54 protein-coding genes (1 of these 54 running past the window's edge) are annotated in these 56,321 nt (G+C 57.3%); 23 read left to right on the top strand and 31 right to left on the bottom strand.

What is annotated here, in order from left to right; translation table 11 throughout:
* A protein-coding gene (gene vapB / locus PMYSY11_RS11140; RefSeq protein WP_003285520.1) for a type II toxin-antitoxin system VapB family antitoxin crosses the window boundary here: on the top strand, nt 1-15 show its 3' end. It extends 216 nt beyond the left edge of the window; the window shows 15 of its 231 coding nt (coding positions 217-231); its start codon lies beyond the left edge, outside the window; it ends in the stop codon at nt 13-15.
* Nucleotides 15-419, top strand: coding sequence for a type II toxin-antitoxin system tRNA(fMet)-specific endonuclease VapC (gene vapC / locus PMYSY11_RS11135; RefSeq protein WP_150549226.1), 405 nt, complete (start codon nt 15-17; stop codon nt 417-419). The genes vapB and vapC overlap by 1 nt, the downstream gene beginning before the upstream one ends.
* Before the next feature lie 83 nt (nt 420-502).
* On the opposite strand, the gene PMYSY11_RS11130 is transcribed toward vapC, so the two are convergent.
* Together PMYSY11_RS11130 and PMYSY11_RS22130 are read right to left on the bottom strand one after the other, a co-directional pair.
* Complete coding sequence (locus tag PMYSY11_RS11130; protein ID WP_150549225.1) at nt 503-1,471, bottom strand: DUF932 domain-containing protein; 969 nt, start codon at nt 1,469-1,471, stop codon at nt 503-505.
* A 59-nt stretch (nt 1,472-1,530) separates the two neighbouring features.
* Nucleotides 1,531-1,746: a hypothetical protein gene (locus PMYSY11_RS22130; protein WP_003285516.1), complete on the bottom strand. Its 216-nt coding sequence runs from the start codon at nt 1,744-1,746 to the stop codon at nt 1,531-1,533.
* Nucleotides 1,747-2,264: 518 nt separating this feature from the next.
* On the opposite strand from PMYSY11_RS22130, the gene PMYSY11_RS11120 reads away from it, so the two are divergent.
* Nucleotides 2,265-2,537 carry a CopG family ribbon-helix-helix protein gene (locus tag PMYSY11_RS11120; RefSeq protein ID WP_116801393.1) on the top strand — a complete coding sequence of 91 codons (273 nt, stop codon included), beginning with the start codon at nt 2,265-2,267 and terminating at the stop codon, nt 2,535-2,537.
* Nucleotides 2,525-2,818 carry a type II toxin-antitoxin system RelE/ParE family toxin gene (locus PMYSY11_RS11115; protein ID WP_150549224.1) on the top strand — a complete coding sequence of 98 codons (294 nt, stop codon included), beginning with the start codon at nt 2,525-2,527 and terminating at the stop codon, nt 2,816-2,818. Before PMYSY11_RS11120 ends, PMYSY11_RS11115 begins: the two co-directional genes overlap by 13 nt.
* On the opposite strand, the gene PMYSY11_RS11110 is transcribed toward PMYSY11_RS11115, so the two are convergent.
* Entirely contained in the window at nt 2,812-4,221 is a 1,410-nt protein-coding gene (locus PMYSY11_RS11110) for a tyrosine-type recombinase/integrase (RefSeq protein ID WP_150549223.1), read from the bottom strand. The two genes, PMYSY11_RS11115 and PMYSY11_RS11110, sit on opposite strands and share 7 nt — an antisense overlap.
* A gap of 297 nt (nt 4,222-4,518) precedes the next feature.
* On the opposite strand from PMYSY11_RS11110, the gene PMYSY11_RS11105 reads away from it, so the two are divergent.
* Together PMYSY11_RS11105 and PMYSY11_RS11100 are read left to right on the top strand one after the other, a co-directional pair.
* A complete protein-coding gene (locus tag PMYSY11_RS11105; RefSeq protein WP_172970686.1) occupies nt 4,519-4,656 on the top strand; it encodes a hypothetical protein in 138 nt (45 codons plus the stop codon).
* Between the two features lie 349 nt (nt 4,657-5,005).
* Nucleotides 5,006-6,691 (top strand): GMC oxidoreductase, encoded by a 1,686-nt coding sequence (locus PMYSY11_RS11100; protein WP_150549222.1) that lies wholly within the window; start codon nt 5,006-5,008, stop codon nt 6,689-6,691.
* Nucleotides 6,692-7,003: 312 nt separating this feature from the next.
* On the opposite strand, the gene PMYSY11_RS11095 is transcribed toward PMYSY11_RS11100, so the two are convergent.
* The 3 genes from PMYSY11_RS11095 to PMYSY11_RS11085 all read right to left on the bottom strand — a co-directional run bounded on the left by PMYSY11_RS11095 (nt 7,004) and on the right by PMYSY11_RS11085 (nt 12,005).
* Nucleotides 7,004-8,776, bottom strand: a complete 1,773-nt coding sequence (locus PMYSY11_RS11095) for an acyl-CoA dehydrogenase C-terminal domain-containing protein (protein WP_150549221.1) — start codon at nt 8,774-8,776, stop codon at nt 7,004-7,006.
* Between the two features lie 119 nt (nt 8,777-8,895).
* Nucleotides 8,896-10,266: a solute carrier family 23 protein gene (locus PMYSY11_RS11090; protein WP_150549220.1), complete on the bottom strand. Its 1,371-nt coding sequence runs from the start codon at nt 10,264-10,266 to the stop codon at nt 8,896-8,898.
* Nucleotides 10,267-10,382: 116 nt separating this feature from the next.
* Complete coding sequence (locus tag PMYSY11_RS11085; protein ID WP_069900306.1) at nt 10,383-12,005, bottom strand: acyl-CoA synthetase; 1,623 nt, start codon at nt 12,003-12,005, stop codon at nt 10,383-10,385.
* 244 nt (nt 12,006-12,249) lie between these two features.
* Here PMYSY11_RS11085 and PMYSY11_RS11080 point away from each other — a divergent pair, with 244 nt between their 5' ends.
* Both PMYSY11_RS11080 and PMYSY11_RS11075 read left to right on the top strand, forming a co-directional pair.
* Entirely contained in the window at nt 12,250-14,535 is a 2,286-nt protein-coding gene (locus tag PMYSY11_RS11080) for a PAS domain-containing sensor histidine kinase (RefSeq protein WP_150549219.1), read from the top strand.
* A gap of 40 nt (nt 14,536-14,575) precedes the next feature.
* Nucleotides 14,576-15,229, top strand: a complete 654-nt coding sequence (locus PMYSY11_RS11075) for a response regulator transcription factor (RefSeq protein ID WP_150549218.1) — start codon at nt 14,576-14,578, stop codon at nt 15,227-15,229.
* Nucleotides 15,230-15,324: 95 nt separating this feature from the next.
* Here PMYSY11_RS11075 and PMYSY11_RS11070 read toward each other — a convergent pair whose 3' ends face one another.
* The 7 genes from PMYSY11_RS11070 to queD form a co-directional block, all read right to left on the bottom strand.
* Nucleotides 15,325-16,026, bottom strand: a complete 702-nt coding sequence (locus PMYSY11_RS11070; RefSeq protein ID WP_150549217.1) for an RES family NAD+ phosphorylase — start codon at nt 16,024-16,026, stop codon at nt 15,325-15,327.
* The gene (locus PMYSY11_RS11065; protein WP_069900310.1) at nt 16,020-16,424 is read right to left on the bottom strand and encodes an antitoxin Xre-like helix-turn-helix domain-containing protein; all 405 of its coding nucleotides are present in this window, start codon (nt 16,422-16,424) and stop codon (nt 16,020-16,022) included. Before PMYSY11_RS11065 ends, PMYSY11_RS11070 begins: the two co-directional genes overlap by 7 nt.
* Nucleotides 16,425-16,592: 168 nt before the next feature.
* Nucleotides 16,593-17,672 (bottom strand): ABC transporter permease, encoded by a 1,080-nt coding sequence (locus PMYSY11_RS11060; protein ID WP_150549216.1) that lies wholly within the window; start codon nt 17,670-17,672, stop codon nt 16,593-16,595.
* Nucleotides 17,669-18,607, bottom strand: coding sequence for an ABC transporter ATP-binding protein (locus PMYSY11_RS11055; RefSeq protein WP_197737975.1), 939 nt, complete (start codon nt 18,605-18,607; stop codon nt 17,669-17,671). Before PMYSY11_RS11055 ends, PMYSY11_RS11060 begins: the two co-directional genes overlap by 4 nt.
* Nucleotides 18,600-19,553, bottom strand: a complete 954-nt coding sequence (locus PMYSY11_RS11050) for an HlyD family secretion protein (RefSeq protein WP_150549215.1) — start codon at nt 19,551-19,553, stop codon at nt 18,600-18,602. The genes PMYSY11_RS11055 and PMYSY11_RS11050 overlap by 8 nt, the downstream gene beginning before the upstream one ends.
* Before the next feature lies 1 nt (nt 19,554).
* Complete coding sequence (locus PMYSY11_RS11045; protein ID WP_090511929.1) at nt 19,555-20,190, bottom strand: TetR/AcrR family transcriptional regulator; 636 nt, start codon at nt 20,188-20,190, stop codon at nt 19,555-19,557.
* A 123-nt stretch (nt 20,191-20,313) separates the two neighbouring features.
* Nucleotides 20,314-20,670: a 6-carboxytetrahydropterin synthase QueD gene (queD, locus tag PMYSY11_RS11040; protein ID WP_075723436.1), complete on the bottom strand. Its 357-nt coding sequence runs from the start codon at nt 20,668-20,670 to the stop codon at nt 20,314-20,316.
* 182 nt (nt 20,671-20,852) lie between these two features.
* Between queD and PMYSY11_RS11035 the strand changes: the two genes are divergently transcribed.
* Nucleotides 20,853-21,320 carry a DUF3429 domain-containing protein gene (locus tag PMYSY11_RS11035; protein WP_150549214.1) on the top strand — a complete coding sequence of 156 codons (468 nt, stop codon included), beginning with the start codon at nt 20,853-20,855 and terminating at the stop codon, nt 21,318-21,320.
* Here the strand turns inward: PMYSY11_RS11035 and PMYSY11_RS11030 are convergent.
* The 3 genes from PMYSY11_RS11030 to PMYSY11_RS11020 all read right to left on the bottom strand — a co-directional run bounded on the left by PMYSY11_RS11030 (nt 21,317) and on the right by PMYSY11_RS11020 (nt 24,141).
* Entirely contained in the window at nt 21,317-21,841 is a 525-nt protein-coding gene (locus PMYSY11_RS11030; protein WP_150549213.1) for an AAA family ATPase, read from the bottom strand. The genes PMYSY11_RS11035 and PMYSY11_RS11030 overlap by 4 nt on opposite strands.
* Complete coding sequence (gene pnuC, locus PMYSY11_RS11025) at nt 21,838-22,404, bottom strand: nicotinamide riboside transporter PnuC (RefSeq protein WP_150549212.1); 567 nt, start codon at nt 22,402-22,404, stop codon at nt 21,838-21,840. The genes PMYSY11_RS11030 and pnuC overlap by 4 nt, the downstream gene beginning before the upstream one ends.
* Nucleotides 22,405-22,506: 102 nt before the next feature.
* Entirely contained in the window at nt 22,507-24,141 is a 1,635-nt protein-coding gene (locus PMYSY11_RS11020; protein WP_150549211.1) for a methyl-accepting chemotaxis protein, read from the bottom strand.
* A gap of 283 nt (nt 24,142-24,424) precedes the next feature.
* Here PMYSY11_RS11020 and PMYSY11_RS11015 point away from each other — a divergent pair, with 283 nt between their 5' ends.
* From PMYSY11_RS11015 to PMYSY11_RS11005, 3 genes are read left to right on the top strand one after another with little or no spacing between them, the layout of a single operon-like run.
* Nucleotides 24,425-25,255 (top strand): undecaprenyl-diphosphate phosphatase, encoded by an 831-nt coding sequence (locus PMYSY11_RS11015; RefSeq protein ID WP_069900319.1) that lies wholly within the window; start codon nt 24,425-24,427, stop codon nt 25,253-25,255.
* A 33-nt stretch (nt 25,256-25,288) separates the two neighbouring features.
* The gene (locus tag PMYSY11_RS11010) at nt 25,289-26,116 is read left to right on the top strand and encodes an AraC family transcriptional regulator (protein WP_239655595.1); all 828 of its coding nucleotides are present in this window, start codon (nt 25,289-25,291) and stop codon (nt 26,114-26,116) included.
* A gap of 14 nt (nt 26,117-26,130) precedes the next feature.
* Nucleotides 26,131-26,865, top strand: a complete 735-nt coding sequence (locus PMYSY11_RS11005; protein WP_150549209.1) for a DUF1294 domain-containing protein — start codon at nt 26,131-26,133, stop codon at nt 26,863-26,865.
* On the opposite strand, the gene PMYSY11_RS11000 is transcribed toward PMYSY11_RS11005, so the two are convergent.
* Together PMYSY11_RS11000 and PMYSY11_RS10995 are read right to left on the bottom strand one after the other, a co-directional pair.
* Nucleotides 26,854-27,237, bottom strand: coding sequence for an MmcQ/YjbR family DNA-binding protein (locus PMYSY11_RS11000; protein ID WP_239655574.1), 384 nt, complete (start codon nt 27,235-27,237; stop codon nt 26,854-26,856). The genes PMYSY11_RS11005 and PMYSY11_RS11000 overlap by 12 nt on opposite strands.
* A 19-nt stretch (nt 27,238-27,256) precedes the next feature.
* On the bottom strand, nt 27,257-28,435 hold the full coding sequence (locus PMYSY11_RS10995) for an MFS transporter (RefSeq protein WP_150549208.1): 1,179 nt from the start codon (nt 28,433-28,435) through the stop codon (nt 27,257-27,259).
* Nucleotides 28,436-28,642: 207 nt separating this feature from the next.
* Between PMYSY11_RS10995 and PMYSY11_RS10990 the strand changes: the two genes are divergently transcribed.
* The gene (locus tag PMYSY11_RS10990; RefSeq protein WP_150549207.1) at nt 28,643-29,149 is read left to right on the top strand and encodes a DUF1993 domain-containing protein; all 507 of its coding nucleotides are present in this window, start codon (nt 28,643-28,645) and stop codon (nt 29,147-29,149) included.
* Nucleotides 29,150-29,288: 139 nt separating this feature from the next.
* Here PMYSY11_RS10990 and PMYSY11_RS10985 read toward each other — a convergent pair whose 3' ends face one another.
* Nucleotides 29,289-30,878, bottom strand: coding sequence for an ABC-F family ATPase (locus PMYSY11_RS10985; protein ID WP_150549206.1), 1,590 nt, complete (start codon nt 30,876-30,878; stop codon nt 29,289-29,291).
* 364 nt (nt 30,879-31,242) lie between these two features.
* Here PMYSY11_RS10985 and PMYSY11_RS10980 point away from each other — a divergent pair, with 364 nt between their 5' ends.
* Together PMYSY11_RS10980 and PMYSY11_RS10975 are read left to right on the top strand one after the other, a co-directional pair.
* Nucleotides 31,243-32,337 (top strand): polymorphic toxin type 44 domain-containing protein, encoded by a 1,095-nt coding sequence (locus tag PMYSY11_RS10980; protein ID WP_150549205.1) that lies wholly within the window; start codon nt 31,243-31,245, stop codon nt 32,335-32,337.
* Complete coding sequence (locus tag PMYSY11_RS10975) at nt 32,324-32,728, top strand: hypothetical protein (protein WP_150549204.1); 405 nt, start codon at nt 32,324-32,326, stop codon at nt 32,726-32,728. Before PMYSY11_RS10980 ends, PMYSY11_RS10975 begins: the two co-directional genes overlap by 14 nt.
* A 73-nt stretch (nt 32,729-32,801) precedes the next feature.
* Here the strand turns inward: PMYSY11_RS10975 and PMYSY11_RS10970 are convergent, their stop codons facing one another.
* Nucleotides 32,802-33,080: a peptidylprolyl isomerase gene (locus tag PMYSY11_RS10970; RefSeq protein ID WP_069900327.1), complete on the bottom strand. Its 279-nt coding sequence runs from the start codon at nt 33,078-33,080 to the stop codon at nt 32,802-32,804.
* Between the two features lie 203 nt (nt 33,081-33,283).
* Here PMYSY11_RS10970 and PMYSY11_RS10965 point away from each other — a divergent pair, with 203 nt between their 5' ends.
* Nucleotides 33,284-34,489 carry a PilT/PilU family type 4a pilus ATPase gene (locus tag PMYSY11_RS10965; protein ID WP_172970685.1) on the top strand — a complete coding sequence of 402 codons (1,206 nt, stop codon included), beginning with the start codon at nt 33,284-33,286 and terminating at the stop codon, nt 34,487-34,489.
* Between the two features lie 65 nt (nt 34,490-34,554).
* On the opposite strand, the gene PMYSY11_RS10960 is transcribed toward PMYSY11_RS10965, so the two are convergent.
* The 4 genes from PMYSY11_RS10960 to PMYSY11_RS10945 all read right to left on the bottom strand — a co-directional run bounded on the left by PMYSY11_RS10960 (nt 34,555) and on the right by PMYSY11_RS10945 (nt 39,124).
* A complete protein-coding gene (locus PMYSY11_RS10960) occupies nt 34,555-35,925 on the bottom strand; it encodes an NAD(P)-binding domain-containing protein (protein WP_150549203.1) in 1,371 nt (456 codons plus the stop codon).
* 451 nt (nt 35,926-36,376) lie between these two features.
* A complete protein-coding gene (locus tag PMYSY11_RS10955) occupies nt 36,377-37,009 on the bottom strand; it encodes a CoA transferase subunit B (protein WP_150549202.1) in 633 nt (210 codons plus the stop codon).
* Nucleotides 37,010-37,011: 2 nt separating this feature from the next.
* Entirely contained in the window at nt 37,012-37,710 is a 699-nt protein-coding gene (locus tag PMYSY11_RS10950; protein ID WP_069900331.1) for a CoA transferase subunit A, read from the bottom strand.
* Between the two features lie 73 nt (nt 37,711-37,783).
* Entirely contained in the window at nt 37,784-39,124 is a 1,341-nt protein-coding gene (locus PMYSY11_RS10945) for a short-chain fatty acid transporter (protein WP_150549201.1), read from the bottom strand.
* 252 nt (nt 39,125-39,376) lie between these two features.
* Between PMYSY11_RS10945 and PMYSY11_RS10940 the strand changes: the two genes are divergently transcribed.
* On the top strand, nt 39,377-40,165 hold the full coding sequence (locus tag PMYSY11_RS10940; RefSeq protein WP_150549200.1) for an IclR family transcriptional regulator: 789 nt from the start codon (nt 39,377-39,379) through the stop codon (nt 40,163-40,165).
* On the opposite strand, the gene PMYSY11_RS10935 is transcribed toward PMYSY11_RS10940, so the two are convergent.
* The 6 genes from PMYSY11_RS10935 to PMYSY11_RS10910 form a co-directional block, all read right to left on the bottom strand.
* Entirely contained in the window at nt 40,162-41,070 is a 909-nt protein-coding gene (locus tag PMYSY11_RS10935; RefSeq protein WP_090511886.1) for a hydroxymethylglutaryl-CoA lyase, read from the bottom strand. The genes PMYSY11_RS10940 and PMYSY11_RS10935 overlap by 4 nt on opposite strands.
* Before the next feature lie 99 nt (nt 41,071-41,169).
* Nucleotides 41,170-43,119: an acetyl/propionyl/methylcrotonyl-CoA carboxylase subunit alpha gene (locus PMYSY11_RS10930; RefSeq protein WP_150549199.1), complete on the bottom strand. Its 1,950-nt coding sequence runs from the start codon at nt 43,117-43,119 to the stop codon at nt 41,170-41,172.
* Between the two features lie 2 nt (nt 43,120-43,121).
* Nucleotides 43,122-43,916, bottom strand: a complete 795-nt coding sequence (locus PMYSY11_RS10925) for a gamma-carboxygeranoyl-CoA hydratase (RefSeq protein WP_150549198.1) — start codon at nt 43,914-43,916, stop codon at nt 43,122-43,124.
* 52 nt (nt 43,917-43,968) lie between these two features.
* The gene (locus PMYSY11_RS10920; protein WP_150549197.1) at nt 43,969-45,576 is read right to left on the bottom strand and encodes a carboxyl transferase domain-containing protein; all 1,608 of its coding nucleotides are present in this window, start codon (nt 45,574-45,576) and stop codon (nt 43,969-43,971) included.
* 77 nt (nt 45,577-45,653) lie between these two features.
* Nucleotides 45,654-46,817 (bottom strand): isovaleryl-CoA dehydrogenase, encoded by a 1,164-nt coding sequence (locus tag PMYSY11_RS10915; protein WP_150549196.1) that lies wholly within the window; start codon nt 46,815-46,817, stop codon nt 45,654-45,656.
* Nucleotides 46,818-46,887: 70 nt separating this feature from the next.
* Nucleotides 46,888-47,283, bottom strand: a complete 396-nt coding sequence (locus PMYSY11_RS10910) for a MerR family transcriptional regulator (RefSeq protein WP_069900339.1) — start codon at nt 47,281-47,283, stop codon at nt 46,888-46,890.
* 175 nt (nt 47,284-47,458) lie between these two features.
* Between PMYSY11_RS10910 and PMYSY11_RS10905 the strand changes: the two genes are divergently transcribed.
* From PMYSY11_RS10905 to PMYSY11_RS10880, 6 genes are all read left to right on the top strand, one after another.
* On the top strand, nt 47,459-48,484 hold the full coding sequence (locus PMYSY11_RS10905) for an AraC family transcriptional regulator (RefSeq protein WP_150549195.1): 1,026 nt from the start codon (nt 47,459-47,461) through the stop codon (nt 48,482-48,484).
* 118 nt (nt 48,485-48,602) lie between these two features.
* The gene (locus tag PMYSY11_RS10900; protein WP_150549194.1) at nt 48,603-50,255 is read left to right on the top strand and encodes an acyl-CoA synthetase; all 1,653 of its coding nucleotides are present in this window, start codon (nt 48,603-48,605) and stop codon (nt 50,253-50,255) included.
* A 58-nt stretch (nt 50,256-50,313) separates the two neighbouring features.
* Nucleotides 50,314-51,081: a 3-hydroxyacyl-CoA dehydrogenase gene (locus PMYSY11_RS10895; protein WP_150549193.1), complete on the top strand. Its 768-nt coding sequence runs from the start codon at nt 50,314-50,316 to the stop codon at nt 51,079-51,081.
* Nucleotides 51,082-51,086: 5 nt separating this feature from the next.
* Nucleotides 51,087-52,283: an acetyl-CoA C-acyltransferase gene (locus PMYSY11_RS10890; RefSeq protein WP_150549192.1), complete on the top strand. Its 1,197-nt coding sequence runs from the start codon at nt 51,087-51,089 to the stop codon at nt 52,281-52,283.
* 10 nt (nt 52,284-52,293) lie between these two features.
* On the top strand, nt 52,294-53,421 hold the full coding sequence (locus tag PMYSY11_RS10885) for an acyl-CoA dehydrogenase family protein (protein ID WP_150549191.1): 1,128 nt from the start codon (nt 52,294-52,296) through the stop codon (nt 53,419-53,421).
* Between the two features lie 80 nt (nt 53,422-53,501).
* The gene (locus PMYSY11_RS10880) at nt 53,502-55,172 is read left to right on the top strand and encodes an AMP-binding protein (protein ID WP_150549190.1); all 1,671 of its coding nucleotides are present in this window, start codon (nt 53,502-53,504) and stop codon (nt 55,170-55,172) included.
* 62 nt (nt 55,173-55,234) lie between these two features.
* On the opposite strand, the gene PMYSY11_RS10875 is transcribed toward PMYSY11_RS10880, so the two are convergent.
* The gene (locus tag PMYSY11_RS10875; RefSeq protein ID WP_069900346.1) at nt 55,235-56,173 is read right to left on the bottom strand and encodes a LysR family transcriptional regulator; all 939 of its coding nucleotides are present in this window, start codon (nt 56,171-56,173) and stop codon (nt 55,235-55,237) included.
* Nucleotides 56,174-56,321 lie beyond the last annotated feature (148 nt).

Raw genomic sequence — 56,321 nt, 5'->3', positions numbered from 1 at the left:
CGGGATGCGTTCTGATGCTGAAGTACATGCTTGATACCAACATCTGCATTTTCACGATCAAGAATCGCCCTGAGCAGGTGCGGGAAGCCTTCAAGCGCCATTCAGGCCAGCTGAGCATCAGCACTGTCACCCTGATGGAGCTTATTTACGGCGCCGAGAAGTCCGCTAATCCCGAGCGTAATCTGGCGGACGTTGAAGGTTTCGCTGCGCGCCTGGAAGTACTGCCTTACGACGCTCAGGCAGCGGCTCATTCCGGGCAATTGCGAGCTGAGCTGGCTCGTATCGGCAAGCCTATTGGCCCGTATGATCAGATGATTGCAGGACACGCACGTGCCCAGGGACTGATTCTGGTCACGAATAATCTTCGTGAATTCGAGCGAGTACCGGGTTTGCGCGTCGAGGATTGGGTGAGCGCCTGAGTAAGGGCGATCATTTAACGCAGAGCAGCTGAACCCCTGATCACCCTTGTGGCGATCAGGGGCTGTGTTTATGCCGCATCAGCTTAAGCGGCGAGCTGCAGCGCTGCGTCCAAGGCGCGTTGCTTGATCTGCGCGCCCTGGCCGAACCAGGCTGAGTCGAGGCGATACTCAGTGCTGCGCGCCCGGCGCTCGTGATCGACGTACTCGGTGACGGCATTGAGGAGGCCCCAGGCGGTGCCACGTGCCGAGTCGAGCTGACTGCCACGGCCACGACCTTCGTACAGCTCCTGAACTTTGCGCAGAGCGCGCTCGTTCGGCAGCTGTTCAGGAAGCGGACCGGTCGGGCTGGTCTCACACATCACGTTCATGAAGAAGCCCAGTGCCTCATGCCACTGCACTTTGCGTTCAGCCAGGTGGCGCATGCGGTACATAAACTCATCCCATTGCGAGACGGCGACACCAAGCTGCTTCTTCACCAGCTCACCATCGAAGCGGGTGCTGTGCGGCACCTTGATCGCACGGCTGGTGCCGTCCAGGGCGATGGTGAGGGTGTTGTTGCAGACCACGCGAATGGTGGTGGGCGTTGCCGTGGTGGCCAGAGTGCCGTCGCAGGAAGTGGCCAACAGTAGGTAGCCATTTACCTGGTCGTTACCCTTGAGTGCAGCGCCCTGGCCGGTGCGTGCCAGCGCCCAGAACTTGCGACCCCCCTTGAGCACGCCAGCAGTTTCCAGCTCGTAGCCGGAGACCTCGGTCAGGTCGCGATAAAACTCCAAGACATCCTTTGGCTGCACGGTGTGATAGCGCTGCGAGACCACCGACAGCGGTGCCTTGGTGTCCGAGCGGTAGAGCACTTTCTGTTCCGGGAATGAGTGGATCGCGCCCAGATGGCCAATGGCGTCCGACTTGAAATGCACGGGGCTTTCCAGGATCTGCCAGTCCATGCCGGCTTCGCGTTGCCAGACTTCGATGGGCTGCTTCTGCGGCAGGTTGTTGCCCAGACCGTGCCACGGGGTAGCGCCAGCGTAAGCCATGGTTTCGACGAGATGAGCCATTACAATACTCCTTCTACGTATGTATACGTAATAACGTTTCGTTTATCGGCGCGATGAATTCAACGCTCATTTTGTGTAAAGGCAGTGCCGCAGTGATGGCACTCATAGTTGTCGAGTACGTGAGAGTCAAACTCTTCACCCATCTTGGCGCCGGCCAGCCCCCCGGCAGTTCCACCTGCCAGGCCGCCCAGAATCGCGCCAGCCAGGCTACCCAGCGTAATACCCACGGGGCCAGCGAAAGCACCTATAAGCGCGCCGCTTTTTGCGCCAGCCATAGCGCCTGCTGCTCCGCTCGCCGTGCCGCCAACGGCACCAATAGCGCCCCCGACTTTCCGACCATGATTGCGCGCTACAACTCGAAGAGAACCGCAGGAAGGACAGCAAATACTCATCATTCAGACTCCTGTTCAAAAGAGGATACCCAGAGGTAGAAACGAGCTTTTCGTGCTCGTCTTCCCATGGGTAATAAAGGTCTGAAATATTTTTGAATCGCGTAGCGTGTTAGCAGCGTTCATGATTCCCGGCTTGTTGGCCAGCGAAGTATCCGCTGCACTGCGTAGATTCACGCATTGCCGGTTTCGAGACTGAAACTGCCCCTTTCGGGGGGGGCGTCTGGTTTAGGTTTTAATGAAAGCGCTCGTACCAAGATGCTGAAGTTGACTCAGCTATACCGGTGCGAGTGACCCGGTCGAACCTCCAGCATTGTGATCTGTTTGTGAGCATCGGATAGACAGCTTTCACGACTGCTGCTACCTTATTAAAAGGTAATACCTTTAGATAAAGAGGGCTAACCATGGCCACTTCCATCAAAATTGATGACGAGCTGAAAGGCCGCATTCAGCAGTTGGCGAGCCAACGCCAGCGCTCGTCTCACTGGATCATGCGCGAGGCAATCACCCAGTACGTCGAGCGTGAGGAGGCCCGTGAGAGCTTCAAGCAGGAAGCCCTGGCATCGTGGGCGGCATATCAGGAAACCGGACGGCATTTGACCAGCCAAGAAACTCGGACCTGGCTCGGTAGCTGGGGAACAGATACTGAGGTAGAGCTTCCCAAGTGCCACGATTGATTGTTACTGAAGGCGCGGCGAAGGGCTTGGAGCGTTGCCGGCGATTCCTCTCAGACAAAGATCCGCAGGTCGCGCGCCGTGCTGCACAGGCAATCGAGCGCCAATTCGCTCGATTGGAGGAAAGTCCGGAAGTAGGGCGTCCATTTCCAGATCTGCCGGAGCTGCGTGTGCTCATCATCGAATTTGGTGACTCAGGTTACGTAGCGTTGTACCGCTATGAGCGTGCAGATGACACCGCCTATGTCTTGGCCTTTCGCCATCAAAAAGAAGCTGGCTACTGAGGCTGGACAGCAGCTTTCGGGCTCCCGGCAAGAATCGACTCTAACTTCTCGCCCAATAAGCGCCAGGCTTCGGTTTTTTCCTTGGCGTAATCGTGGTGCAGGTAATGTCGACGGACCTTCGAGCCGCCCAGCAGATGGTTCTGGCAGCGATCAATGATTTCCAGCGTGATACCGAGCTCCTGCATCATCGTCGCGCCTGTTCGGCGCAGGTCATGCGGGGTCCATTCCCCCTTGGTTCCCTTGCTCAGTACCAGTGAGTCGTCATGATGCCGGCCGGCCAGTGGCTTGCTGCGGTTCTTGAATCGACACTGGCGGTCTCCGATGAGCTTGCTGACAGTCTTGGTATCAACGTTGCTTCGACCATCCTTGCTGGGGAAGCAGAACGGCGAATCGCCGGTTTCTTTCTTAAGGCGTTTAAACTGCGCAACGGAAAAAGCTGACAGGAACACATGGTGATCCTGGCGCTTGCCTTTATGGCCTTTGGTGGCCTCGGCCGGGATGAACCAAGTCCCCTTCTCCAGATCCACGAAGCGCCATTCGGCCTTAAGCAACTCGCCGATTCGGCAGAGTGTGCTCAGGCAGATCCACAGCGCGCACTGGACGCGCGTATTGACCGGGCGAATGCCTGAATACTTCTGGCCAGCAGGAAGCTCTTCGTAGTCTCTCTCCAGGCGTTCGAGGATGTCACGCAGCTCGCGAATCTCGTCGGGGGAGAGAAGGCGGTCCCGTTGTTCTTCATAATCGTGATCGAGCAGCTTGCTAACATCTATAAGGTCGGCTGGATTGCCGTCAGTCATCAGGCCTCGCCAGGGTTTGCGTTTCTCACCCCAGCGCAACATCTGGCCAATGTCGTTGTTGCGGATAACGACGGTGCGGTTTAGGCCACGGGCTTTGATTGAGCGCAGCACTGCGAGCAGATCCTTTTCAGTCAGGTTGCGCAGTGGTTTCTTGCCAATCAGCGGTAGGACATCTTTCTTGAAGCTGCGGATCAGTTCGGCATTGCCATCCTGGCGGGAGACGCCGTCGCGAATCCATTCGTCGAAGAGGTCTGCCACCGTCTTGTTTTCGGCCGCTTGGCGTTCGGCTTCGGCGATGGTCGCTGCGACTGCCGCTTGAGCTTCGATCTTGGCAGCTTTGCGAGCAGCGGTTGGATCGATTCCTTTTGCGGCCGTCGCCCTAACCTCATCACGTTCGGCACGAATCTGAGCAAGAGACTTCTTTGGCCAACTGCCCAGGCTTTGATCGCGTTTCAGTCCGTCTTGTTTGAATTCGTAGCGGAACTGCACTGTTACACCACGGACGCCTGCGCGAACCCTGGCAACCAGCCCGCCGTCCTCCCGAAGGATTCTGCCGTCATCGGCTGAAGTGAGTGCCTCTAGCTGCTTCGCCGTCAACCTTGCCACTTTCTACCCCTTGCCTAATTCGGTTGCCTTGAATTTTACCCCACTTTTACCCCACCGAATCGCTTGGCTGGTGGTGGACAGCATTGGACGCTATGGGACGAAAGAATAGCCTGTAAGGCCCGTATTTGCTAGGATTCGTGAGTCTATGAGAGTCCGTGGTGATCTACAGAAATCCACCAAAAAAGCGCATGGGGTGCTAGGGGGCGAGTGTTCGAATCACTCCGTCCCGACCATATAATCCCAGAAAATCCAGTCAGTTAGCGATAACTGGATTTTTATGGGTAAAGGTTTTTGCTCTTGCTCATTTTTCCCTCACCTTTACCCCGCTGCTCACTGCTGGCAGAACGCGTGGAAGTCGTACTGGATCAGGTACTTGATGGCGGGCAAGCCACAGGCTATCCGTTCGACAACGGGCCTGAGTACATCAGCAGTTAGCTCGCAGTGTGTGCTGAAAACATGGCATCCGCTTGACGCATATCCAGCTGGGAAACCCACAGCAAAATGCTTAAGTCGACTCTACTGCCGCACGGGGCGTGAGGCATTAGTTGCTCGAGTCCATTACCGAAGCTTAAGTGCATGCAATGGGCATCCAATCACGAACGCCAAATCTCGCCTTGGCGGCATCACCGCAAAACAGAAAATACCCCTAACGGCCTGATCTCTATTTCTGGCGAGTACTAAAATGGGGGAGTATCGTGTGAACTGCAGTATGATCAAAACATAGAATGCTGGATGTGCATTTGATCATGGCCGCGTAATGGCACCATTTATAAAAGGATTTTTTATGGCGAATGAAAGCAGTGAGTTTGATTTCGATTACGTAATTGTTGGCTCCGGCTTTGGTGGCAGTGTTTCTGCATTACGCCTGGCTGAAAAAGGATACAGCGTTGCAGTGATCGAACAAGGCCGACGCTGGACGCCTCAGAACTTGCCAAAAACGAGTTGGCAGTTTTGGGATTTTATTTGGAGTCCACAAGTTGGCTTGCGCGGTTTTTTTAAAATAAACCTTTTTAAGAGAGTGATGGTCCTTAGTGGTTGTGGTGTCGGTGGTGGTTCGATTACCTATGCTCAGACATTATTGGTGCCACCTGAAAAAATTTGGCAACAGGGCACATGGAAGGGCCTTGAAGACTGGCAAAAAACAATGCCAGCTTTTTATGATCTGGCAAAACGCATGCTCGGGGTGACAGAAAATCGCCGCCGCGCGCCCGCCGATTACAAGCTTTATGAAATGGCAAAAGTTTGGGGTTGTGAAGATACGTTTAAATTAGAAAATGTTGGTGTATTTTTTGGGGATGACGACAAACCTCAAGGCGCTGAATATAACGATCCATATTTTGGTGGCGCAGGTCCGAAACGTAAATCATGCAATGCTTGCGGCGGTTGCATGGTGGGTTGTAAATATGACTCAAAAAATACACTTGATAAAAACTATCTTTATCTCGCCGAGCAACTCGGCGTGGAAGTTAAAGCTGAAACAAAGGTGCTGGATGTTTCACCAATAGCCGGTGCTATCGATGGTTCAGAAGGTTATCGACTCACTTTGCGTCCAACATTCAAACGATTCGGAAAGAAAACTCAAATCACGGCGCGGTCAGTTATTTTTTCTGCTGCTTCGCTGGGTACCCAAGATTTATTACTCCGGATGAAAGATATCGGCGCGTTACCGAATCTTTCTGAGCAGCTTGGTAAGCAAGTGCGAACCAATTCAGAGTCTTTGTTAGGGGTGCGTTATCCGGGGAGCGATCTCGATCTCTCAACAGGTATCGCCATTGGCTCTGGGATCCAGATTGATCAATTTACGCATGTTGAGGCAACACGCTATCCATCAGGCTCAAATATTATATCGTTTTTGTTTACGCCTTTGACTGGCGGGAAACCCGGTATAACTCGTCCATTGAGCTGGTTGGGGGCTGTGGCTAAGTTACTCGTTACCAATCCTGTTAAAGGCTTGCGTGCACTCATGCCGTATCGATTTGCCAATGAGACGATGATCTTTTTGGTGATGCAAACCGTCGATGCACATATTGACTTTAGTTTGAAGCGACCTTGGTTTTGGCCGTTTAGCAAGCAAATGACATCTTCGAGCAAACGAATCCCAACCTTTATTCCTGAAGCAAATAACTTCACCGAGAAAGTAGCGAAAGCCACTGATGGGATTGGCTTAAGCTCAATAAGTGAAATCTTATTTAATGTGCCAACCACTGCGCACTGTATGGGTGGCTGCTGCATGGGAGACACGGCGAAAACGGGTGTGATTGATAATCAGCATCGTGTTCACAACTATAAGAATTTATTTGTGATCGATGGTTCGACGATTTCATCCAATTTAGGCGTAAATCCAAGCTTGACCATTACCGCGCTTGCAGAAAGGGCAATGAGTTTTATACCACCCAAAGAAGATGGAGCACAAAATGTGCGACATATTCAAGGTGATGAAACTAAGGCTCAAGCTGTAGGTGAGATGTAAACTTTCAAATCATCATCGATGCCACATAACAAATCTTTATGCGGCTCTGATCGATCAATAGTTTAGTGAGCAACTGGTCGCGATGAAGCTGTAGCTTTCGAGAACGAGGACGGTAGTTTCGCGTTTGAGTTCTGGGGAAAGGCACGGTGATGCTGGGCAGCCAACACTTCTCTATGGCGAGCATTCCCGCCTCAAGGGGTCTTAGGTAGCTAAAGCGGTGGCTGGAATAGAAAAAACGCGGCGCCCAATTAGGGAGCCGCGCAAACGCTCAACTGGTAGTCGCGGTTCCCGCCCGGTTGGGGCGGGTTGGCGTCAGAATTGCTCGGCACGCAGGCCGTATAGCGCGTCGCTGCCTGCGCGAATGCTGGCTTCAAGGCTCAGGCTGCGCGGTAGCAGGCGGGTGAAGAAGAACTCGGCGGTGGCCAACTTGGCGCTGTAAAACACTTCATCTTCGCTGCACTTGGCTTGAGCTACGGCGGCCATGCGCGACCACATCCATGCGTAGGCGGTGTAGCCGAACAGGTGCAGGTACTCAACTGAAGCCGCACCGGTTTCGTGCGGGTTACCCGCGGCACGCTCCTGCAGCCAACTGCTGGTCCGCTCCAGGCGCACAACAGCATCGAGCAGAGCAGCGGCATATGGCGTATTAGGCTGCTCGGCGAAACGGCGAATCTCCTGGGTGAAGTGGCGCAGCGCTACGCCGCCGTTGGCGATGACCTTACGCCCGAGCAGGTCGAGGGCCTGAATGCCGTTGGTGCCTTCGTAGATCTGCGCGATGCGCACGTCACGCACCAGTTGCTCCTGCCCCCATTCGCGGATGTAACCGTGGCCGCCGAATACCTGTTGGCCATGGATGCAGCTGTCCAACCCGGTGTCGGTAAAAAACGCCTTGGCGACCGGAGTGAGCAAGGCAACCAGACTATCGGCTGTCTGGCGCTCGTGGTTGTCGTCGCTGAATTTGCTGAGGTCGAGCTGCTGACCGACATAACAGGCAAACGCCCGGCCGCCTTCGGTGAGGGCCTTCATGGTCAGCAGCATGCGCCGCACATCGGCGTGCACGATGATCGGATCAGCCGCTTTGTCTTGGGCTTGCGGGCCGCTGGCGGAACGGCTTTGCAGGCGCTCGCGGGCGTAATCGCGAGCTGCCTGATAAGAGGCCTCGGCGCAGCCAATGCCTTGGATGCCGATGGACAGGCGCTCATAGTTCATCATGGTGAACATCGCCGCCAGGCCTTTATTCGGCTCGCCGATCAGGTAGCCAGTAGCTCCATCGAAGTTCATTACACAAGTGGCCGAGGCCTTGATACCCATCTTGTGCTCGATCGAGCCACAGCTCACCGCGTTGCGTTCCGCCAAACTGCCATCGGCATTCACCAGCACCTTGGGCACCAGAAACAGCGAGATACCGCGCGCACCGGCGGGGGCATCAGGCAACTTGGCCAGCACCAAGTGGATGATGTTTTCGGTCAGGTCCTGTTCGCCGCCGGTGATGAAGATCTTGCTGCCGCTGATCTGGTAGCTGCCATCGGCTTGCGGTTCGGCCTTGGTGCGGATGATGCCCAGGTCGGTGCCTGCGTGGGCTTCAGTCAGGCACATGGAGCCGGCCCAGCGGCCTTCGTACATTGGCGGCAGGTAAGTGTTTTTCAGCTCTTCGCTGGCATGCGCGTCGATGGCCAGGCAGGCTCCTGAACTCAGCGCCGAATACAGGGCGAAGCTGGAGCCGGCGGCATAGAGCATCTCTTCAAATGCGACGGCGAGCATCTTGGGCATGCCCATACCACCGTAAGCTGGGTTGCCGGAAAGCCCCACCCAACCGCCTTCGATATAAGTGCTGTAGGCTTGCTTGAAGCCCGTGGGGGTGACTACATCGCCAGCACTCCACTGTGCGCCTTCTTCATCACCACTGCGGTTGAGCGGGGCGATCAGGCCACCGGTGACCTTGGCGGCTTCTTCAAGAATGGCATCGGCGGTATCGGCATCGACCGTTTCGGCCAGGGCCGGTAGACGTGCCCACAAGCTTGGGGCATCGAATACTTCATGGAGGACAAAGCGCAGGTCGCGCAGCGGGGCGTTGTACTCAGGCATCGACAGTTTCTCGCACAGGTGCCGCACAGCGCGCGGCGATTAAAACGTCCGGACGTCATTGCATCCGGAGCGTTGCAGGGATAGACAACACGGCCCGCAGCACAGCGGACCATGTTCGTTCACTCGGCCTCGGCTGGGCCTTTGACGGTGTTTTTAGTGGTGAATTTGAGCAGGTGAGTGCGCTCGATCAGAATGTACAGGGTGGCACCTGCAGCCAGGCCCCAGCCTGCGCCGTAGACGGCCAGTACCACACCCATAGTGCCGGCCACACCACGTTCGGTGTTGTTACTCAGTTGCTCGAACCCCACCATCAGGCAGATATAGCCGGTAAGGATCAGCGTCAGCGACAGGGCAACCGGCAGTACCGGCTGGAAAAAGCTCACCAACGGCAGGGCAAACAGGGCGATAAAACCAGTGATCCAAAAGGTGCCACCGCCGCTGTAGATTGAGTCCATGGCTTTGCGGCCGTACTTGTAGCGCTCGGCCATGGTTGCGGCGACGGCCGTCCAAATTGGCCCGGCCAGGCCGGGATACGGCGCGAAGAAGGCATGCAGCGCGTTGCGCAGAGCGGTTACCAGATGCACGCGATCGATGTTGTTCTCGATCACTTCGTCGGGGCGTAGTTCATCGGCGCGCTGCATCAGTGACTGGCCGACGATGATGTCGCCAAAGGCGATTACGTAGGCGATAACGGCTGTAGGCACGGCCAACAGGAACACATCCAGTCCTGGGAAGCCGACGCTAAACGGCAGGTAACTCCACATCTCGCCGAAGGCCGGCGCGGTGATGCCGAACTTCACGTCGGGCATCTCATATTCACCCACGGCAATGCCGATGATAATTGCGATCAACATCCCCGGCACCATGCCGTAGTTGACGATTTTACGCGCCAGCGGCACACGTTCAGTGAGGCCTTTAAAGGATACCGAGAACATCAGGTACAGGCAGATCAGGCTGCCCAGCACCAGAGAAATAGGTGTATTGGCCAGGCGCCCGCCAGCGGAAATTTCACCCATCAGCGCGGCGATCCCGGCCCCGATGATGATGCCGCCTTTCATCGAGTTGGGAATAAGCCGGACCAAGGTGCTACCCAGACGTGTGACGCCGAGGAACAGGAATATCACGAAGACCAGAAATTGCAGGGCAAACAGTGCCTGAATCGCCCCAGGGCCGGGTTTGAAATTGCCGAGAAACAGCAATACAACCGGAATGCCGGGTGTGATCCAGCCGGGCACAAAGGGCACACCGAGCAGCGCTGGCAGCATAAAACCAACACCACACACCACAACATAAGCCAGCGCCACGTCGTAAGGCAGACCGAGGTACTTTTCCAGCAGCGGGATCATCGCCAGGCTGACCACGAACATGATCAGCGCCTGGAGCATCTCCGCGGTTTCCCAGCGGTAGTGGACAAAGGGCAGGCGTACTTTGAACGGGCCGATCGGCCAATGGGGCTGCTCATCCCCGTCGCGGCGTTTAAACACTTGCATTGAAGCTCTCCGTCGGCCGGTGGCCGGATTTTTGTTGTTGTGAAAACGGTTGTTGCTAACGCATTCCTACGCCACCCAATTGGTAGCGCAGTGAACGGTTTAACGGCGTGGCGTCGTTAGAGGGCCTTGGCCATATCGCGCAGAACGAATTTCTGGATCTTGCCGGTGCTGGTCTTCGGTAGTTGGGTGAAGACCACGGTTTTTGGCACTTTGAAGCCTGCCAAGTGTTCGCGGCAGAAGCTGACGATATCCGCCTCACTGACCTGCTGTTGTTCGGCCTTGAGGGTGATAAAGGCGCAGGGCGTCTCGCCCCATTTCTCATCCGGGCGCGCGACTACGGCGGCTTCGAGCACGCCGGGATGACGGTAAAGCACGCCTTCCACCTCGATGGTGGAGATATTCTCGCCGCCGGAAATGATGATGTCTTTCAGGCGATCCTTGATCTCCACATAACCGTCCGGGTGACACACGGCCAGATCGCCGGTATGAAACCAGTCGCCGGCAAAGGCTTCGGCGGTGGCGCTCGGGTTTTTCAGATAGCCCTTCATCACGGTATTGCCGCGCATGAATATTTCGCCAATGGTTTCGCCATCGCGCGGGGTCGACTCCAGGGTTTTCGGGTCGGCCACCATCACCCCTTCCAGGGTGGGATAGCGCACGCCCTGACGGGATTTGAGTACCGCGCGCTCGTCCAGCGGTAAGGCGTCCCATTCGGCATGCCAGGCGCACAGGGTTACTGGGCCGTATACCTCGGTGAGGCCGTAGACGTGGGTGACGTGGATGCCCATTTCCTCAACCGCGCCAATCACCTTGGCGGGTGGCGCTGCCCCGGCCACCATGGCCTTGACCGGATGGTCGATGGCCGCTTTGGCTTCGGCGGGCATGTTGACCAATGCATTGAGCACAATCGGCGCACCACACATGTGGGTGACCTGCTCGCTGCGAATCAGGGTGAGAATCTTCGCCGGGTCAACACGGCGCAGGAATACATGCACACCCGCCAATGCGGTAATAGTCCAGGGGTAGCACCAACCATTGCAGTGGAACATCGGCAGGGTCCAGAGGTACACCGGATGGTTGCCCATGGCCCATGTCATCTGGTTGCCCAGCGAGTTCAGGTAGGCGCCACGGTGGTGGTAAACCACGCCCTTGGGGTTGCCAGTGGTGCCGGATGTGTAGTTGAGGCTAATCGCCTGCCATTCGTCTGCCGGCCACTGCCAGGCAAATTGTGGATCGCCTTCGGCCAGAAATGCCTCGTAGTCGAGCTCGCTGACTGCTTGGCCTTCGCCGTATTCGGGATCATCCACGTCGATCACCAGTGGCGGATGATCGAGCATGCCGATGGCGGCGTGGACTACATCATGAAACTCGCGGTCGGTGATCAGTACCTTGGCTTCGCCGTGCTGCAACATAAAGGCGATGGCTTCGGCATCCAGGCGCACGTTGAGAGTATTAAGCACTGCGCCGATCATCGGCACGCCGAAATGCGCCTCGAGCATCTGTGGAATGTTCGGCAGCATTACCGCCACCGTGTCGCCTTTACCGATGCCGCGGCCGGCCAGTGCCGAAGCCAGACGCCGGCAGCGCGCGTATGTCTCGGCCCAGTCACGACGAATTGAACCATGCACAACGGCCGGGTAGTGCGGGTAAACACTGGCGGTACGCTCGATAAAGCTCAGAGGAGAGAGGGCGATATGGTTGACAGCGGCAGGCTCAAGGCCCTGTTCATAGATCGACATGCAAGTACCCATAGCAGATTGGATGCTCGGGCCATTGTGCGGGTAGTCTTACGCATAGGCCCGGTATTGTTCTGGGTCTATTTATATATCTATTTGTATTTATATGGAAGTTAAACCATAGTCATATGGTATTATTACTATATAATTTCGAGGCAATTCACCCTTGGTCGCTTTGCGCTTTCAGGTCGCCGCCATGATACTGCGCCGGCTCGCGGCGTGTGCGATTGATAAGGAATGAAACAAAATGAATGAAATTTCCGTGCAGCTGAACAGCTGGTTGCGTATGCAGCGTGAGTGCCTGCCGCTGGCGGTGCGCGCCGACGCGTTGCTGCGTGCCCTGCATGCCTGCCCGGAAGTACGGCAAGCGTTTTTTTTGCGGTGGCAGGCCAGCACGGCAATCTACAGCCATGAAGGCAATGCACCGCATCTGCCACCAGGCATTGGTGACCCGCTGCAGGCCAGTGATCAGCTGTTGTTTGAGCGCCTGCAACAAGAGCCTCGGCTGGACCTGGCCGCATTACGTCAATTGTCGTGCTGGCTCTCAGGCCGGGTGCGGCGTGCTGGGCTCAATCATGGACAGGCGCTCGCTCTGGAGCTGGATGAAGGGCAGCCAGGTTTGCTGCTGATTGAATTGCATGAGCACGCCGGGAGCGACTGGCTTGGTTTGGTGCATCAATTACTCTTGGCGCTGCTCGCCACGCTGCCGCAGCAAGCGCGTGGCAGCCTGCTGCTCGGCAGTGACCCGCAGCCCAGTTTGCTGCTGGATATCGAGGCGCTGCCGCTGCAGCTGAATGCGGCTATGCAGACGCTGATGGGCGAACTCCCGCTGGCAGCGCTGGCAGATTTGTTACCGGTCAACGCTGCGCATTTGGTGCGCGCATGCCTGCAGCAGGACCGCGCGATTGAGGCGGTTGAAGCACAATATAATGGCCAGGTGCTGATGTGGACCTTTATGCCCGATGCTGCTGAGCAGCAAGTACTGGCGCGTTGCCGACCGGCTACTGCCCAAGCGCAGGCCGAACGTGAAGCGGCCAAGGCCAGCCGCCCGTACCGGCTGATCACCGAAAACACCACTGACCTGATTTCCCGGCACACCCCAGATGGCTGTTTTCTCGATGCCTCGCCGGCCAGTTGGACGCTGCTCGGTTACTGGCCGGAAGAGCTGCGCGGGACCTTGGTGCAGGCGCTGTTCCATGAGCAAGACCAGCAGAACCTGTTTGGCAGCACTCGTGAAGCCCTGGAGCAAGACGGCTATCACACCATGACTTATCGCATTCGCCATCGTGACGGCGACTACCTGTGGTTTGAAACTGCCAGCCGCGCGATCCGCGAAACCTATACCGGCGCGGTAGTCGAGGTGGTCAGCGTGTCGCGGGATATTACTGCGCGGGTGCTGGCTGAAGAAAACAAGCGCCGCCTGGCTGAAGTGGTCGAAGCCAATACAGACCTTGTACTGTTTATCGACCCGGGTGGGCACCTGGCGCACCTTAATCCGTCTGCTCGACATGCTTTGAATATCGAGGATCAGCAGCCGTTACCGCCGCTTGAGCGGCTGTTGGCACCCGGCGATTTTCAGCAGTTGCAAAGCGAAGGCTGGGCGGCGGCCGATGCCGCCGGAGTGTGGAGCGCAGAGGTACGGCTGCTGCCGCTGGGTGAGCCTGCACCGTTGCTGGTGTCGTTGGTGTTGTTGGCGCATCGGGGTCGTGATGGCGAGCATTATTACTCGCTGGTGGCGCGCGACATGACTGAACGCGAACTGCGCGAAGCCGAGGAGCGCCGGCATCAGGATGAGCTGGCGCACACCGCGCGGCTGGTTACCCTCGGCGAGCTGGCATCCGGTATTGCCCATGAAATCAATCAACCGCTGGCAGCGGTGGTCAACTATGCCAGCGCCAGCCAGCGCTATCTCAAGGCGCTGGGCGATAACCCCGAGGCGGCAGGTAAGGTCGCTCAAGGTCTGGAGCGGATCAATGAGCACGCTAACCACGCCTCGGAAGTAATCAAGCGCTTGCGAGCTTTTCTGCGCAAGGGGCAGCGGCGTACCCAAGCGCTGGATGTTGCTAGCGTGGCGCGCGAGGCGGTACGTTTGTGCCAATGGGAGGCGAGTAATTGGCAGGTGACCATTGATGAGCAATTGGCGGACAATCTGCCGCCGGTGTATGCCGACCGGATTTTGCTGGAGCAGGTGCTGCTCAACCTGCTGCGCAATGCGATTGACGCCAACCGTGAGGCCCACCCCGGCCAATCTTCGCGTATCGAACTCTGCGCCGCCGAGCAAAATGGGCAGCTCTGTGTACGTGTGACGGATCAGGGGCCGGGTGTGGCGCAGGCCGAACTGGAGCATATATTCACCCCATTTTACACTAGCAAGGCCGAAGGGCTGGGGCTGGGCTTGTCGATGAGTCGCAGTATCATCGAGGGGATCGGCGGGGCGCTGGAGGCGCATCCCGCAATGGCCGGCGGCTTGTGCCTAGAGTGTCGCCTGCCGCTACTGCGTGGTGAGGACGCTGAACGTCTTGCTGGATATTAATTGCAACACAGTGGATGCATAACAATAAAAGGAGCAGGGCATGAGCCTGCAAATGCAACACCAGGTTTATGTGGTCGACGATGACCAGGGCATGCTCGACTCAACCGTTTGGCTGCTAGAGTCGGTGGGACTCAAGGCATTGCCGTTTACCAGTGGGCAGGCGTTTCTCGATGCCTGTGATGAACAGAGCCGAGGCTGTGTGCTGTTGGATGTGCGAATGCCGGGCATGGGCGGGCTCAATGTGCAGGACAGCATGCTCGCGCGCGGCATCCAGATGCCAGTCATCTTCGTCAGTGGGCATGCCGATGTGCCCATCGTGGTGCGTGCCTTCCGTGCCGGTGCCGTGGACTTTATCGAAAAGCCTTATAACGAACAGTTGCTGCTCGATAGCGTCCAGCAGGCCTTGAGCCGTGCCCCCGCGAGGGCACAGGTTGACCCACGCTTGCAGGCGGTGGAGGCGCGCATAGCCAGTCTGACCCCGCGTGAGCGTGATGTATTGCTGCCGTTAGTACGTGGCTACACAAATCGCGAGATGGCCGAGCAGCTGGATATCAGTGTCAAAACCATCGATCTCTATCGCTCGCGGGTGATGAAGCGCATGCAGGCGCAAACGCTTTCTGATTTGGTGGGTATGGCCATCGCAGCGGGTTTGGTTGATGCACTGCAACTGCGAGATGTGCAGTCTGAGCGTTAGCTTCAGCAGCTTAACTGTCCCTCTGTTAAAGCCATGCGCTTCGATGGCTCGTAAAACAGCTGACAGTCACTCTCCATTTTTTCAAAGCGCACGCACTAGCCCACAACCAGCGATGTAACCTGATTAACGCTGATGATTTTGTCGCTCCAGATCATTTCGTAGTGAGCGGCCTGGATGATGGAAGTAACGGGGCGTGGGGTAGTCAGTGCCCAGCAGATTTGCCCCGGGGCACGCACCGAGTTGTAGCGCAGGCCCGGGCAGGCGGCGCGTTTTGCTTCGTTGCCCAGTTGGTTGGCGTGGGTATAGTCATCGGGGGCGTAGATGGGGTCTGTGAGTGGCACTGTTGAGGCGTCCCGCATGCCGGCATCGCTGAAATTACAGGTCAGTCCTCTGAACACGAAGCGCTCGTAATTCAGGTTGGGCACGTTCGACCAATAGCGCTCCTGGTGGTAGCGGACTTCGGCGATTGCGGTGTCCATGTTATCGGCAAGGTAGAGGACGCCGAAGCTGCCATTGCTGAAGCGCGAACCGGCCGGATTCAAATGGGTGAAGGGCGCTGTTGCGTAGGAGCAGCCGGGAATGCCGAACGGTATCTGGTCGCGGGCTATCAGCTCAAGCTGGCCAATCTCGTTGAGCAGGCGCGGATTGCTGAGCGTCTGAATCTGATACAGCGCATCGAAGTCTTCTGCATCGGCTACATCGTCAAACAAGCCAATGGGTGGAAACTTGGAATTGACCAGGCGGTATGCCTGCAGACTCTCACCTTTAGTCAGTGGCAGCGAGGCCAGCGTTACCACTGTGCACCGCGCAACGCATCGATGCGGCGGAAGGTCTCGTACAGCGAAATCATGTCACCTTGGGCCATGACAGCTAACGGTGAACGGCCGTTGAAGAACGCATTGTGGTTCTCCATTGAGGCGAAACCGTAAAGATTCTCAGGGTTGTCGAATATCAGGCGCAGCGCCGAGTGGATATTCAGCACAAAACTGATGCGATGCATCTGATCAGCATCAAGGCTGACTGCCCAGTCTGCGTCCTGCTGTCCGGCGCGGGTGTAGGTACTGCGTGAAATACGCAAGATTTTGCAGACCTGCTCGCCGGTTGCATTCCACTTGTCGAGAATGCGCAGCGCCGCTCTGAGGCCGGCAGTGCACTGGCTTTTAGAAAGCGCCTGAGCTTGCATGGCTACGGTCATGGTTAGCACCTCGATTGACTCTGTAGAGCTAAAAATAGCATCTATGCGTCTGTGGATCAAATTCGGAACGTAGCTTTGCTCTAAAGCTGCATGACTACAGTAATCAGTGCAGAAATGGGCGCACGTTAGGTCCCGTGCAGGCTCAACCTACATTCTGCTGTTGGCCTGTCAGTCGAGTCGCTTGTTTATTCTTGCTGTGGCGGAGCCTAAAAGGACGACGCAAAATACCATCAGGATCAGCAGCTCACTCCACAGATCAGCGAAACTGGCCGCTCTTAGCATGATGCCGCGGGTTAAGCGCAAATAGTGCGTGAGGGGCATCAGCTCGGCAATCCATTGCGCCGCCTTGGGCATGCCTGCAAACGGGAACATGAAACCGGACAGCAGTATTTGCGGCAAGAAGGAGAAGAAGGCCATTTGCATGGCCTGAAACTGGGTGCTGGTGATCGTTGAAATGAAGATGCCGACGCCGAGGCTGGCGATAATGAACAGCAGTGATGCCACATACAGTTCAGTGACAGAGCCACGTATCGGCACAGCAAACAACCACTTGCCGACGATCAGGATCACGCTGACCTGAATCAGGCCAATGCCGATAAAGGGCATTACCTTGCCGATGGTTAATTCCCATGACGATACGGGCGTGGCAATGAGCAATTCGAGATTGCCATGTTCGCGCTCCCGCACCAACGCCACAGCGGTAAATATCACCATGGTCATGGTCAGAATCACCCCGAGTAATCCCGGCACTGTGTTGATGGCAGCCTCGCGCTCGGGATTGTAGAAGTTAACCACCTCGATACTTGTGCGCAGCGTAGTACCGGGTAATGGGAACTCGGCGAGCTGGCGGGTTGAGGCCTGAATGGATTGATCGGAGCCATCGACGACTAACTGCAAGGCTGGGCGATCTGTGCTTTGCCGGCGCTGCTCAAAATCGCTCGGAATCACCAGCGCGGCGCTGATTTTTCCTTGACGCAGCAGGGCGTCGATCTCTTGCGGGGCGCTCAGGTGATACTGCAAGTCGAGCACCTGGCTTGAGCCCAGCTCGGCAATGATTTCGCGCGAGTTGACCGTATTGGCCTGATCGAGCACGGCTGCATTGATGCCGCGAACATCCATGTTTATCGCGTAGCCGAACAACACCAATTGCAGCAACGGCACACCCGCGATCATGACGAAGGTTAACCGGTCACGGCGCAGCTGGCGGAGTTCCTTGAGGATGATGGCGCCCAGACGTCGCAAATTCATGATGCCGCCCCGGCAGGCTTGTGAGTTACGTAAACAAACACGTCCTCAAGGTTGGCTTCTGTGGGCTGGATCTGCACGCTGATGTTGGCTTGTTTGAGGTGCTGTTGCACCGTCTCTTGTGCGTCAGTGCTGTCTATCAGGATGCGCAGCGCCTTGCCGATCTGCGCCGTGGCCAACACGCCAGGGCAGTCGCGCAGGCAGGCTTGTACTTGTCGCGGCTGTTGGCAGTCTAGAATCAGCGCCTGTCCTGGCAGATTATCCATCAGCTCTGTCGGGCTGCCTGTCGCGACCAGTTTGCCTGCATCAAGAAAACCGAGGCGCATGCAGCGCTCGGCCTCATCCATGTAATGGGTGGAGACCAGCAGCGTGGTGCCCGCATCGGCTAACTCGAACAACGAGTCCCAGAATTCGCGGCGCGACTGTGGATCGACCGCGCTGGTAGGCTCGTCCAGTAGCAACAGATCGGGTTTGTGCAGGACCGCGCCCGCCAACGCCAATCGCTGACGTTGGCCGCCGCTGAGGGTTCCAGCCAATTGCTGGTGAATATCCGTCAGCCAGTAACGCTGCAGCAACTCGTCTATTCGCGCCCGCGCAGCCGCCTTGCCAAGGCCTTGAACCGCGGCCAGAAACTGCAGGTTCTCGATCACGCTGAGATCTTCGTACAGCGAGAACTTCTGAGTCATGTAACCGATACGTCGCTTTAGCGCCTCAGCGTCCTGCGGAATCTTGTAGCCGAGCACCTCGATCTCTCCGGCGCTGGGCAGAAGCAGGCCGCAGAGCATGCGGATGGTGGTAGATTTGCCACAGCCATTCGGGCCGAGAAAACCGAATACCTCAGAACGTTGAACGCTCAGGTCGAGGCTGTCGACGGCAGTGAAATCGCCGAAACGTTTAGTCAGACCGCGTGCCTTGATAACCAGTTCGCCGTCACTCATGTTCAGGCAACCTGACTGTGACGGGCAGACCCGCTGGCAGCTTCGCGGCTTCAACGCCTTGTAGTACGACTTCCGCGCGATACATCAGGCGACTGGCGTCTTCACCAGTGAGTGCGTAATACGGCGTGAAGCTCGGGTCGCTGCTTATGCTGCGTACATGGCCGGTGTAAGTTGTGTTGTTGCCTTGCACCGTGACCTGCAGCTCATCCCCAATTGTCAGTTGGGTGCGCAAGCTTGCCGGGATGAACAGCCGTGCATAGGGCGCATCGCCGACCAGCATCACCACCAATTGCGCACCAGCAGGCGGTTGATCGCCGGTTTTGTAGGGTAAGGCGTCTATTCTTCCTGCGCGCGGCGCCTGCAGGCTCAGGTGTTCACGCGCCAGTTGCAGTTCGCGTAGCTTGCCTTCAGATGAGGCTTGTGCGGCTTGCGCTTGCTGGATTTGTTCGATGCGGGTGCCGTTAGTCAGCTCTTCAAGATTGGCCCGTGCGTTACGTGTCGCTGCCTGCGCCTCATCTCGTGCAGCGCGTGCTTTATCCAGTTCGGCGAGGGCAATTTGTTTGCGTGAGTAGAGGGTGGCGAGGCGGGCGTAGTTGCGATCGGCTTCTAGCTTGCTGGCCTGACTCTGCTCCAGCGTGGCTTCTGCGGCTTGAATATTCTCAACCCTTGCGCCTTTGACTAGCTCTGCCAGTTTGGCGCGGTTTTGGCTCAATTCGCCCTGAGCCTGAGCAATGCGCGCATCCTGGCGGCGTGGGTCCAGCTCTAGCAATAAATCACCAGCCGCAACCTGCGCACCTTCTTTTACATGCTCGGCGGTAATCCGTTCTGATAACTCGGCGGGGAGGGTGATGCGATCCCATTCCAGCGTGCCGAGTAATTCTGGAGGCGCTGGCTCGCAGCCCAGAAGCATTAGCGCAAAGAGCAGAACAATTGAACGATGACGCATGTCAGGCCTCCATCCCGTGTTGCAACAGACTAAGGGTATGGTTAACGAGTTGCTCATGGCTGATCGGCGGGTTATCGAATACGTTGCGCCAAATCGGCCCGGCAGCGAACGGCAGCAGTGTCAGGCCAATCAGCGAGACCACCAACAGCCTTGGATCTAATGAGGGATTAAGCGTTCCGCGTTGTTGCGCGTGGGCAAAACGCTCAGCCAATAATCGCGGCAGGATTGGGGCCATGCGCCCACTGATGTATTCGCGCAACAGGCCGCCTTCGCAGAGTATTTCGCGTACCCACAGCGGTGGAACCCACGGATTGCTGATAACCATCGCACTGACCTCACGCACAAAAACGCTGGCCAATTCGCCAGGCTGTTGATCGGCTTGCTCGATGCGCTTGGCTATTTCGATCAATTTTGGCAGCAACAGTTCTTCTGCGACGGCGCTAACCAAGGCAGATTTTTTACCGAAGTAGTAGTTGAACAGGGCAGGTGTTACGCCGGCCTCAACAGCGATGGAGCGAAGGCTGCTGGCCTTGATGCCGCAACGGCCAAAGACTTCGGCGGCGATGATGAGTAAATCTTCGCGCTGAAGCTGAGTGTCGGCAGGGCGCCGACCCGCATTCGAGGTTGGAGAAACCATAAAATTAACTACCAACTAATTAATTGAGCAGTTAATTAAATATAGCCGTTGATCAATCGCTGGCCAGTCGAGCGCAGCATTCGCTACGCTCAGACGCGGGTATGTTTTGCAGGGGGAGCGGGCTTAGTCGCCGCGGTATTCGCAGCCACTGGTGCAGGTTTCATGGATACGGATACGAGAAAGCTCCGGCAGCAGCGGTTTCAATTGCTTCCAGATCCACTGGCAAAGCACTTCGCTGGTGGGGTTTTCCAGGCCGGGAATGTCGTTCAGGTAGTTGTGGTCCAGTTGCTCGTAAAGCGGTTTGAAGATCGCTTTGATTTCCGAGAAGTCGCGAATCCAGCCGGTATGCGGATTCACTTCACCTTCGATGTACACGGCAACGCGAAACGAATGGCCGTGCAGACGCCCGCATTTATGGCCTTCGGGTACATGCGGCAAGCGGTGCGCTGCTTCGAAAATGAACTCTTTGAACAATTCCACAATACTTCACTCATTAAATAGGGTTGCGTTCAGATTTTACCAGCTCAAGACCTGTGCGAACCAATCTTTGCAATGCTTATCTATAGGAATCAGGCCTGTACAGCGCCGCAGGCCAGCAGGCTGGGCCAGACAGACGTCAGGCACCTTGCAAACAGAGCAGTTGTGCACCGAAGGAGGGACCGATGCATCCATACGACAGCACCAAACCGCCCATGTTGGCGATTGTGCTTGGTTACGCAGGGCTTATTCCGTTTATTAGCGGCGCATTGGGCTTTCTGATTGTACCGGTTGGCTGGCGACCCTTGGTGCTCAATGCCTTGCTTGATTACGCGGCGATCATTCTGGCTTTCATGGGCGCGATTCACTGGGGGCTGGCCATGCGCGCCGAAGAATCGGAGGAAAATGCGCGAACCCAGATGGGGCTATCGGTCATTCCGCCGTTACTTGGCTGGCTGGCGATTGCCGATGGGATGCCGCTGATAGTGGCCTTGCCGGTGTTACTGCTGGCATTCGCCGGCTTGTATGTGGCCGATGTGCGCGCCGTGAATTTGGGTTTGGCGCCGCGCTGGTACACCACACTGCGCACGCCACTGACCGGCGTCGTCAGCCTGTGCCTGGCGCTGGCGTGGATCGGCGAAGTGATTGACTAATCACCGAGTAACGCGGCCACGATCGCACTGGCCTGCTCGCGTCTGTTCAACCAGTCGCCCCCGATGCATTTGAAAGGCTGCTGATGTTGCTCAAGCCACCGATGGCACTGATCATAGAACGCCTGACGCTGGGCAATTTGCGGCTGACAACGCTGGCCGTCATCCGTCCACGGTACACCGTTGGGGTCGAGCAGCAGGTGCATGTCGTAGGTTCGACTGAGCAGTTCTTCCTCAAGCCATGCCGGAACATCGGCAAATAGCGCTTGGCTCCAGAGAATATTGCTGAGCAGGTGGGTATCGAGTATCAGCAATTCAGGTTGTTGCGCACGCGCCGCATCTTCCCACTGCAACTGGCCGCGGGCGATGGTGGCAATATCGGCATAGCAGGTATCGCGCAACTCTGTGTCGATGAAATAACGCACGTACTCGCCGACGATGATCCCGCCAAACTGGGTTTGCAGATGCTCGGCTAGCCAGCTCTTGCCGGCGGATTCAGGGCCGGTAAGCACGACGACTTTCATGCGGTTGCCGCGCGTTGATCGCGTCGCCATGTCAGCCAGCCACTCAGGGCCAAACCGGTGAATACGGCGTACAAGCCCGCTGTGAGGTACAACTCCTGCTGCAGGAACAGCAGCACGAACAACACATCGAGCAGCACCCACAGCGGCCAGCACTCGACACGTTTTTGCGCCATCCAGACCTGAGCAACCAAACTGAAGGCGCTGAGCGTGGCGTCTTGCCAAGGCGCTGCCGCATCAGTGAAGTTTGCCATCAGATAGCCCAACACCGTCGCGCCAACCACGCCGCAAGCAAGGCTTGCAGCCAGGCCGCGCCAGGTTAACGCTGAAACACTCACGCCCTGATGCTTGTCGCCGCCATGATTCCACTGCCACCAGCCGTAACCCTGCAGCAGGGCATAAACCCCTTGCAGGAGCATGTTCGAATACAGCGCCGCATCGTAAAAGATCCACGCATAGAGCAGCACCATGACCAGCCCGATTGGCCAGCACCAGCGGTTCTGTTTAACCGTGAGCCAAACAGCGCAGGCGCCCAGTGCAGCGGCAAACATTTCTAGAGTGGACATTAAGCAATCAGCCGGAAAGGGAAGGGACGACAGCGCGCGATTGTAACGACTCGACGCGCTGGCGTCTTGCATCCGGCCCAGGCCAAGGCCGGAATGCGGGGCTTAAACGCGGAATTGGCCGAGCAGGCGGTTGAGGTCGGCGGCCAGCGCGCCCAGTTGTTGGCTGGCAGCACTCGACTGCTGGGCGGCATTGGCATTGCTCTGCGCCAAACCTGCGGCCTGGGTGACATTCATGTTGATGTCTTCAACAACGTGCGACTGTTGCAGCGTAGCGCTGGCAATCGAGGTATTGAGCCCGGTCAGGTTGCGCAGCGATTGCGCGATCAGGGTCAGACTCTCGCCGGCCTGGCTGGCCTGCACCACGGTTCGCTGAGACGACTGGCTGCTCTCATGAATAACCTTGACCGCCGCTTCCGAATTGCTTTGCAGCCGTTCGATCATCACCTGAATCTCGGCGGTGGAGTTTTGCGTGCGCTGTGCGAGCAAGCGGACTTCATCGGCGACCACCGCAAAGCCACGGCCTTGTTCACCCGCGCGAGCCGCCTCGATCGCCGCGTTGAGCGCGAGCAAGTTGGTTTGCTCGGCAATCGAGCGGATCACCTCAAGCACGCTGCCAATTTGCACGCTTTCAGTGGACAGCGCCTGAATCACCTCAACGGACTGGTCAATGGTGCCCGACAGTTCAGCAATCTGCTGCAAGCTTGCATCGATATTGCGCTGGCCCTGAATTGCCTGTTCTTCGGCAGCCTGCACCTCATTGGAGGCATGCTCGGCATTCTTCGCGACATCCTGCACGCCATAGGTGACTTGATTGATCGCGGTAGCAACTTGATCCATCTGTAGCGATTGTTGCTCGCTGTGCTGCTGCGCTTCACCGGCCACACCGCCGAGCGAATGGGCCGCGCTGTTGAGTTGGCTGGCGGAGGCCAGCGACTGGCTGATGACTTCGCGTAGCTTGCTGGTGAACGCATTAAAGTTTTTCGCCAGCGCCGTGAGTTCATCGTTGCCGTTGGTGTCGAGTGCGCGGGTGAGGTCGCCTTCGCCGCTGGCAATGTTGGCCATCGCATTAACGGTATGCCCCAGCGGCACGGAAATGCTGCGTACGATCATGCTCACCAGTAACGCCATAACCACCATGAGGCCGAAGCCAATGCCGACCAGGCGCATTGCCTGTTCGCGGAATTCGGCCTGTACATCATCGACGTACACACCCGAGCCGATAATCCAACCCCAGGGCTTGAACAACTCGACGTAGGAAATCTTGCTGACAGGCGCCTCAGAGCCAGGCTTTGGCCAGCGGTATTCGACCTGTCCGGCGCCTTTTTCGCGCGAGATACGCACCATTTCATTGAACAACTCGACCCCGTCGGGGTCTTTGATGGCCGAGAGGTTCTGGCCTTCAAGTTTGCTGTTGGTCGGGTGCATGATCATGGTCGGCGTCTGATCATTGATCCAGAAGTACTCGCGATTGTCGTAGCGCAGCCCGCGGATCATGTCTTTGGCCGCTTGCTGCGCTTGTTCAAGTGTCAGCGTGCCATCGGCTTCAAGTGCCTGGTAATGGCGTAAAATGCCGCTGGCGCTCTCGACCACATGACGCGTCTTCTCGCTTTTTGCCGCGTAAAGCTGCGTGTGGATCTGCTCAAGCATGGCGCTGCCGAGGCCGGCCAACATCAGAATGGCGAGGAGCAGAATCAGCCATAAACGGCGGTTGATCGGAATGCTACGTAGGCGAGTCATTCGGGGGATACTCCGGTGGCAGTGCATTTTTATTGTTCGGCTATGTTCACTCAATCCGCGCCTCTTCACGAGATGCCTACAACCAAAGGAGTATGTAGCTGGCTGCAGTCGCGTTGTCTGAATTTGACTGAGTAAAAATATCTATTTGTTGTTAGCATCTCGGCCCGCTGGCGCGAAACCTGAGGCGCCGGCAGCTTTTTAATGGCTCAAACCGACCGATGGCAGGACGTAAACGGGCCCGAAACCTTTTGCGTGCGCCCACTGCGCACTATTTGGAGTGATGATGGATTTGTGGACTGCCTTTCAGGCAATACTGTTGGGCGTAGTAGAGGGACTGACCGAGTTCCTGCCAATTTCGAGTACCGGACACCAGATTATCGTTGCCGACCTGATCAATTTCGGTGGCGAGCGGGCGATGGCTTTCAACATCATTATCCAGCTGGGCGCGATTTTGGCGGTGGTCTGGCAATTTCGCAGCAAGATCATCGACGTTGTCGTCGGCTTGCCCAAAGAGCGTGAAGCCCAGCGTTTCACCGTCAACCTGCTGGTGGCGTTCTTCCCGGCGGTGATTCTCGGTGTGGCCTTTGCCGACCTGATTCATGAATACCTGTTCAACCCGATCACCGTCGCTGCCGCGTTGGTTGTGGGCGGGGTGATCATGCTCTGGGCCGAGAAGCGTCAGCACAGTGTTCACGCCGAGACGGTTGAACAGATGACCTGGCAAGACGCACTTAAAATCGGCTGTGCGCAGTGTCTGGCAATGATTCCGGGCACCTCGCGTTCAGCCTCGACGATTATCGGTGGCTTGCTGTTCGGCCTGTCACGCAAGGCGGCTACTGAGTTCTCGTTCTTCCTGGCGATGCCGACCATGGTGGGTGCGGCGGTTTATTCCGGCTACAAATACCGCGATCTGTTCAAGCCTGAAGATCTGCCGGTTTTTGCCCTCGGCTTTGTGGTGTCGTTCATCTTCGCCATGATCGCTGTGCGCGGCCTGCTGAAGTTCATCGCCAACCACAGCTATGCAGTATTTGCCTGGTACCGGATTGGTTTTGGCCTGCTGATTCTGCTGACCTGGCAGTTGAGCTGGATCGACTGGAGCACGGCGCAAGGCTAAATGCCGGGCGGGTGGAGAGCGACTGTGGAGAATCTGCGCAGTAACGATGGCCCGCAGGCACGTGAAGCCACGCTTGAGGTGGTGCGCCAGTATCACCTCTGTTGGAAGCGCCGGGATCTCGACGCGATCATGGCGCTGTACCACCCGGAAATCGAATACAACGACTTCTTCCAGAATCGCCAGCTGCGGCTCGCCGAGTTGCGCGAGTACGTGCGTGCCAGCATGCCGCATGCGCCGAATGAAGCGCTTGAACACAGTGACCGTATTCGCTGCGATTGCGACACCGCCTTCATTCAGTATCAGCTGACATTGCGCGGCAGCGCCGGGCTGGCTTCGTTTCGCTCGAGTGAAGCGATCACCGTGCGTGACGGGCTGATCTGGCGGGTTAACGAGTACTCATCGTTGATTAACGCCCGCACCACCACGGCGGAAATTGCCGGTTCGCGCCCTGCCACCAGCCGTTTGGGGCTGTCGGCGCGGCAATTGAGCGTAATGGCGCAGGATCTGCAGAGCTATTTTCAGAGTCGTCAGGCCTATCTCGATCCTGAACTAAGCCTGCAGCAAGTTGCTGAAAGCAGCGGATACAGCCGTAACCAGATTTCCTACTTGCTTAATCAAGTACTCGGGCAAACTTTTTACCGCTACGTTAACCACGCCCGTCTCAATCATTTGCTAGACCAACTCGAAACCCTGCAGGCGCAGAATAATCCAGCAGCGATTCGTATGGATCAGCTGGCGTTTGCAGCCGGTTTCAATTCACTGTCGGCGTTTTATAAAAGCTTCTCGGCGCACCTCGCAACGACGCCCAAGGCCTACTTGAAGCTCACGCATGATCAGCAAAAAGCGGCACGCAACCAATAACCGAAGGATCAAGCATGGAAGTACGCGGGTCGATCAAGAGCTGGAACGATGACAAGGGATTCGGCTTTATCCAGCCTTTGCAGGGCAAAGAGCCCATTTTTGTGCACATCTCGGCAGTGCGCGGCGACCGTCGCCCGGTTGCCGGCGATCCGGTGATGTATGTCGCCAGCCTGGACCCGCAGGGGCGTATGCGTGCCGAGCACATGCGCCACGCGGGCGGTCTGGCGATTGATCGGCCAGCAATTCGGCGCAAGCCACGCGCACAGGGTCAATCAAAGCCGCGTGACGTGAGCGGGCCGGCGAGCAAGCCGGTGCGACGGGCAAAACCCGTAAAGCGCCAGCATTCACATTCAGCGATTCAGCACCTCGGGTTAAAACTACTGATATTTGTCGCGCTGTGCTGCCTGCCGATTTATGGCGCGCTACAGGCATTGAAGGCCGGCAATATCTGGCTGATCAGCGCCTATACCATGCTGAGTCTGGTCAGTTTTTATCAATACTGGAGTGATAAGAACAGTGCACAAAAGGGTCGCTGGCGCACCCCTGAAAATGTCCTGCACGCTGTTGAACTGTGCGGCGGCTGGCCTGGCGCTTTAGTGGCGCAGCAAGTGTTCCGCCACAAAACCCGCAAGCTGTCGTTTCAATTGGTGTTCTGGATCATCATCGCCATTCATCAAGCTTTCTGGCTGGATTATCTGCTGTACGACGGCGTCTATCTAAGGTCGCTTGTGGGCATATCATTCATCTAGCAACAGGCCGGGTTGCAAACGCTTGGGTAATTTACGCACCACCAGTTGATGGGAACGGGTAAGCGCTGCGAATAGCTCATCGCGCTGCATGGCCGGTGCCGAGCATTGCATGCTGATCCAGTGCGCACGCGCCAGATAAGGTGCGGGGCGGATGCCGGGGCGGTCGACATAACCGAGGAACAGGTCGCTATCAACCTTGAACGCGAGGCCGTCACCGAGAAAGTGAATGATCGCAAACATCTTGTTGCCGGCCACCGAGAACACCTGATTGCTGCCCCATTTGAAGTCCTCGCGGGCGCCCGGTAATTGCTTGCAGAACTCGGCAATCTCGGTTGGCGTTAACGCGGCAGATGTTTTGGCGGTTGGCATCATGGCGCCTCGTATTCAGTCGTTAATAGCGCGCCCGGTAAACGCGGTAGATGCAGGCCAGCGTGCCCGTTGCAGCCAGCAGCGCCGCCACCAAAAAGGTGGTCGAATAATTCGCATGCGCGGCGACATAACCCATCAGCGGACCCGCGAGCCCCAGCGACAAGTCGAAGAATAACGCGTAGGCGCCCAACGCTGAACTGCGGCTCGCAGCTGGTATCAGGGCGATGGCTTCCACGCCCAGCGCCGGATACACCAGCGACAAGCCCAAACCGGTCAGCGCAGCACCGGCCAACATTACGCTCGGTGCGTTGCCGAACGCCAACAGCATGAGCCCGAAAAATTCGATTGCCAAACAGACAACGGCAACCGGATAACCACCGAAGCGTTTGATGACCCCGGCAAACAATAGCCGCGAGACGATGAACGCGATGCCGAATGCAGTCAGGCAATATTCCGCGTCAACCCAGCCGAGGCTGTCGTAATACAGGGTAATAAACGTCGCCAGCGTACCGAAGCCAATAGAGCCCAGCGCCAATACCGTGCCGTGTGGTGCGATGGATAAGAACACCCGCGCAAAGGGCATGCGGCTTCCGGAGAGGATTGGGGCGGGTTGTTTGGGCCAGGCAAACGCCAAGGCCACAGCTGAAAGCAGCATGGTCAACGCGCCTATACTCCACAAGCCCACCGCGCTAACCATCGCCACGCCCAACGGTGCACCGATGGCGATGCCGCCGTAAGAGGCGATGCCATTGAAGGAAATCACCTTGGCGGTGTAGTCGCTGCCAAAGCGGCCGATGGCCCAGCTTATCGAGCCGGTACCGACTAGGCCCTGGGCGACACCCAACACGACACGGCCCGCGAGCAACAGGCCGAGGCTGAGCGCTGGCATTGATTGCAAGGAGGTGGAAAGCAGCGTCAGCAAACCGCTGACAATGCAGCCCATCAGCCCATACAAAACCGCCTGTTTCGGCCCTGCACGGTCTGCCAGGCTGCCGGACATTGGCCGCGAAAGCAGGGTAGAGAAGTACTGCGTACCGATGACAATACCGGTTATAACCGCGCTATAGCCCAAGTCGTTGAGCACGTAGCGCGGCAGCACGGCCAGCGGCAAGCCGATGCACAAGAAACTGACAAACGTGACTGTGACGATAGAGATGATTTGCAGATTGACCGCAGGTGTCGGCTGCGCAGCTTGGCTCATGGGGCGCTCGATGCAGATTGATCCTTGGCTAATAATACGCAAGCTATCGAGTCTTTGGCTGCTAAATATTGGCGGACTACGCCTTTTGTCTAGAGCGGCGTGCTTTGCTCAGATTCGAGCGTGCGTGTGTTGCCTTGCTGGCTGTAATTGCTGGGCAAATGTCGTCTAATCTGAATCCGTCATTTTGACTGCCTTGGAGTTTTTATCATGTCTTTATCCATGTATGACGCCAGCGTGCCGGTGTTTGTGCGTCTGCTGACCAACCTCAATGCATTGCTCGACAAATCGCTGGCACATGCAGAAGCCAAGGGTATCGCGCCCGAGGTATTGGTGAATGCGCGCCTGGCGCCGGATATGTTCCCGCTAGCGCGCCAGATCCAGATTGCGACCGATGCCGCCAAGGGCTGTGTGGCGCGCCTGGCGCAAATCGAAGTGCCAAGTTATGCCGACACCGAAAGCAATTTTGCTGAACTCAAGGCGCGCATCGATAAAACCATCGCGTTCGTTCAGCAGGCGACGCCTGAGCAAATGCAAGGCAGCGAAACCCGCACCATCACGATCAAGGTGCCTGATCGTGAACTGCAGTTCCCCGGTCAGGCATTTCTGCTGTTCTTTGCCATGCCCAACTTCTATTTTCACGTGACCACTGCCTACAACATTCTCCGTCACAATGGCGTGCCGCTGGGTAAGATGGATTATCTGGGTTCAGTGTAAACAGGCGGCTGAGCCGGAAAGGGCAACGCAAGTAAATCTTCACTTCGGTGTTTTGACAGGCGACTTTTCGTCCGCGCAATACAAAACGCCCGATGCAATGCATCGGGCGTTTTGCTGTAAGGCTGCGGTTAAGCGTTGCTTAAACGATAACGCCCTGACTGCGCAGGTAATCATCGTAGGTGCCGCTGAAGTCGACTACGCCGCTGTCGGACAGCTCGATGATGCGTGTGGCCAATGAGCCTACGAATTCACGGTCATGGCTGACGAAAATCAGCGTGCCTGGGTAGTTTTCCAGCGCCAGGTTGAGCGCCTCGATGGATTCCATGTCGAGGTGGTTGGTCGGCTCATCCATCACCAGCACGTTGGGCTTGTTGAGGATCAGCTTGCCGAACAACATACGGCCTTGCTCACCACCGGAGATGACCTTCACCGACTTGAGAATCTCGTCGTTGGAGAACAGCATACGGCCCAAAGTACCGCGAACCAGTTGCTCGCCGCCTTGAGTCCACTGGCCCATCCAGTCGAACAACGTCATGTCGTCTTCGAAGTCATGCGCGTGATCCTGGGCGTAATAGCCAAGCTCTGCGCTTTCGGTCCACTTCAGACTGCCTGCATCCGGAGTCAGCTCACCGACCAGGGTACGTAGCAGGGTGGTTTTACCGATACCGTTGGGGCCGATGATCGCAACGCGCTCGCCTGCTTCAACAGTGAAACTGAAATTCTTGAACAGCGTCTTGCCGTCGAAACCCTTGGCCATGTGCTCAACAGTCACCGCCTGACGGTGCAGCTTTTTAGTCTGCTCGAAGCGGATGAACGGGCTGATACGGCTGGAAGGCTTAACTTCAGCCAGCTGAATCTTGTCGATCTGCTTGGCGCGCGACGTGGCCTGCTTGGCTTTCGAGGCGTTAGCCGAGAAGCGGCTGACGAAACTCTGCAGCTCGGAAATCTGCGCCTTCTTCTTGGCGTTATCCGACAGCAACTGCTCGCGCGACTGGGTCGCAGCGGTCATGTATTCGTCATAGTTGCCTGGGAACAGGCGCAATTCGCCGTAATCCAAGTCAGCCATGTGCGTGCACACGCTGTTGAGGAAGTGACGGTCGTGGGAAATGATAATCATGGTGCTGTTACGCGCCGTGAGAATGTTTTCCAGCCAGCGAATGGTGTTGATGTCCAGGTGGTTGGTTGGCTCATCGAGCAGCAACAGATCCGGATCAGAGAACAGCGCCTGCGCCAGCAATACGCGCAATTTCCAGCCCGGCGCGACTTCGCTCATCGGGCCGAAGTGCTGTGCCAGCGGAATGCCCAAGCCGAGCAGCAGCTCACCCGCGCGGGATTCGGCGGTGTAGCCGTCCATCTCGGCAAACTCGGTTTCCAGCTCAGCCACCGCCATGCCGTCTTCTTCGGTCATTTCCGGCAAAGAGTAGATGCGGTCACGCTCAGCTTTGACCTGCCAGAGCTCTTCGTGGCCCATGATGACCGTGTCGATCACGTTGAAGTCTTCGTAGGCGAACTGGTCCTGACGCAATTTACCCATGCGCACATTCGGCTCCAGCATGACCTGACCTGCGGATGGCTCCAGATCACCGCCGAGGATTTTCATGAACGTCGACTTGCCGCAGCCGTTAGCGCCGATCAGACCGTAACGATTGCCGTTACCGAACTTGACTGAAACGTTCTCGAACAGCGGCTTTGCGCCGAACTGCATGGTGATGTTAGCTGTGGAGATCAAAGCGATAATCCTGGGGAGCTGAGGCGCGAATGCGCAAAAAGGCGGGGATTGTACAGGTTTCATCATGACAAAGGCAGCGTCAGAGACGACCGGGCGCTAAAACCGCCGGTAGAAGAACGCAGAACGGCAAGTCGTGTTCACGGCGCAGTTATCACAATGCAGTTTTCCGACCGGGGACTCATGCAGTGACGAGACGTGTTATTCACGCAGAGCGCCCAAAGCCGGGCACTAGGCGTTTTCCTACAGGCATCTCACCTTTACCCCCAAGCTAATGGCATGCAATTTTCTGTGAGGACATTCACTCGTTAATAGTCTTCGCAGCCAGCTAAGTCACACCCTTTTCACGGAAGAATGAGGTGCACAGATGATCCCTTCGGCGCGTAAGGGCGACAGCCATGTTTGCCCGCTTCCCGGGCATGGCACTACGCCCATAATTTCAGCCAGCGACAACGTGATAATCAACGGCATGGGGTCGGCGCGAGTCGGCGATGCCTGTGGGTGCGGAGCCGTGATCATCGCGGGCTTCCCGACGATCATGGTCACCGGTCGGCCAATGGCCTATTTGGGCAGCCCGACCAGCCACGGCGGCATGATCATCAGCGGTTCGGAAAATGTCGGCGGCGGTGTGATCATGGGGCCAATCGTCGACTTCCAGAAAATGGGGGCCATCGGCCCGGACGGCAGCGTGTCTGAGTCGATAATGGCCGACCTGATCAGCGACCCGAACCTGCTCGCCAAGGCGGTCGCTGCCGGAGCGCTGGTCGACCCGAACGCACCGACACCCAAAGCCTGTACCGACCCTGATCAGATGATCGAGCTGGCGACTTACATTGCCGGCGAAATGAACAAGAATATCCACGACCCGGCAGTGCTCGAAATGCAGGAGTTGAACAGCTACGACCCGCTGGCAAAACAGCGCGAGTACAGAGAACTGCCGTTGTATCTACAGCTCGGCCCAACGCCGAACTTCTTCGGCATCGCGCTGGGCAAAAAGACCCGAGCCGCGGCGATCTGGATGGGGAAGGTCGGGCAGGATCAGGTGTGGGATCACAAGAAATATTTGTTCGCGAATTTTCGCGGTGCTTGGCAAAAACAGGGCGAATACGATTACTACTACGACATATGGTCAAACGTACATTACGGTTACGTCGGCGTGATTGCTGGGGTGCCGGAAGCGTTATTGCTGGATGCAGCAGGGGTAGAACAGATTGGCTCGGACACAGTTAGATGGGCGCGCGATGGCACCGGCGAAAGTCACGGCCCTCAACTGTCTGGTGATCTAAGCGAAGGTTTGCGCGCTTTTGACGATGCACCTGACAGAATCTCAGTCGGTATCGGCGTAAAGTTGGCCAAGCAGTACCCGAAAGGCGGCGTGACTGGCGAAATGATCAAGGCCGAAGTGCTTGCAGTACCTATCACGGATTGGGGGGCGGGAATTCAGGCGCATGAGTGCAGGTAAGCGCAAATGGCGCGTGCGCTGGTGGATGTGGCTTATCGCGGTATTCATCTGTGCGCGCTACGGCATCCTGGTGATGCCGAGGGTGAGCGTCTTCTACTCGGATGAAGCGACTATGAAGATCGACTACCACTGGGCAGATAACCAAAGTACATACGACGGCATTCTTCCCCCGGGCAGCTACGCCATTGAGGCTGTGGACCTCGTTAGGGAAGCAGGCTATCGCGTTGAGTTTTATTGGAAACCCAAAGGCGGTCGCTACCATTGCATAAGCATTACCCCGAACTGGCCGCGCACGGTGATTTACCTCGACGAAAACGCCGACATTGACTACAGCAAAGGCACCGACGCCGAGCTGATTAGCAAGTGCCCCAACGACTGGGCTGATATGTAACTACGATCCCCCAAGCCTAAAACCAACCGGCTGACCCTTTGCACTTGCAGTAGGCCTGGCTCGTTTCCCGCGCTTACTCGCGGTAAAACACTTGCACCAAGTGATAGCCAAACTGGCTTTTTATCGGCCCGTGCACTTCGCGAACTGGCTTTTTGAAGATGACTTGATCAATCGCGCGGACCATCTGGCCAGGGCGTACTTCGCCCAGATCGCCGCCGCGTTTGCCCGATGGGCAGGTCGAGTATTTGCGCGCTAACACATCGAATGCCTCGCCCGCTGCGATGCGTTTCTTCAGCTGCGCCGCTTCAGCCTCGGTTTTTACCAAAATATGCCGTGCCATTGCTTTCGCCATGCGCGGTTCCTCACAAGTTATTGGCGCGCATTGTGCCAGTATTCGCAGTGCCAATGAACTGCTCGTCGGATGACTACACTTCTTCGAGCGCCAGTTGCAGATTTACTGATATCTAGCGGTGCATTTTGCCCGCCTGGCGAATGTCCGCCCGGGCGGCGGGGTGTCCGGCATTAAATTACCTATTTTGTTGTGTGGATGTGCTCATGGACCTGCAAGCAATGCTGAAAATCCTGTCCAGTCAGGATGGGTCAGATTTGTATCTTTCGACCGGCGCGCCGCCTTGTGCCAAATTTAACGGCGTGCTCAAGGCGCTCAGCAGTGAACCGCTGAAGGGCGGTGAAGTGGCTGAGATTGCCAATTCGGTGATGGATGACACCCAGAAAGAAGAGTTCGAGCGCGAGCTTGAGATGAACCTGGCGATGTCGGTGACCGGAGTCGGTCGGTTTCGTATCAACATATTCAAGCAGCGCAACGAAGTGTCGATTGTCGCGCGTAATATCAAGCTCGACATTCCCAAGTTCGAAGACCTCAAATTGCCCGAAGTGCTGCTCAGCACCATCATGGAGAAGCGCGGTCTGGTGCTGTTTGTTGGTGGCACTGGCTCGGGTAAATCAACCTCGCTGGCAGCGTTGATCGACTACCGTAACCGCAACAGCAGCGGCCATATCATCACCATTGAAGACCCGGTCGAATATGTTCACCGGCACAAGAAGTCGATTATCAACCAGCGTGAAGTGGGTGTGGATACGCGAAGCTTCCATGCCGCGCTGAAAAACACCTTGCGTCAGGCTCCGGATGTGATCCTGATTGGTGAAATCCGTGACCGCGAAACCATGGAGCACGCGCTGGCCTTTGCCGATACCGGCCACTTGGCAATCTCGACGCTGCACGCCAACAACGCCAACCAGGCACTGGATCGCATTATCAACTTCTTCCCGGAAGAGCGACGTCCGCAATTGCTTAACGATCTGGGCAATAACCTCAAGGCGTTTGTTTCGCAGCGATTGGTTAAGACAGCCGATGGCAAGCGGCGTGCGGCGGTTGAGGTGATGTTGGGCACGCCGACTATTCGCGACTTGATCAAGCGCAACGAATTCTCCGAACTTAAAGAAATCATGGAGAAGTCGCGCAATCTGGGCATGCAGACATTCGATCAGGCGCTGATCGATTTGGTGCACGAAGGGGTGATCGACGAAGAAGAAGCGGTGAAGAACGCAGACTCAGCGAACAACGTGCGTTTGCGTCTCAAGCTGTATCGCGACAATCCCGAGAATCAGGCTGACAAGCCCGTAGCACCGGAGCCCGAGAAGGCCAGCCCGTCCGTATCAAACTGGAGCATGGACCTGACCCTTGAAGACATCGAGGCCGAAGCTCCGCCGCCAGAAACACCGGGCCGCAACGGCATTTAACTGCCCGCTTGGTCTACCGGCGCCAATTGGCGCCGGTAATGATAGTCATCGTATGGATCGCGGCGTCAGAGCGTGGCGACCTTGGCCTTGCTGTTGGTCTCGCGCAGGTACTCTTGCATTGAGTCATCCATCGCTTTAAGCCAACGGGTGTGGTGCGGCACTGCATGCGTTCCGGTCATCACCGAGCGATAGGACTTATCGCGGTAGCCCATGATGTCCTGCTTCTTATCGGTCTTCCACTGCAGGAAGATGGTGTTCACCGCGTCGATGTCGAAGCTTGGATAGTCGGTCTGGTCGATCAGATGTTTGATGTAACTGCCCTGGAATTGATACATCTGCTCGGCCGTTTCAAGACTTTCCTCGCGAGCGCGCCAGCTCGCATTGTCCGCTTCCATCGCCGCTTTGCTCGGCAGCGCAATGCGCCCCAGCATGTAGTCGCGGGCAAACCACGCTTGTGCATCGAACATGTTGAAGCTGTACCACTGATCCTGCATGCCGAGGTAAATCAGTTGCGGATTGTCTGTCCACACCACGCCCTGATAAAGACTCAAAGGCCATAGACGGTTATCCGTTTTGAGGCGCAGAGGCTCTTCCAGGAAAGGGAAATGGTGCTGGTATCCGGTGCAGAGAATTATCGCATCGACGCGCTTGCTTGAGTCGTCGATGAAATAGGCCATATCGCCTTCCACCTTGCTCAGTTGCGGACGTTCCTCCCAACCTTTGGGCCATTTATAGCCCATTGGCTGAGTGCGGTAAGAGCTGGTGATTGAGCGTGCACCGTACTTGTAGCACTGCGAACCGATGTCTTCTGCCGAGTAGCTGCTGCCGATAATCAGCAGGTCTTTATCCTTGAACTCAGTGGCTTCGCGAAAATCGTGAGCATGCAGAATACGCCCTTCGAAACGCTCGAAACCTGCAAAGTCCGGCACATTCGGCGTTGAGAAGTGCCCGCTGGCAACCACTACATAATCAAACTGCTGGCAGATGTTTTCGTCGAGCGCATAGTCATGTGCGGTGACGGTAAATTGTTTGCTGGATTCGTCGAAGCTGACATTTTTGACAGCGGTATTGAAGCGAATATAGTCGCGCACACCGGCTTTCTTGACGCGGCCCTGGATGTAGTCCCACAGAACTTCGCGCGGCGGATAGGATGAGATTGGCTGGTCGAAATGTTCATCGAAACTGTAGTCGGCGAACTCCAGGCATTCTTTCGGGCCGTTCGACCACAGATAGCGGTACATGCTGCCGTGCACGGGTTCGCCGTGCTGGTCGAGACCGGTTCGCCAGGTGTAATTCCACATGCCGCCCCAGTCTTCCTGCTTCTCGAAGCAGACTACTTCAGGCATTGCCGCACCTTGGGTGTGGGCGGATTGGAAGGCACGAAGCTGCGCCAGACCAGAAGGGCCAGCACCGATAATTGCGATACGCATTGTCATTAGATTCACTCTACAGGTTGAAAACTGAAAAAAGTTCTAAGCCCGCAATCCTCAACAGCTTGCGCTGTGGGCAGTGCGAGAACATCAGCATTCAAAAAGTAGGTGGAGGGACCGAGCGCTTACCGTTGGTTTCGGCTGTTTTGCTCGCAGAGAGGTTGGCTTGCAACATCATTGGGCTGGTGCTGAATGGCAGCAGACAGGCCAATAGATTGATCAGTTTCGCCCCGTTTGCAGCACTGCATTGCACAGGCTGCGGGGCTAAGTAGCGAAAGATACGTGTGATCTCGTACATGGGGCTTTTTAGACTCTTTTCGTTAGGCATACCTCCTAGAAGTAACCTATTGAGTACTTGATTACAACCGAGTAGCCCCCAGTAAAATATTAATAAACATTTAAAAACAACGACCTGAGCTGCCTTAGAAATAATTCGCCAGCAGCTTAAGACCGGTGATTAAGCGGCGATGATTGCACACCCCGTCGCCGCTTTGACTTCCTCAAGGCTGACGCCGTCGGCCAGCTCTACCAACTGCAAACCTTGTTCGGTGATGTCGAGAACCGCAAGATCGGTGATGATCCGGTCAACCACGCCAACGCCGGTTAAAGGTAAATCGCAGGCATGCAAAATCTTGTGTGCACCGCCCTTGGCCGTATGCTCCATTAGCACCACCACGCGTTTAACGCCGGCCACCAGATCCATCGCACCGCCCATGCCTTTGACCATTTTGCCTGGGATCATCCAGTTGGCCAGATCACCTTTTTCGGACACCTGCATGGCGCCCAGAATCGACAGGTTGATGTGGCCACCGCGAATCATCGCAAAGCTCGCCGCGCTGTCAAAAAAGGCGCTGCCGGGCAGGGTGGTAATGGTTTGCTTGCCCGCGTTGATCAGGTCCGGATCAACCGTTTCATCGGTAGGAAATGGGCCAATACCCATCAGGCCGTTTTCGCTCTGCAGCCACACATCCATTCCGTGCGGAATGTAGTTGGCCACAAGCGTAGGCAGGCCGATGCCGAGGTTGACGTAGAAGCCATCGCTGAGTTCCTGCGCGGCGCGTTGCGCCATCTGTTCACGTGTCCAAGCCATGATCAGGCACTCCGTACTGTGCGTTGTTCGATGCGTTTTTCCGGGCTGGCATTGAGCACCAGGCGCTGGACATAAATGCCCGGCAAGTGAATCTGGTCAGCATCCAACTCGCCGGTTTCGACAATTTCCTCAACTTCTACGATGCAGACTTTGCCAGCCGCAGCCGCCAGCGGATTGAAGTTGCGTGCCGTCTTGTTGAAGATCAGGTTGCCGGATTTGTCGGCTTTCCACGCTTTGACCAGACTGACGTCTGCGCGCAGTGCGCGTTCCATGACAAACCACTCTCCGTCGAATTCGCGGGTTTCCTTGCCTTCGGCGACGAGAGTGCCGTAACCGGTCTTGGTGTAAAAAGCCGGGATTCCGGCACCGCCTGCGCGCAGTTTCTCGGCGAGCGTGCCTTGCGGAGTGAACTCAAGCTCAAGCTCGCCGGCCAGAAACTGGCGTTCGAACTCTTTGTTCTCGCCCACGTAAGACGAAATCATCTTGCTGATCTGTCGTGTTTCAAGCAGCTGGCCCAGACCAAAACCATCAACCCCGGCGTTGTTGCTGATCACGGTGAGGCCGTTCTTGCCGGTGTCACGCAGTGCGCCAATCAGTGCTTCCGGTATGCCGCATAAGCCAAAACCGCCGACCGCCAGGGTCATGCCATTTTCAACCAGCCCGTCGAGGGCCGCTTTGGCACTTGGGTAGATTTTATTCATCGCATCTCACTCCTTGAACGTGGCGGGCGACTGTAATCAAGTCGCCCGCCAGCGGGTGTTGGAAACGCCAGAATTAGCCGAAAATGTACAGGCAGGCCGAAATGACCACGCCCGAGTACACCAGCATCAGCAAGCAATAACCCATGATGTCACGCGCACCGAGGCCGGCAATCCCCAGCAGCGGCAAAGCCCAGAACGGCTGGATCATGTTGGTCCATGCATCACCCCAGGCAATTGCCATGGCCGTTACTACCGGCGCTACGCCCAATGCCTGACCGGCAGGCAGCATGATCGGACCTTGAACCGCCCACTGGCCGCCACCGGACGGCACGAATACGTTCACCAGACCGGCACTGAGAAAGGCCAGAACCGGGAACGAGTCAGCAGACGACCAGGCCACGAATGTATCGGTGATTTGTTTGCCCAACGAGAATCCATCGGCGTTGGCACCGACCATCATGCCCATGATGCCGGCATAGAACGGGAACTGGATAACGATGCCACTGATACCGCCAATGCCATCCTGTACCGCGCGCATGTAACGCTCAGGTGAGCCGTGCAGGCACAAGCCGATAAACAGGAACAGGCCGATGACGATATTCAGGCTCAGGGCAAAACCATTGTTGAAGAAGTAGTAACCGAAGAACACTGCAGCCAGCGCGATGATGATCAGGTTGAGAATGCGGCTGTCATCCATACGCTGGGCCAGTGTTTCACGCGGCAGAGCATCGCTGGCTGGCTCTTGCAGCAAGCTCGGGTCGGCGACTTTGGGTTGAGCAGGGTGCATGGCACGGTTCAGCAACGGCAGGCCGATTACCAGCAGCGCGATGATCGACAGGTTCATGACGGTGAACAGCGTGTCATTGACGCCGATCGCTTCGGTCACCACGCCGCCGGTCATACGGGACAGATCCGCACCGCCCGAGGCGAGTGACAGCGGAATCGAACCGGACAGGCCGCCGTGCCAGATCAAGAAGCCTGAGTAAGCCGAGGCAACCAGCAGCGGGTAGTCGACGCCTTTGACTTCACGTGCCAGAGCGCGGGCAAACACCGCGCCGATCACCAGGCCAAAACCCCAGTTGATCCATGAGCCGGCCAATGCCACCAGCGTCACCAATACAATCGCCTGACCTGGCGATTTGGCGACGCGGGCCAGGCCTGCAAGCGTGCGGTTGATCAGCGGAGCGCTGGCGAGGGCATGACCGGTAACCAGAATCAGCGCCATTTGCATGGCAAACGTGAGCAGATTCCAGAAGCCTGCCCCCCAGTGATTAGCCATCGCTGGCAGGCTCTGGCCGGTGCTGATCATGCTGGCGATGAGCACAAAAAGCGTGAGCAGCATGGCGAATACAAAAGGTGAGGGCAGGTAACGCTGTACCAGTTTGACACTCAAAGACGTTATGGAAGAAAGCATGCATGTTCCTTAATTATTATTTGTTCATTAGGGAGTAAAACCCTTCAGCAGACGATGTTAACCCCCTGTGCGACACGCGTGTTTGAGCAAAAAGTATAATAGGCGTCTATTGCGTCTGCGTTATAGCGTTGACGCTGCGGTTTTTATCGCTCGCCAGTACAGCATCATCAGAGAATTTGCTGCTGGTTGCTCAATCAGCTGCGGTTTGATCGTAAACTGGGCGCGATGCCCTGTTTGCTGATTGAGTTCTAAATGGATAAGCCGCTTGCAACCCCAAAGCCGAAACAAAAAGTGCAGTCTGCCGAGGTCGGCACCGACATCCTCAAGGCACTCGCAGATCTGAGCCCGAGCACGTCGTTATCGGCACTTGCCGAGCATGTGCAGATGCCAGCCAGCAAGGTTCATCGTTATCTGCAGGCATTGATTGCCAGCGGTTTTGCCATGCAAGACGCCGCAACCAACCATTACTCGCTCGGGCGTGAGGCGTTGTATGTCGGTCTGGCTGCATTGGGCAGCATGGATGTGGTCAAGCTTGCCGCAGCGCCCGCCAGCGAACTCCGTGATGAATTCAATGAGACTTGTTTTCTGGCGGTTTGGGGTAATCGCGGCGCCACGGTCGTGCTGCTTGAGCAAGCGCATCGTTCGGTAACGTTGGTGACCAAGCTGGGCTCGGTATTGCCGCTGTTGTCGTCCGGCACCGGGCTGGTATTTGCTGCGCACTTGCCAGCGGCTGAAACTCGCGAGTTGGCGGCGCACGAGTTGCGTTCAACAGCCAAGCATCCGCTCGCAGACAACCATGATTATCAGCAACAAATGACGCGCATTCGCGCCACTGGCTTGTACTCGGTGCATGGCTTGTTGATGCCCGGCATCGATGCCTTGGCGGCCCCGATATTTGACGCCAGCGGGCGCATTGCTGCGGTTTTGACCATGGTCGGCTCGGCCAGCGTGTTCCACGCCGACGAAAACAGTGCGGCGGCGCAGAAGTTGCTGAGTACCGCGCAACTGATCAGCTGGCGGATGGGCTATTCGAAACGTTAGTGGCTGGCGCCGAGTCGCGCCTTGGCGACTCGCGAACCATTGGTTTTACCCAACACGTCGCAAATGCGCTGTCCGGCCTTGATCAGCAAGTCGAGATCAATGCCGGTATCAATGCCCAGGCCGTTGAGCATATACAGCACGTCTTCAGTGGCCACATTACCGGTAGCGCCTTTGGCGTATGGGCAACCGCCAAGGCCGGCGACCGAGCTGTCGAAAACACTGATGCCTTCGAGCAGGCTTGCGTAGATATTGCTAAGTGCCTGACCGTAAGTGTCGTGGAAGTGCCCGGCCAGTTTGCTGCGCTCGATGCCCGCCGCCGCAACCACCTCGAACAGCCGTCGACTGGCGCCTGCGGTGCCGGTGCCAATGGTGTCGCCCAGCGAGATTTCATAGCAGCCCATGTCGAACAATTCCTTGCTCACCCAGGCCACTTGTTCTGCGGCAACCTCGCCTTCATAAGGGCAGCCCAACACGCATGAGACATAACCGCGAACGCGCACACCCTGAGCTTTAGCCGCGTCCATTACCGGTACAAAGCGCTCGAGGCTTTCGCGAATTGAACAGTTAATGTTCTTCTGGGAGAACGCCTCGGACGCGGCGGCGAATACGGCAACTTCCCTGACCCCAGCGGCGACGGCGGATTCAAAGCCTCGCAGATTGGGCGCAAGTGCAGCATAAACGGTGTTTTCCTGCTGCTTGATGCGCGCAAATACGGTCTCGCTGCCCGCCATTTGCGGCACCCATTTGGGCGAGACGAAACTGCCCACTTCGATATAGCTCAGGCCAGCGGCGCTGAGATCATCGACCAGACGGACTTTATCGTCGACGTCGATGGCCTGCTTCTCGTTCTGCAAACCGTCGCGAGGGCCAACCTCAACCAAACGAACATGGGCGGGCAGGGTCATGCAATTTCTCCAGATCTGGGCGATGTGCCGCCGATTCTATTATCACAGGGCAGGGTGCATCACCCTTGAGTGATGCATCCATCAATTGCCGCTGCAGGCTTATTCCAGTTCGACCAGAACAGTGCCTTCCTTGACCATTTCACCTTCTGCACAAAACAGGGCTTTAACCACGCCGGCTTCGGCGGCGCGAATGCTGTGTTCCATCTTCATGGCTTCTAGCACCACCAGCGTGGTGCCAGCCTCGACACTTTGCCCGGGCTCGACCAGCACGCGGACAATGCTGCCGTTCATGGGCGCCGTGAAGCCGCCATGTTGATTGTGGCTGGCCTCGACAGCGGCAATCGGATCAACCTTGGAAACCCGGTGGATTTCGCCTTGCCACTGCAAATACAGCGCATCACCGCTGCGAATTGCCAAATGACTTTGGCGCACGCCGTCGCGCACAACCGTGAGGCTATCGCCTTGCAGCACGGCATCCGGGGCGCTGCTGTTGCGCAAGCGCAACACTTGCTGCGCGTCACCACAGGCCAGATGCATATCAATCTCGCTGGGTAAACCGGCGCGCCAGCCATTGTTGCTGGCCCAGGGCGAGTACGCGTCGTCACTGCGCTGTGTGGCTGGCTCGCTCAGGGCGAAGGCCAGGCTGGCCAATTCCCAGAAGTTGGCGTCCAGCTCGGCAACTGGCGGCAGCAGTTGCGCCTGATGCCGGGGAATGAAACCGGTGTCGAGTTCGCAGTTGGCAAACGCCGGATGGGCCAGTACACGAGTAAGAAAACTCAAGTTGGTGCGCACGCCCGCGACATGCGTCTGTGCCAGGATCGCCAACAGGCGCAGGCGCGCTTCTTCACGATCCGCGCCCCAGGCAATCAGCTTGCCGAGCATTGGGTCGTAGAAGGGGGAAACCTCATCGCCTTGTTGCACGCCGCTGTCGACTCGGCGGCCTTCGCCGGCAGCCGGTTCGCGATAAAGCGCCAAGGTACCGGTAGACGGCAAAAAGTCGTTATCGGGGTCTTCGGCGTAGAGACGCACTTCAATCGCATGGCCAATCAGCGGCACTTGCTCTTGCGTGATGGGTAACGCTTCACCACGCGCCACACGGATTTGCCATGCGACCAGATCAAGGCCGGTAATCGCCTCGGTAACCGGATGCTCGACCTGCAAGCGGGTGTTCATCTCCATGAAGAAGAACTCACCGCGTTCGTCCAGCAGAAACTCGACCGTGCCCGCGCCGACATAACCGATGGCCTGCGCCGCTTTCACTGCGGCTTCGCCCATGGCGCGACGTAGCTCAGGGCTCAATCCCGGCGCTGGGGCTTCTTCGACGACTTTTTGGTGACGGCGTTGGATCGAGCAGTCGCGTTCATTCAGGTAAAGGCAATTGCCGTGCTGATCGGCAAACACCTGAATCTCGACATGCCGTGGTTTCAGCACATACTTTTCAATCAGCATGCGCGAATCGCCGAACGAGGATTGTGCCTCGCGCTGCGCCGAAGCCAACGCCTCAGCCAGCTCACTGGCCTGCTCGACCACTTTCATGCCTTTACCGCCGCCGCCAGCAGTGGCCTTTAGCAGTACCGGATAACCGATACGTTCGGCGGCCTCAAGGAAGGTCGCTGCATCTTGCTCTTCGCCATGAAAACCCGGTACCAGCGGCACGCCAGCGGCTTCCATAAGCGCTTTGGCCGCCGACTTGCTGCCCATCGCATCAATGGCCGAGGCGGGTGGGCCGAGGAAGATTAAACCGGCCGCTTCGATGGCGCGGGCAAACCCCGCGTTTTCGGACAAGAAACCGTAACCCGGATGAATGGCCTGCGCGCCGCTGGCTTTGGCGGCTGCGATAAGCGCATCGATGCGCAAATAACTCTCTGCGGGTTTCGCGCCGCCCAGGTCCACACTGCAATCGGCTTCGCGTACATGCAGGGCGTTGTGGTCGATTGCGCTGTGAACCGCCACCGTGCGCAGACCCATGGCTTTGGCGGTACGCATAACCCGGCAAGCAATCTCGCCACGGTTGGCCACTAACAGGGTGTCGATGTGTTGAATGCTCATGATTACTGCTCCTGCCAGGCGGGCGTGCGTTTCTCGAGGAAGGCATTAAGGCCTTCCTGACCTTCTGGGCTGACGCGAATACGCGCAATCGCATTCTCGGTGTAACGGCGCAGCGCCGGGGTCAGCACGCCGCTGCCGACTTCCCGCAGCAAGTCTTTGCTGGCGCGCATGGCTTGCGGGCTGTTAAGCAGCAGGTTGTCGATCCATGCTTCGACCTGTTGATCGAGCTCTTCGGCGGGATAACACTCGGCTAGCAGGCCAATCTGCTGGGCTTTTACCCCACTGAAACGCTCGGCCGTGAGGGCAAAACGCCGGGCTGCTCGCTCGCCAATCGCCTGAACCACGAACGGGCTGATTACGGCGGGGGCCAGACCAATGCGCACTTCCGACAAACAGAACTGCGCTGTTTCACTGCCGATGGCCATGTCGCAGCAACTGATCAGGCCCAGTGCGCCACCAAAAGCGGCGCCTTGAACCACAGCCAGCGTTGGAATCTTCAGCTGATACAGGTTGTGCATCAGCTCGGCCAGTTCGCGGGCATCATTGAGGTTGGCGTTGTAGTCGAGCGCCGCCGAAGCCTGCATCCAGCTGAGGTCCGCGCCTGCCGAGAAGTGCTTGCCGCGCCCGCGTACCAGCAAAAAGCGGATACTCTTGTCGGCTTGTACCGCGTCCAGCGCCAGAATCAGCTCGCGGATCATTTCGGCGTTGAACGCGTTGTTCTTGTCCGCACGGTTAAGCCACAAAGTGGCTACGCCACGTGGGTCAATCGCAAGTTCAAGGGTGGTGAATTGGCTCATCGGATCAGACTCTTGAATAGGGTTGCAAACGTAACGGCTGGCGGACCAGCAATTACATGCGGAATACGCCGAACGTGGTCGGTTCAATGGCAGCGTTGAGCGATGCAGACAACGCCAGGCCCAGCACTTCACGGGTTTGCGCAGGATCAATCACGCCGTCATCCCAGAGCCGTGCGCTGGAATAATACGGATGACCTTGCTCCTCGTACTGGTCGAGAATCGGCTGCTTGAGTGCGCGTTCCTGCTCGTCGGTGAAACTTTCACCGGCACGCTGAGCCTGCTCGCGTTTAACCTGTGCGAGCACACCCGCGGCCTGTTCGGCGCCCATCACACCGATCCGCGCATTCGGCCACATCCACAGGAAGCGCGGATCATAGGCGCGACCGCACATGCCATAGTTGCCAGCGCCGAAGCTGCCGCCAATGATCACAGTAAACTTCGGCACCTTGGCGCACGCCACGGCATTTACCAGTTTGGCGCCGTGCTTGGCGATACCGCCAGCCTCGTACTTCTGGCCGACCATGAAACCGGTGATGTTCTGCAGGAATAACAACGGAATGCCGCGCTGGCACGCCAGCTCGATGAAGTTGGCGCCTTTTTGCGCCGATTCAGCAAAGAGAATCCCGTTATTGGCGAGGATCGCCACCGGATAGCCGTGGATATGCGCGAAGCCGCACACCAGCGTACTGCCGAACAGCGCCTTGTATTCATCAAACTCTGAACCGTCGCTGATGCGTGCAATCACTTCGCGTACATCAAACGGTTGCTTGGCATCCGCGGGGATCACGCCATACAGCTCATCAGCGGCGTACAGCGGTTTGATTGGCTGACGCGTATTGATAACGCCTTGCTTGCGCCAGTTGAGGTTGGCGATGGTACGACGAGCGAGGGCGAGGGCGTGGGCATCGTCTTCGGCATAGTGGTCGGCAACGCCTGACGTCTTGCAGTGCACATCTGCGCCACCAAGGTCTTCGGCGCTGACCACTTCACCGGTAGCCGCTTTAACCAGTGGCGGGCCTGCGAGGAAGATGGTTGCCTGATTGCGCACCATGATGGTTTCGTCGCTCATCGCCGGCACATAGGCGCCGCCTGCGGTACACGAGCCCATCACCACGGCGATCTGCGGAATGCCCACGGCGCTCATGTTGGCTTGATTGAAGAAGATCCGACCGAAGTGTTCGCGGTCCGGGAATACTTCATCCTGACGGGGCAGGTTGGCGCCGCCGGAGTCGACCAGATAAATACACGGCAGACGGTTCTCGCGAGCGATGGCCTGGGCGCGTAAGTGCTTCTTCACGGTGAGCGGGTAATAGCTGCCACCTTTTACCGTGGCATCGTTGGCCACAATCATGCACTCGACACCTTCAACGCGGCCGATGCCGGCGATCACGCCAGCAGCGGGAACGTCTTCGGCGTAAACCTGATACGCCGCCAGCTGGCTGATTTCGAGAAACGACGAGCCGAGATCGAGCAGGCGGTTGATCCGCTCGCGAGGCAGCAATTTGCCGCGTGAGGTGTGGCGCTCTTGCGCTTTGGCGCCGCCGCCCTGATGAATGCTGGCGAGCAGGCGTTTGAGGTTCTCGACTTGCTCGGTCATTGCCGCGCTATTGCTGACAAATTCCGGTGAGCGGGTATTGATCTGGGTGTGCAGGATGGCCATCTGGCGCACTCCGTGAAGTCTGGCGTGAACATGTCGCAGGTAAAGCGCCCCGCAACACAGGGCGCGGGTACATGCGCTTACTTGGTCTCGTTGAACAACTCGCGACCGATCAGCATGCGGCGGATTTCACTGGTGCCCGCGCCGATCTCGTAAAGCTTGGCGTCACGCAGCAAGCGGCCTGCCGGGAACTCGTTGATGTAACCGTTGCCGCCGAGGATCTGGATAGTATCCAGGGCCATTTGGGTGGCACGCTCGGCGCTGTAGAGAATCACCCCGGCAGCGTCTTTACGGGTGGTCTCGCCACGGTCGCAGGCCTGTGCAACCGCGTAGAGATAGGCACGGCTGGCATTGAGTTGGGTGTACATGTCTGCCACTTTGCCCTGGATCAGCTGGAACTCGCCGATGCTCTGGCCGAACTGCTTGCGGTCATGGATGTAGGGAACAATCACATCCATGCACGCTTGCATGATGCCGACCGGGCCGCCCGCGAGCACCACGCGCTCATAATCGAGCCCGCTCATGAGCACTTTTACGCCGCCGTTTACCGCACCCAACACGTTCTCGGCCGGAACTTCGACGTCATCAAAGAACAGCTCGCAAGTGTTGGAGCCGCGCATGCCAAGCTTGTCGAACTTGTTACCGCGGCTAAAGCCTTTCCAGTCACGCTCAACAATAAACGCGGTAATGCCGTGCGGGCCTTTTTCCAGATCGGTCTTGGCGTAGATCACGTAGGAATTGGCATCCGGCCCATTGGTGATCCAGGTCTTGCTGCCGTTCAGCACGAAGTGATCGCCGCGACGATCTGCGCGCAGCTTCATCGAGACCACGTCGGAACCGGCATTTGGTTCACTCATGGCAAGTGCGCCGATGTGCTCGCCCGAGATCAACTTCGGCAGGTACTTGGCCTTCTGCTCGGCGGTGCCGTTGCGATTGATCTGGTTAACGCACAGGTTAGAGTGGGCGCCATAAGACAAACCGACCGATGCCGAGCCCCGGCTGATCTCTTCAATGGCGATTACGTGGGCCAGATAACCCAGGCCGGCGCCGCCGTATTCTTCGCTGACGGTGATGCCCAGCAGGCCCATGTCTCCGAATTTCTTCCACATGTCGGCAGGGAACAGGTTTTCGCTGTCGATGGCGGCGGCGCGTGGTGCCAACTCAGCGGCGACAAATGCGCGGGTCTGATCACGCAACATGTCGAGGGTTTCGCCGAGGGCAAAGTTCAGGGACGGATAGCTCATGGGATCACCTTGTTTTTGTCTGTTGTGGAGGCAACGCGAGGTCAGCCTCTATTAACAATCTTGTTTAGGTTTAAGGATTAACAGTTTGTTTCTTATCAAGTTCTGCCATCGCGAGCTGGCAGCGCTCTTCGGCCGTGTCGAGTTCTAGCTGCATCTGCTGGATATCCAGCAACTGTTGTTCGAGCTGTGCACGGCGCTCGGCAATCTTGCTCATGAATGTTTGCAGTTGTTTGCGATTGCCCTGACCGGGATCGTAAAGCTCGATCAGCTCTTTGCACTCGGCCAGTGAAAAACCGATGCGCTTGCCGCGCAAAATCAGCTTGAGCGTGACCTTGTCCTTGCTGCTGTAAATACGTTCCTGGCCCCGACGCTCCGGGCTGAGCATCGACTGCTCTTCATAAAAACGAATGGCGCGGGTGGTGATGTCCAGTTCGCGGGCCAGCTCGGAAATAGAGTAAGTCGGCATTGATGCAGCTCTCGTGTTTACCTTTACGTTAACGTAAAGCTGCGTTTGTATCCTGTCAAGCGCAAGCAGGCGAATTATTCAGTGAATTGATTACGACCATGGCAGGGGCAATCAACGCCTGTGTTCGTGTTAATAATAGGCATATGACCAATCGCCCAGGGACCGGCTCCACGCCATGAGTATCAGCAAAGGCACTATCTCCATTCGCCTGGTAAATGAGGCGCTGCACGAATGGCAAACCGCTGGCCATCCGGTCACGGCGCTGCTCGAGCGGGCGGGGATTGCCAGTGAACTGCTGGATAAACCTTTTAGCAGGGTCACGGCCAAGCAGTACGCGCAATTGTGGCTGGCGCTGGCGCAGGAGATGGATGACGAATTCTTTGGCATGAACCCGCGGCGCATGAAGGTTGGCAGTTTTGCTTTCCTGGCGCGCACAGCAGTTAAAGAGCCCACCCTTGAAGGTGCGCTCAGGGAAATTGTGCGGTTCTTACGCCTGGTGATGGATGACTTCAAGGTTGAGACACAAATCAGCGGCGGCATGCTTGAGTTGAGTGTTGCCACGGCAGGTGAGCCCCCGCGCCGGGCGTTTACCTACTTCACGCTTTGGATGATCGTGCACGGTTTGATGTGTTGGCTGGTGGGCCGGCGCATCGCAATTATTGCGATTGACCTGCAGTGTGCCAAACCCGATTACATCGAAGATTATCGGGTGATGTTCAGCGACAACCTGCGTTTCAACCAGCCTCGTTCGCGCTTGCTGCTGAACACCGATTGCCTGGATTTTGCCATCCGCCGTACGCCCGAGGAATTGAGCGAGTTTTTGCACACATCACCGCAGGGAATTCTGGTGCGCTACCGCGATTCCCAGAGCTACGCCGCACGGATCAAAGCTTACTTGCGCGGGCAGAAGCCCGATCGCTGGCCCGATATTGAAGCGGTGGCTGCGCATTTCTTCATCTCGCCAGCCACTTTGCGACGCAAGCTCGCGCACGAAGGGCAATCGTTCCAGAGCCTTAAAGATCATGTGCGCCGCGATCTGGCCATAAGCCGCCTGAATAAGGGTGAACAGAATTACGCCGAGTTGGCTTACGCGCTGGGTTATGCCGACAGCAGCGCATTCTACAAAGCCTTCAAAAAATGGACCGGTACCACGCCCGGCCAGTATTGCGCGATGGTTTTTGGCAGCGGTGAACACAGCTAAAACCGCTGAGCTGATTGTCCAATCTGCTCAGCGCGATTGATCCCGCAGGACATTGCCCAAAGCCACGGCGAGCGCGACTATCGAGTCACTCCAACAACAATCATTCAGGAGTTGCCCGATGGTCGATTACTTTGCTGCTGCCAAAAGTTTTGATTATCGCCGCGCCGCCGAACAGTCGCTGGCCGGTACGCCAGACAGCTTAAATGCCTGCATTGAATGCTGTGATCGCCACGCATTGCCGGGGCGGATTGCGCTGTTCTGGGAAGGCCGCGATGGCAGCAGTGCCAGCTACACCTTCGATTACCTGCAGGAGCAGGCTGCCCGGTTTGCCAATTTCCTGCACAGCCAGGGCGTGACAGCCGGAGATTGCGTATCGGGCATGTTGCCGCGCAATGTCGAGTTGCTTATCACCATTCTTGGCACCTGGCGCTTGGGAGCGGTTTATCAACCCCTGTTCACTGCATTCGGGCCCAAGGCTATCGAGCACCGGGTTAATACCGCCGGCTCCAAATTTATCGTTACCGATGCCGCCAATCGCAGCAAACTCGATGAGGTCGAGTCGGCTGCACAGTGCATCACAGTATCCGGCCCCAAAGGTGTGGGCATTGCACGGGGCGACTTCAGTTTCTGGGCTGAGCTTGAGCGCCAGCCCGATACATTCGCGCCTGTTATGCGCACCGCTGAAGACCCGTTCCTGATGATGTTTACCTCGGGCACCACCGGCCTTGCCAAGCCCGTGCCGGTGCCACTCAAAGCGATACTCGCGTTTACACATTACATGCGCGACGCCGTGGGTTTGCGCGCCGAAGACGCATTCTGGAACGTTGCCGATCCGGGTTGGGCTTATGGCCTTTACTACGCCGTTACCGGGCCGTTGGCGATGGGCCATCCGACCTTGTTCTACGAAGGCGCATTCACCGTCGAGAGCACGTGTCGGGTCATCCGCAAATACCGCATTACCAATCTGGCCGGCTCGCCAACTGCCTACCGCTTGTTGCTGGCTGCCAAGGCCGAGGTCGAGCCATTGCTCAAAGGCCGTTTGCGTGCAGTGAGCAGCGCGGGCGAACCGCTGACTCCGGAAGTGATCCGCTGGTTTGCCGACGGGTTGCAAACCACCATCCATGATCACTACGGGCAGACCGAGCTGGGCATGGTGCTGTGCAATCACCACGGTTATGAGCATCCGGTGCGCATTGGCGCCGCCGGTTACGCAGTGCCGGGCCATCGCGTGGTCGTCGTTGATGAGGCGTGCACCGAGTTACCGGTTGGTCAGCCCGGCAATCTGGCGGTGGACATGAGTCAGTCGCCGCTGTTCTGGTTCCCGGGTTATCAGGGCATGAACACCAAGGCATTTGCCGGCAAATACTACTTAAGTGGCGACACCGTCGAGCTTAATGACGATGGCAGCATCAGTTTTGTGGGGCGCGCCGATGATGTGATCACCACGTCGGGTTATCGCGTGGGGCCGTTTGATGTCGAGAGCGCGCTGATCGAGCACCCGGCCGTTATCGAAGCGGCGGTAATCGGCAAGCCCGATCCTGAGCGCACCGAGGTGGTTAAGGCCTTTGTCGTGTTGCATGCGCAATACCGTGCGGGTGCAGCTTTGAGTGAAGAGCTGCAGCAGTATGTGCGTAAACGCCTGTCCGCCCATGCTTACCCGCGTGAAATTGAATTTGTCAGTGAGTTGCCGAAAACCCCCAGCGGCAAGATTCAGCGGTTCTTGCTGCGCAATCAGGAAATCGCCAAAGCGCAGACAGCGCTGTCGGCATAAGGCAACAAAGACGGGCGGCAATGGCCGCTCGTTTCCCAGTTAAAGCAGGAAATAGGTTATGCAGATTAGCCAGCAGGTTTTTGTCGTTACCGGCGCATGTTCCGGTTTGGGTCTGGCCACCAGTCGCGCCCTGGTTGCGCGTGGCGCCAAGGTATTAGTGGCCGACATCAATGCCGACGCGGGTGCTGCGCTGGCCCAGGAGTTGGGCGACGCGGTGCGTTTCGTGGCGGTGGATATTACCGATGAGGCGCAAGCCGCGGATGCCATCAGTGCAGCGCTGCAGGCCTTCGGTCAGTTGAACGGGCTGATTAACTGCGCCGGCGTTGCCCCTGCCGAAAAACTGCTGGGGCGCAAAGGCATGCATGCGCTTGAGAGCTTCAAGCGGGTGATGGATATCAACGTCAACGGTACGTTCAACATGTTGCGCCTCGCTGCCGAAGCCATCGCCAATGGCCAACCCGACGCTGGCGGTGAGCGTGGCGTGATTATCAATACCGCCTCGGTCGCAGCCTTCGACGGGCAAATTGGCCAGGCTGCGTATGCTGCTTCGAAGAGCGCGGTGGTCGGGCTGACCTTGCCCTTGGCCCGCGAACTGGCACGCTCGGGTATCCGCGTGATGTGCATTGCTCCCGGCATTTTCGAGACGCCGATGATGGCCGGCATGCCGCAAGAGGTGCGCGATTCTCTGGCGGCCAATGTGCCGTTCCCGCCGCGCTTGGGCAAACCCGATGAATACGCCGCGCTGGCCCTGCACATTATTGAAAACAGCATGCTCAATGGTGAAGTGATTCGCCTCGATGGCGCGCTGCGCATGGCCGCTAAATAAGGAGACTGATGATGAACGACCCAATTGTAATTGTCAGCGCTGCCCGTACTGCGATGGGCGGCTTTATGGGCGACTTCAAGTCGTTGTCTGCTGCCCAGTTGGGCGCCGCTGCAATCAAGGCTACCCTGGCGCGTACGGGCGTCGGCGCCGATGCCGATGCGATTGATGAGGTGCTGATGGGCTGCGTCCTGCAAGCCGGGCAAGGCCAGGCGCCAGCACGGCAAGCGGCGCTCGGTGCGGGTTTAGCGCAAAGCAGCGTATGTTCGACCATCAATAAAATGTGCGGCTCAGGCATGAAAGCGGTCATGCTCGGCCACGATGGCCTGCTTGCCGGCAGCGCCAATGTAGTGATTGCTGGCGGTATGGAGAGCATGTCGAATGCACCATATCTGCTCGACAAGGCGCGTGGCGGTTATCGCATGGGACACGGCCAGGTGCTTGATCACATGTTCCTCGATGGCCTTGAAGATGCTTATGACAAGGGCCGGCTGATGGGCACCTTCGCCGAAGACTGCGCCGAGGCTTATGGCTTTAGCCGCGAAGAGCAGGACAACTTCGCCATCACATCGCTGACCCGCGCACAGAAGGCCATGAGCGAAGGCCGGTTCGACGCCGAGATTGTTGCGCTCGATGCGCCGCAAGGCCGAGAAACCGTAAACATCGGTAAAGATGAACAGCCGCCAAAGGCGCGTATCGACAAGATCCCGACCCTTAAACCGGCATTTCGCAGCGGCGGCACCGTAACAGCCGCCAATGCCAGTTCGATCTCCGATGGCGCAGCGGCGCTGATGCTGATGCGCCGCTCCACGGCCGAAGAACGCGGGCTCACGCCGCTGGCGCAAATTGTCGGCCACGCATCGTTTGCTCACGCGCCCAGCCTGTTCGCCACCGCGCCCGTTGGCGCGATCAATAACCTGATGGCCCGTACTGGCTGGTCTTTGGCGCAGGTTGATCTGTTTGAAATCAACGAAGCCTTTGCCGTGGTGCCGATGGCGGCCATGCGCGACCTCGGCATTAATCATGATGTGGTCAATGTTCACGGCGGTGCCTGTGCGCTGGGCCATCCGATCGGAGCATCGGGCGCGCGGGTGCTGGTGACGCTGCTCAATGCGCTGCAGCAGTACGATCTGCAACGCGGCGTCGCTTCGTTGTGCATTGGTGGCGGTGAAGCCACTGCAGTTGCCATCGAACGCCTGCGCTAGGGGATTACTGATGATTCCATCCGAAGAAGAACTGCAAATCCGCGACGTTGCTCGTCAATTCGCCGAAGAACGCCTGAAACCGTTCGCTGCCGAGTGGGACCGCGAGCATCGTTTTCCCAAAGAAGCATTACGCGAGATGGCAGAGTTGGGTTTTCTCGGCATGTTGGTGCCAGAACAGTGGGGAGGCGCCGAGACCGGCCACGTTGCCTACGCCATGGCGCTGGAAGAGATTGCCGCAGGCGACGGCGCTTGTTCGACCATCATGAGCGTACACAACTCGGTCGGCTGCATGCCAATTCTCAAATACGGCAGCGAGGCGCAGAAGCAGCAGTTCTTGCGCCCCCTGGCCGAGGGCAAAATGATTGGTGCATTTGCCCTGACCGAACCGCACGCGGGCTCTGATGCCAGTGACTTGCGCACCAAGGCCAGACGCGACGGCGATGATTACGTGCTCAATGGCAGCAAGCAGTTCATTACCTCGGGCCAGCATGCCGGGATCGTAATCGTGTTTGCGGTAACCGATGCTGCGTTGGGCAAAAAGGGCATCTCGGCGTTTATCGTGCCGACCGATACGCCAGGCTTCAGCGTCGCCCGGGTCGAGGAAAAGCTCGGCCAGCATGCGTCTGACACCTGCCAGTTACAGTTCGATGATATGCGTATTCCCGCCAGCTTGCGGCTGGGTGAGGAGGGCGAAGGTTACAAGATTGCGTTGAGTAACCTTGAAGGTGGACGCATCGGCATCGCCTCGCAAGCTGTTGGCATGGCGCGGGCCGCTTTTGATGCAGCCCGCCAATACAGCCACGAGCGCGAGACGTTCGGCAAACCGATTATCGAGCATCAGGCCGTGGCATTTCGCCTGGCTGATATGGCCACGCAGATTGCTGTGGCCCGGCAAATGGTTATGCACGCAGCAACCCTGCGTGAGGCGGGTTTGCCATGCCTTGCTGAGGCCTCGATGGCCAAGTTGTTTGCCTCCGAGATGGCCGAGAAGGTCTGTTCGGCAGCGCTGCAAACGCTGGGAGGTTATGGTTATCTCAAGGACTTCCCGCTGGAACGGATTTATCGCGATGTACGCGTCTGCCAGATTTATGAAGGCACCAGCGATGTCCAGCGACTGGTAATTGCCCGCGGTTTATAGCGGGCCAGCAGCATGAACACCACGACAAAAACAACAACAGCGCTGAGCCGACAGGACGTCGGTTGAGCAAGAGGTGAAGTATGCAAGGCATGAGCTATACCCGCGGACCGCAAGACAAACCCCTACTGGCGATGACCATAGGCGATGCGTTCGATGAGACGGTTGCGCGTTTCACTGAGCGCGATGCGTTGGTGGTCTTGCATCAGAATGTACGTTTGAGTTGGACGCAGTTGCACCAGCAGGTCGAAGACTGCGCCCGCGCACTGATGGGCCTTGGTATTAAAACCGGGGATCGGGTTGGCGTGTGGGCACCGAACTGTGCGCAGTGGACCATTTGCCAGTTTGCCACCGCGAAGATCGGCGCGATTCTGGTCAATATCAACCCGGCGTATCGCGGCAGCGAACTCGAATTTGCGCTGCGCCAATCCGGCTGCAGCTGGTTGATAACAGCCGAGCAGTTCAAAACCAGTGATTATCACGCGATCTTGCAGCAACTTCTGCCCGAACTGAGCAGTGCCAGGCTCGGCGAGTTGCATAATGAACAACTGCCGGCGCTGCGCGGTGTAATCAGCTTGGCGCAGAACCCGCCAGCAGGTTTTTTGCCGTGGCACCAATTAGCTGAGTTCAGCGAGCAGGTGACGCCGGCGCAACTGCAAGAATGCCAGGCGTTGTTGCAGTTCGATGAGCCGATCAATATCCAGTACACCTCCGGCACCACTGGCGCGCCCAAAGGCGCGACGCTGAGCCATTACAATATTCTCAATAACGGTTATCTGGCTGCGTGCAGTCTGGGCCTCACCGAGCATGATCGGGTGGTGATCCCGGTGCCGCTGTATCACTGCTTCGGCATGGTGATGGGTAATCTGGGCTGTATCACCCACGGCGCAACGATGATTTATCCCGCTGCCGGTTTTGATCCGGAAGCGTGCTTGAAAGCGGTTGCGCAGGAACGTGCGACGGCGCTCTACGGCGTGCCGACCATGTTCATCGCTGAACTCGATCATCCGCGTCTTGGCGAATACGACCTGAGCAGCTTACGCACGGGCATCATGGGTGGGGCGACATGCCCGATTGAGGTTATGCGCCGGGTGATCAAGCAATTGCACATGAGCGAAGTACAGATTGCCTACGGCATGACCGAAACCAGCCCGGTGTCTATGCAAACGGCAGCGGATGATGAACTTGAGATGCGCGTGACCCGCGTCGGCCGCACCCATCCTCACCTTGAAAGCAAGATAATTGATGAGCATGGGCGCATTGTGCCGCGCGGCGTGACCGGCGAGTTGTGCACGCGTGGCTACAGCGTGATGCTCGGTTACTGGAATAACCCGCAGGCAACCAGTGAGGCGATTGATGCCGGCCGCTGGATGCACACAGGTGACTTGGCCAGCATGGATGAGCGTGGTTATGTGCAGATAGTCGGGCGCAGCAAGGACATGATTATTCGCGGCGGCGAGAACATCTATCCGCGAGAAATCGAAGAATTTCTGTTCACCCATGCGGCCGTGGCGGACGTGCAGATTGTTGGCGTGCCGGATTCAAACTATGGCGAGGAAGTGGCGGCGTGGGTCAAGTTGCATGTCGACAGCGACTGCTGCGAAGAAACCCTCAGGGCGTTCTGCAAGGCCCATATCGCCCACTACAAAGTGCCGCGCTATATCAGGTTCGTTGACGAGTTCCCAATGACCGTCACCGGCAAGATCCAGAAGTTTCGCATGCGCGAAGTGATGGTCGAAGAGCTCAATCTCTGAGCACTTTACACAGCTATCGGCAAGGTTTTACGGCCTTGCCGATAGGCATTTGAGCAGCTGCCTTACTGGGCTTGAAGTTCGGCTTTGACGACTCTTTCTTGCTTGTCGATCTTCTGGCAAATCTCGATCAATTGCTCGCGCATCCAGCGGTTGGCGGGGTCCTGATCGGTGCTCTCGTGCCAATAAAGATGCGTTTCCAGGCTGGGAACATCCTTGACCGGCAGTTCGATGTAATGCAGGTCATTATTGCGCGCAAACCGCTCCGGGACAGTCATCGCCATGTCGGTGTTCTGCAACACGGTGCTGGCCATCAGGTAATGCTGCGAGCGCAGTGAAATCGTCCGTTGAATGCCCATCTTACCCAACGCCAGATCGATGTAACCGAGCCCGCTGCGGCGGCTGGAAATATGGATGTGACTCAGCGCCAGGTATTCGTCGAGGCTGATTTTGTCCTTCGCCATCGGGTGGCCACGGCGAACGGCACACACGTAGCGGTCTTCCATCAACTTAACGTGACGCACTTGGGCATCGGTGTTCAGCGGCGCATCCACGGCAAAGTCGAGGCGGCCGGCGGCCAACTCCTTGGTGGTATCACGGCGGCGCGAGAGCATGCTTTCGATACTCACCTTGGGCGCAAGGCGGCGCAGGCGCTGGAACAGCGGCGGCAGAATCACCGCCTCGCTGAGGTCGGTCATGCTGATGCGATAAGTCTTGCTGGCTTGCAGCGGGTTGAAAATGCGACTTTCTTGCACCGAGATCCGCAGTTGCTGCAAGGCATTGCGCACCGGGCCGATGATGTTCTGGGCCATTGGCGTAGGCACCATGCCCTGCGCGGTGCGGACAAATAACGGATCGTTGAAGGTTTCACGCAAGCGGGCGAGGGCGTTGGATACAGCCGGCTGGGTGATGCCGATGATCTGCCCGGCGCGGGTCAGATTCGCCTCGGTATAGATGGCATCAAACACGATAAACAGATTTAGATCGACCTTGTTGAGGTTCATTCAGCGCTAGCTCCGAGATGTGCCTTAATCAGTGAATCATATATCAGTGATGAATGTTCATAGACGTTGAAAATAGGTTAGGTAAATTTAGCTCGCTGATCTAGCATTATTTTCAAATCTCGGAAGCACAGTGGTTTCCGGCACACCG

The sequence above is a fragment of the Pseudomonas marincola genome (assembly GCF_900682675.2).
Classification (GTDB): domain Bacteria; phylum Pseudomonadota; class Gammaproteobacteria; order Pseudomonadales; family Pseudomonadaceae; genus Aquipseudomonas; species Aquipseudomonas marincola.
This window is presented reverse-complemented; position numbering and strand designations above follow the sequence as displayed.

Excerpts from the sequence above, each read along its gene's own strand:
- vapC (WP_150549226.1), top strand. The coding sequence starts at position 15 with ATGCTGAAGTACATGCTTGATACCAACATCTGCATTTTCACGATCAAG.
- PMYSY11_RS11130 (WP_150549225.1), bottom strand. The coding sequence starts at position 1,471 with ATGGCTCATCTCGTCGAAACCATGGCTTACGCTGGCGCTACCCCGTGG.
- PMYSY11_RS22130 (WP_003285516.1), bottom strand. The coding sequence starts at position 1,746 with ATGGCTGGCGCAAAAAGCGGCGCGCTTATAGGTGCTTTCGCTGGCCCC.
- PMYSY11_RS11120 (WP_116801393.1), top strand. The coding sequence starts at position 2,265 with ATGGCCACTTCCATCAAAATTGATGACGAGCTGAAAGGCCGCATTCAG.
- PMYSY11_RS11100 (WP_150549222.1), top strand. The coding sequence starts at position 5,006 with ATGGCGAATGAAAGCAGTGAGTTTGATTTCGATTACGTAATTGTTGGC.
- PMYSY11_RS11095 (WP_150549221.1), bottom strand. The coding sequence starts at position 8,776 with ATGCCTGAGTACAACGCCCCGCTGCGCGACCTGCGCTTTGTCCTCCAT.
- PMYSY11_RS11090 (WP_150549220.1), bottom strand. The coding sequence starts at position 10,266 with ATGCAAGTGTTTAAACGCCGCGACGGGGATGAGCAGCCCCATTGGCCG.
- PMYSY11_RS11085 (WP_069900306.1), bottom strand. The coding sequence starts at position 12,005 with ATGTCGATCTATGAACAGGGCCTTGAGCCTGCCGCTGTCAACCATATC.
- PMYSY11_RS11080 (WP_150549219.1), top strand. The coding sequence starts at position 12,250 with ATGAATGAAATTTCCGTGCAGCTGAACAGCTGGTTGCGTATGCAGCGT.
- PMYSY11_RS11075 (WP_150549218.1), top strand. The coding sequence starts at position 14,576 with ATGAGCCTGCAAATGCAACACCAGGTTTATGTGGTCGACGATGACCAG.
- PMYSY11_RS11065 (WP_069900310.1), bottom strand. The coding sequence starts at position 16,424 with ATGACCGTAGCCATGCAAGCTCAGGCGCTTTCTAAAAGCCAGTGCACT.
- PMYSY11_RS11060 (WP_150549216.1), bottom strand. The coding sequence starts at position 17,672 with ATGAATTTGCGACGTCTGGGCGCCATCATCCTCAAGGAACTCCGCCAG.
- PMYSY11_RS11055 (WP_197737975.1), bottom strand. The coding sequence starts at position 18,607 with ATGAGTGACGGCGAACTGGTTATCAAGGCACGCGGTCTGACTAAACGT.
- PMYSY11_RS11050 (WP_150549215.1), bottom strand. The coding sequence starts at position 19,553 with ATGCGTCATCGTTCAATTGTTCTGCTCTTTGCGCTAATGCTTCTGGGC.
- PMYSY11_RS11045 (WP_090511929.1), bottom strand. The coding sequence starts at position 20,190 with ATGGTTTCTCCAACCTCGAATGCGGGTCGGCGCCCTGCCGACACTCAG.
- PMYSY11_RS11035 (WP_150549214.1), top strand. The coding sequence starts at position 20,853 with ATGCATCCATACGACAGCACCAAACCGCCCATGTTGGCGATTGTGCTT.
- PMYSY11_RS11030 (WP_150549213.1), bottom strand. The coding sequence starts at position 21,841 with ATGAAAGTCGTCGTGCTTACCGGCCCTGAATCCGCCGGCAAGAGCTGG.
- pnuC (WP_150549212.1), bottom strand. The coding sequence starts at position 22,404 with ATGTCCACTCTAGAAATGTTTGCCGCTGCACTGGGCGCCTGCGCTGTT.
- PMYSY11_RS11020 (WP_150549211.1), bottom strand. The coding sequence starts at position 24,141 with ATGACTCGCCTACGTAGCATTCCGATCAACCGCCGTTTATGGCTGATT.
- PMYSY11_RS11015 (WP_069900319.1), top strand. The coding sequence starts at position 24,425 with ATGGATTTGTGGACTGCCTTTCAGGCAATACTGTTGGGCGTAGTAGAG.
- PMYSY11_RS11005 (WP_150549209.1), top strand. The coding sequence starts at position 26,131 with ATGGAAGTACGCGGGTCGATCAAGAGCTGGAACGATGACAAGGGATTC.
- PMYSY11_RS11000 (WP_239655574.1), bottom strand. The coding sequence starts at position 27,237 with ATGATGCCAACCGCCAAAACATCTGCCGCGTTAACGCCAACCGAGATT.
- PMYSY11_RS10995 (WP_150549208.1), bottom strand. The coding sequence starts at position 28,435 with ATGAGCCAAGCTGCGCAGCCGACACCTGCGGTCAATCTGCAAATCATC.
- PMYSY11_RS10990 (WP_150549207.1), top strand. The coding sequence starts at position 28,643 with ATGTCTTTATCCATGTATGACGCCAGCGTGCCGGTGTTTGTGCGTCTG.
- PMYSY11_RS10980 (WP_150549205.1), top strand. The coding sequence starts at position 31,243 with ATGATCCCTTCGGCGCGTAAGGGCGACAGCCATGTTTGCCCGCTTCCC.
- PMYSY11_RS10975 (WP_150549204.1), top strand. The coding sequence starts at position 32,324 with ATGAGTGCAGGTAAGCGCAAATGGCGCGTGCGCTGGTGGATGTGGCTT.
- PMYSY11_RS10970 (WP_069900327.1), bottom strand. The coding sequence starts at position 33,080 with ATGGCGAAAGCAATGGCACGGCATATTTTGGTAAAAACCGAGGCTGAA.
- PMYSY11_RS10965 (WP_172970685.1), top strand. The coding sequence starts at position 33,284 with ATGGACCTGCAAGCAATGCTGAAAATCCTGTCCAGTCAGGATGGGTCA.
- PMYSY11_RS10960 (WP_150549203.1), bottom strand. The coding sequence starts at position 35,925 with ATGACAATGCGTATCGCAATTATCGGTGCTGGCCCTTCTGGTCTGGCG.
- PMYSY11_RS10955 (WP_150549202.1), bottom strand. The coding sequence starts at position 37,009 with ATGGCTTGGACACGTGAACAGATGGCGCAACGCGCCGCGCAGGAACTC.
- PMYSY11_RS10950 (WP_069900331.1), bottom strand. The coding sequence starts at position 37,710 with ATGAATAAAATCTACCCAAGTGCCAAAGCGGCCCTCGACGGGCTGGTT.
- PMYSY11_RS10945 (WP_150549201.1), bottom strand. The coding sequence starts at position 39,124 with ATGCTTTCTTCCATAACGTCTTTGAGTGTCAAACTGGTACAGCGTTAC.
- PMYSY11_RS10940 (WP_150549200.1), top strand. The coding sequence starts at position 39,377 with ATGGATAAGCCGCTTGCAACCCCAAAGCCGAAACAAAAAGTGCAGTCT.
- PMYSY11_RS10935 (WP_090511886.1), bottom strand. The coding sequence starts at position 41,070 with ATGACCCTGCCCGCCCATGTTCGTTTGGTTGAGGTTGGCCCTCGCGAC.
- PMYSY11_RS10930 (WP_150549199.1), bottom strand. The coding sequence starts at position 43,119 with ATGAGCATTCAACACATCGACACCCTGTTAGTGGCCAACCGTGGCGAG.
- PMYSY11_RS10925 (WP_150549198.1), bottom strand. The coding sequence starts at position 43,916 with ATGAGCCAATTCACCACCCTTGAACTTGCGATTGACCCACGTGGCGTA.
- PMYSY11_RS10920 (WP_150549197.1), bottom strand. The coding sequence starts at position 45,576 with ATGGCCATCCTGCACACCCAGATCAATACCCGCTCACCGGAATTTGTC.
- PMYSY11_RS10915 (WP_150549196.1), bottom strand. The coding sequence starts at position 46,817 with ATGAGCTATCCGTCCCTGAACTTTGCCCTCGGCGAAACCCTCGACATG.
- PMYSY11_RS10910 (WP_069900339.1), bottom strand. The coding sequence starts at position 47,283 with ATGCCGACTTACTCTATTTCCGAGCTGGCCCGCGAACTGGACATCACC.
- PMYSY11_RS10905 (WP_150549195.1), top strand. The coding sequence starts at position 47,459 with ATGAGTATCAGCAAAGGCACTATCTCCATTCGCCTGGTAAATGAGGCG.
- PMYSY11_RS10900 (WP_150549194.1), top strand. The coding sequence starts at position 48,603 with ATGGTCGATTACTTTGCTGCTGCCAAAAGTTTTGATTATCGCCGCGCC.
- PMYSY11_RS10895 (WP_150549193.1), top strand. The coding sequence starts at position 50,314 with ATGCAGATTAGCCAGCAGGTTTTTGTCGTTACCGGCGCATGTTCCGGT.
- PMYSY11_RS10885 (WP_150549191.1), top strand. The coding sequence starts at position 52,294 with ATGATTCCATCCGAAGAAGAACTGCAAATCCGCGACGTTGCTCGTCAA.
- PMYSY11_RS10880 (WP_150549190.1), top strand. The coding sequence starts at position 53,502 with ATGCAAGGCATGAGCTATACCCGCGGACCGCAAGACAAACCCCTACTG.
- PMYSY11_RS10875 (WP_069900346.1), bottom strand. The coding sequence starts at position 56,173 with ATGAACCTCAACAAGGTCGATCTAAATCTGTTTATCGTGTTTGATGCC.